The organism is Rhodopseudomonas sp. AAP120 (assembly GCF_001295845.1).
Classification (GTDB): domain Bacteria; phylum Pseudomonadota; class Alphaproteobacteria; order Rhizobiales; family Xanthobacteraceae; genus Rhodopseudomonas.
In genome coordinates this window covers 57,672-103,817 of sequence record NZ_LJIC01000124.1, presented here as the reverse complement: position 1 = coordinate 103,817, position 46,146 = coordinate 57,672, and the positions used below count along the sequence as shown (strand labels likewise).

Below are 46,146 nucleotides of genomic sequence, written 5' to 3'. Positions count from 1 at the left end.
GGCCAGCCCCGGCAAAACCCCGCCGATGCTGTGACCAACGACGATCACCGGCTTGCCGTGCGCTCGGTCGCGGGCGAACCGCAGCACGGCGGCGAAATCGAGTTCACCCCAATCCCGCCAGCGATAGCCGCAGCCGCGGAGGCGTGCCGGACGCGAGCGGCCGATACCGCGATAATCATAGGTGACGACGTCGAACCCGTGTTCGGCCAGGAACGCGGCATAGCGGTGATAGTAGCGCGCGAGGACGCCGGTGGCAGGGTTGACGATGGCGGTGCCGATCGCCCGCGGCGTCGCCGCCCGGAACAGATCGCCACCGAGGACGACGCCGTCACGGCAGCGGATCTCGACGGCGTGCTTCTCCTGCGAGGAGGCGTTGGACGGAGCCTGGTTCATACCGCGAACGATAATGCGGACGTCGCATTGTGTATATTCACTGGTCGGTATACATGGAGGCATGACCAAGCCGCCGAGCACCACGCGCGATCGCATCGTCGAAGCCGCCGGAAAGCTGTTTCACCGCGACGGCATCCGCGCCGTCAGCGTCGACGCGGTGGCGGCGAAAGCCGGGCTGACCAAGCGGACGATCTACTATCATTTCCGCAGCAAGGACGACCTGATCGCCGCCTATCTGCAGACGCGCGACCAGCCCAATGTGGCGATCTTCCAGCGCTGGTTCGCGGAGGCCGAGGGCGACACCGCCGACAAGGTCAAGGCGATCTTCTGCCACCTCGCGGAGAACGCGCGCAACCCGCGCTGGAAGGGCTGCGGCTTTCTGCGGACCTCGGTGGAGTTGATGAATCTTCCCGGTCACCCGGCGATCCAGACCGGACGCGCCCACAAGAAGCGTACCGAGGACTGGCTGTGCGCGATCTTTGCGGAGGATCGCCCGGCGCTCCCAGCCCGCACGCTCGCACGCCAGATCGTGCTGCTGATCGACGGCGCGTTCTCGGTGGTGTTGCTGAACCGCGACGCCAGCTACATGGAAACGGCCGGAGAAGCCGCGGCCCGGTTGATCCGCGGCTGATGCAAAACATCACGCGAGACTAGGACGCCTGATCGGCGCAGCAGCCGGCCGATCAAGTCACCCCTGCCCTCAACGTTCGGTCAAGCCACGTCGCGAGCCGCCTCGGTCTCCTGCAGCGGATCACGCCCGGTGTCCGGCAAGGCGATCGGGGGCAGGCCGAGCGCCTCGCGCATTCGCTGCAACATCTTGATCGTATTCGGCTCCATCTCTTCGATCGCGCCGGCGATGAAATCCACCACCTCCATCGCCCTGCCGCGCTCGTGCTCAGGCAGCAGTTGGGCGAGCGTGGCAATCGCCCGTTCCGGCTCGAACTCCACGATGATCGACTGCTCGCGGATCAGCGCGGCGCGGCGCTCGGCGCCGAGCGACGCGAACGGCTCGTCGCGGGTCAGCACCTTGGCGGAGCGCTCCAGCCGGTCGCGCCGCACCGCGCCGCGCGATTGCGCCAGCAGGATCAGCATGCGGATCACCGCCTCTTCGAAAGCGCCGCGTTCGATGCCGAGCAGGATGGCCTGCACGTCGGGAAGATAGCGAAGCTCCTTGGGATCGCGGCGGGTACGCTGGAAGGCATGGCTGTTGGCGATGGCGTCAGCCTGCGGCGAGCCCCACAGCGACAGGAACGTCATCTCATAGGCGGTGTCGCGCAGATCACGCCACACATCGAACGCCTGAGTCACGCTCTTCGCCCACAACTTCTCCCACTCCAGGAACGGGTTGTCGGGCGCTGCCGGGACCCGCTCGGCGCGGGCTCGGTCGGCGGCATTGCGCAGCTCGCGGGTCAGCGGATTGTCATGAGCGAAGGCCGCCCGCTGCACCCGGGCCGGATGCGCACTCCGCATCGCCTTGGCCACCTCGTCGGCGGTGATCGCCTGCACCCACGGCCGCAAGGTCAGATCGTAAAGTTCGGCGCCGAGCTCGGACAGTCGCGCCACGGCGGCGAAGCCGCGCTCTTCGCTGCGATCGTTATCGTCGATCGCCAGAATGTCGCTGAGCTTGCGTTCGTGAAACGATACCCGGAACCGGGCATCGACGCCTTCGCCGAACTGCTCGTCGATCGTCATCTCGTACAGCCCCGGCGCGAGGGCCTCGATCGTCTTCATTGTCGACGCGACTTCGGCGTGTTCCTTCTTGGCGATCGACGACGACACGAAGATCCCGAGGTGCCCGACCTTGTCGTGCACCATGTAGACGATGCGCTGGCCGCGAATGCGGATCTCGTGCTCGTCGGCATAAGTGTCGACGATCCAGTTCAGCGCCTGCTGAGGCGGCGTGATGTTGTCGCCGCGGCTGGCGAACACGATGATCGGCGAGCGGATCGCCTTGAGGTCGAGCTGGCGGCCGCGCTCGATCCGCGCCTCGCCGCGCGACAGCCGGTTGCCGACGAACAATTGCTCGACGATCCAGCGGATCTCCTGCTCGTTCATGAAATGGAAGCCGCCCCACCAGCGCTCGAATTCGAGGAAGCTGGCGCGGCTCTTTTCCGGATCGCTGTAGAGATCGAAGTACTTGCCGAAGTAATTGCGGCCGGGATTGAGCAGCTCGAAATTCGACACCAGATGCACGCCGTCGAATTCGCCGCCGCCGAGATCCGACAGCAGCAGGGCCGGCAGGATGCCGCCGAGCAGACCGCCATTATAGCGCATCGGATTCTCGCCGAGCCGGCCCGACCAATACGCCACCGGCGCGCCATTGATCACCAGCGGCCCGGTAATGTCCGGATTGGCGGCGGCCAGCACCAGCGTCGCCCAGCCGCCCTGACAATTGCCGACGATGATCGGCTTCGGCGCCTGCGGATGGCGGCGCGCGATCTCGGCGACGAATTCCGCCTCGGCGCGCATCACGTCGGCCAATGTCTGGCTCGGCTCCGGATGCGGCCGGAACACCACGAAATACACCGGATGGCCGTCGCGCAGCGCGACGCCGACCTGGCTGTCCTGCTTGAAGCCGCCGATGCCGGCACCGTGGCCGGCGCGCGGATCGATGATCATATAGGGCCGCTTCCAGTCGTAGGTGACGACCCCCTCGGGCGCCAGGATCTTCAGCAGCACGTAGTTGACCGGCCGCGCCAGCGTCTTGCCATCCACCGCGACTTCGTGATCGTAGATCAGTACTGGCGGCGTGCCGGCGGCTTCATGCGCGGCGTCGTTCTCGGCGCGCTCGCGCAGCACGTCGAAGGTCAGCGCCAGGCGCTGACCGGCATCCACCGCGTATTCCTTGGCCTGATCGGCGATGCCGTTGCCGGCCGCATGGCCGAAGGCGCGGGTCAGCGCGGCGCCGTCGGCGATCAGCTCCTGCATCCGCCGACCATGATCGCGGGCGAAGCGCTCGACATGGTGGCTGAAGCTGAGCGCGACGCGCTGCATCTGCGTGGTGGCAACCTCCGCGGCCGCGAGTGTGCGGACGCTTGCGGTGGCGGGGCTGTAGGGCGACGGCATCGGCAGGTCCTTCCCTGAAGCGTCAGGCGGCTAATCTCAGGCAGTCATTTCAAATGGTTCGATGGGCCACGCCCTCAGGCCGTCAGCCGCGCGAATTGCAGGCCGCTCGGGCGCACGTTCAGCAGGCCCGCGACCTCGGCGGTGTGCTCGGCAATCATCCGGTCTTCGTCGGTGGGGATCACGAACACCACCGTCTGAGAGTCGGCCAGGCTGATGATCTGGGCATTGCGGCCGTTGGCCCTGCGGTCGAGATGCACGCCGAGCCAGCCCATGTCGCCGAGCACCTGCTCGCGGACATGCGTCGCGTGCTCGCCGATGCCGCCCGTGAACACGATGGCATCCACGCCGCCGATGGTCGCGGCGAGCCCGCCGATCTCGCGCCGGACCCGCGCGACGAAGTAATCGATCGCGTCATGTGCCGCCGGATCGCTCGAGGCTTCGAGCTCGCGCATATCGTGCGAGATCGCCGAGATCCCCTTTAGTCCCGACTGCTTGTACAGCAGATCGGTGATCTCGGTAGCGCTCATCCCCTTCTCGCTCATGAGATAAAGCACCACGCCCGGATCGAGCTGGCCGCAGCGGGTACCCATCGGCAGCCCATCGAGCGCGGTGAAGCCCATGGTGGAGGCGACCGAGCGACCGTCGCGCAGCGCGCACACCGAGGCGCCGTTGCCGAGATGCGCAATGATCACCCGGCCCCGCGACAGCCCCGGCGCCAGCAGCCTGAGCTTGCGGGAGACGAATTCGTAGGACAGGCCGTGGAAGCCATAGCGGCGCACACCATCGTCGTAGAACCGGCGCGGTAGCGCGAATGTATCGGCGACGAACGGATGGCTGCGGTGAAACGCGGTGTCGAAACACAGCACCTGGGCGGCGTCCGGAAAGGCCTGCAGCGCGGCCTCGACGCCCGCGAGATTGTGCGGCTGATGCAGCGGCGCCAGCGGGATGAAGGCGCGCAGCCGAGTCAGTACCGCAGCGTCGGCCAGCACCGGCTCCGCGTAGTCCGGCCCGCCATGGACGACCCGGTGGCCGACCGCGACGACGTCGCAGCCCTGCTCGTCGCGCTTCAGCCAATCCACCGCGAGCCCGAGCGCGGCGCGGTGATCGACGCTGCCGCGCGGCGCATCGACCGGCTGCGCGGTCGGATGGCCGCTGGCCGGACCGGCCATGAAGGTGGTGTCGTCACCGATGTCATCGACCTGGCCGTGCGCGAGGGGCAGCAATTGCCCGGCCGACAGCTGATAGGCCGAGAATTTGATCGAGGACGAGCCGGCATTGAGGCTGAGGATGACATCGACCATGGCGCTACTCCGCCGCAAGCGCGGCCGGAGCGGCGCCTTCGAAAGCACGGCCCTCGCGCCGCCAATGATCGTACAGCAGCGCCAGCGCGCAGGAGGCGAGCCGGGCGCGATCGTTGTCGGCGCGGCTGGTCAGCATCACCGGCACCTTGGCGCCAATGACGAGACCAGCGGCTTCGGCGCGCGCCACGAAGGTCAGTTCCTTCGCCAGCATATTGCCGGCTTCCAGATTGGGCACGATCAGCACGTTGGCATGGCCTGCGACCAGCGAGGCGATGCCCTTTGTCCGGGCCGCTTCCATGTCGATCGCATTGTCCATCGCCAGCGGGCCATCGACGATGCCGCCCTTGATCTGGCCGCGCTCGGCCATCTTGGCCAGCACCGCCGCGTCGAGCGTCGAAGGGATATTGGGATTGATGGTTTCGACCGCCGACAGCACGCCGACCCGCGGCCTGTCGATGCCGCAGGCGCGGGCGAGATCGATGGCGTTCTGGATGATATCGACCTTGGCCATCAGATCGGGCGCGATATTGATTGCAGCGTCGGAGATGAACAACACCTCGTCGAGCGTCGGCACGTCGAGCGCGAACACGTGGCTGATGCGGCCATGGCCACGCAGCCCGCCGTCCTTTTTCACCACCGCGGCGAGCAATTCGTCGGAATGGATCGCTCCCTTCATCACCGCGGCCGCCTCGCCGGCCAGCACCATCGCAACGGCGCGCGCCGCCGCAGCGCGATGATCGGTTTCGGCCGCAAGCGGCCAGCCGCTGATATCGGCATCGAGCTCACGCGCTGCCGCCGAAATGCGTTCCGGATCACCGATCAGGATCGGTTCGATCAACCCACGCTGAGCGGAGATCAGTGCGCCGCCCAGCGAGTTATGATCCTCCGGGCAGACGATCGCCGTCTTCAGCGCCGGCAATTGCGAAGCCAGATCGACCAAGCGCGCGAAGTGATCGGCGTGATCGACGATCAGCGCCGGCAATTCCCGCAGCGGGGTTTCGACCGCCACCGTCGGCGCATTCACAACGGCGACGCCCTCGCAGACGATCTCACCGGCCTCGTTGCGGATCGTCGCGGCAAACTCCGCAATGGGCTCGTCGCGCTTATCGCGACAAGTGACCGCGATGGTCAGCTTGTCGCCGACGTGGACACGCTTTTTGAAATCCAGATTCTGCGAGCGGTACAGCGTCCCCGGCCCCGGCAGCACGTTGCCGAGCACGGCCGAGATCAACGAGCCGACCCACATCGACGGCGCGACGACGTCGTGATGCGCCGCGCCGGGCGCATCGGGCAGCATCAGCGGATTGGTGTTGCCGGAAACATGCGCGAACAGGATCAGATCCTGCACGGCGCAGCGACGCTCGATCGAGGCGCTGTCGCCGACCTGCAGTTCGGTCCACGGCTTGTTGCGGATAGTTGGAGACATCGGCAGATTCTCCCGGCTTGCGCACAACTCGACCGCGACGGCTCAGCACTCGGTTTGGTCCAAGCGCGGCAAAGGACGCTCTCGATCGATGCTGAGCTGCATGCCTCGCCTGCGAAACACGCAGCACACTCGCATCCGCCGATATAGGGACGATGCATGACATCCGGTTGACTGCGATCACCGCGCAGCAGCGCTAACTACTTCGTTCCCGGCTTTCTTGCGCAGCTTTGAACGGACACGCGCGGGCTGGATCGGAATCGATCTAGCAGATTGGTACGTGAGTATTGCGCTGGCTCGGAGTAGTCGTCGCGTCACGTTGATACTTCAATGTCGCGAACCGACCCCATGCCTCAGTCGACCGGCTCGGACGCCACTCCGCCCCGCGGACTGAGGGCACGCCGGCTCACCGACGCGGTTCCCGCCACCGCTTCTCTTCGTGCCTCGTTTCGGACAATCTGCGCATTTTGTCGCAGGTGTCATCTAACCGTTAAATCAACCGATCAAGATCAGCCCACGATTAGTCGAGGGGCTTTGGATGACCGATTTCACTATCAATCAAACAATCGATGACAACGGCCCGATCCAGCCGGCCGGCCGGCCGAATTTGGACAAAGGGTTCAATCCGCTGACAATGATCCTGTTCGTCGGCATTCTTGCCGCCGGCATGTTGTTCGTCGCCTACAGCATTTATGTCGACGTGCAGGCCACCGGCGTTCGCGTCACGACATATGTTCCTTACTTGCTGCTCCTGGTCGCCCTGCTGATCGCGCTCGGCTTTGAATTCGTCAACGGCTTTCACGACACCGCCAATGCGGTCGCGACGGTGATCTACACCCACTCGCTGCCCGCCGAAGTCGCGGTGATCTGGTCCGGCGTCTTCAATTTTCTCGGCGTCATGGTGTCGACCGGAGCCGTCGCGTTCGGGATCGTGTCTCTGCTCCCGGTGGAACTGATCCTCCAGGTCGGCTCCAGCGCCGGCTTCGCCATGGTGTTCGCGCTGCTGATCGCCGCGATCCTGTGGAATCTCGGCACCTGGTACTTCGGCCTTCCGGCGTCCAGCTCGCACACGCTGATCGGCTCGATCATCGGCGTCGGCGTCGCCAACGCGCTGCTGCGCGGCCGCGACGGCACATCGGGCGTCGACTGGGGCAAGGCCACCGAGATCGGCTACGCGCTGCTGCTGTCGCCGCTGGTCGGCTTCGTCTGCGCCGCGATTTTGCTGCTGTTGCTGAAGCTGGTGGTCCGCAACCCCAAGCTCTACACCGCCCCGGAAGGCAACGCGCCGCCGCCGTGGTGGATTCGCGGCCTGCTGATCCTGACCTGCACCGGCGTCAGCTTCGCCCACGGCTCCAATGACGGCCAGAAGGGCATGGGCCTCATCATGCTGATCCTGATCGGCACGGTGCCGACCGCCTATGCGCTGAACCGCGCGCTGCCGGATTCCCAGATCGCACAGTTCGAGCGCACCTCGACGGCCGCCTCGGCGGTGATCTCCGCCAAGGGCGCCGGCCACAACATCATCGGCGATCCCCGTCCGGCCGTGACGCAATACGTGTCGCAGCACCACATCAGCGAAGGCACTTATCCGTCGCTGGCCGTGCTGGTGAAGGACATCGGCGATCAGGTGCAGCGCTACGGCTCGCTCAGCAAGGTGCCGGCAGAAGCGGTCGGCAACACGCGTAACGACATGTACCTGGCCTCGGAGGCGATCCGGTTCCTGATGAAGGACAAGGAGAACGACCTCTCCAAGGAAGAGGTCGCGACCCTCAACGCGTACAAGGGCTCGCTCGACAGCGCGACCAAGTTCATCCCGACCTGGGTGAAGATCGCGGTGGCGATCGCGCTCGGGCTCGGCACCATGATCGGCTGGAAGCGGATCGTGATCACCGTCGGCGAGAAGATCGGAAAGTCGCATCTGACCTACGCCCAGGGCGCGTCCGCCGAACTCGTCGCCGCTACCACGATCGGCGCGGCCGACATGTTCGGGCTGCCGGTGTCGACCACCCACGTGCTGTCGTCCGGTGTCGCCGGCACCATGGCGGCGAACGGTTCGGGCTTGCAGATGGCCACGATCCGCAATCTGCTGATGGCCTGGGTCCTCACTCTGCCGGCCGCGATCCTGCTGTCGGGGGCGTTGTACGTGCTGCTGTCGCGGGTGCTTTGACCCGCGGCAGGATCGAACGTCGACATGCAACAGTCGGTATCCACCGCCACCGCCGCGTCCTCGCCGCAGGACGATGCGCCCCTGCCCGGACTGGTATGGGCGTTCCGGTTCGGCGCGGACGGCACGGCGCGGCAGGTGCTCGGCGATGTGCTCGCCGCGCCCGAGCCAGGGGGGTGGTGCTGGCTGCACTTCAACCTTGCCGACACGCGTGCGCCGCAATGGCTCGCGTCCGCGGATTTGCCACCGCGGGCGCGGGATCTGCTGCTGTCGAAGGACAGCTATCAGCAGATGCACGGCTCTGAGGACTGCATCTACGGCGTCGTCGCCGACCTCAAGCGGGACATCGCCGAGATATCCGACGACACCGGCTATCTGCGGTTCGTGATGACGGAGAAGCTGCTGATCAGCGGCCGGCATCAGGCACTCTGTGCCGTCGATGCGACGCGGCGCGCGCTCGAGCATGGCCTGCGTATCGAGGGCACTGCAGCGTTGTTCGAGACCATTGTCGACGAGATCGCGCTCGCGCTCGAGAAGATGGTCGACAGCGCCGAGCACGAGCTCGACCATATCGAAGAAAAAGTGCTTTCGGACGACACCGTCGATGTCCGCCAGGGGCTCGGGCAGGTGCGGCGAACCTGCGTGCGGCTGCATCGACATCTGTCCGGCCTTCGGATCGTGCTGCACCGCTTCGAGCGGGACAGCCCGGCCGATCTCAAGCCCGGACTCCGGCTGCGCGCCGGCAAGCTGGCGCAGCGCCTCGACGGCCTCGATCACTCCGTCGTCGAAATGCGCGAACGCAGCCGGCTTCTGCAGGAAGAGCTGCATCTGCAGATCGAAGAGCAGACCAGTGACAGCCTGCGCGTGCTATCCGTGCTCACGGCTCTGCTGCTTCCCCCGACGCTGGTCACCGGCCTGTTCGGGATGAATGTCAAAGGGCTGCCGTTCACCGAAACCGACAGCGGCTTCCTCTGGGCGGTGCTGCTGCTCCTGTTGTCGTCGGCAGCCGCCTTCGTCGTGATGAAGCGGATCGGCTTGATCAGATAGTCCGGGTGCAGCGTGCCGAGATCCCTGCCGATCGCGGTTCGTGCGACCGCCCTGCTCGCCACCGTGCTGCTGGCCGTGCCGAGCGGGCCGGTGCGCGGCGACGAACGGACTGCGTTTGCTGCGAGGTCCGACCAGGAACTGCGGCAGCGCATGGCCGACTGGGGCGTGCAGTTCAACCTGACCTATATCGGCGAAGTCCTTGGCAACGTCTCCGGCGGCATCCGTACCGGCGCCGTCTATACCGGCCGCGCCGATCTCGGCACCACCATCGATCTCGACAGGCTGGTCGGCTGGAGCGGAGCGACGTTTCACGCCAACATGTTCCAGATCCACGGCGACGGGCTGTCGCGCAGCTATATCGGCAATCTAATGCTGGTCAGCGGCGTCGAGGCGCTGTCGGCGACGCGGCTTTACGAAATGTGGATCGAGCAGGCGCTGTTCGGCGGCCGGCTGCTGGTCCGGGTCGGCCAGCAGCCCTCCGACGTCGAATTCATCGACAGCAAATACGACGACATCTTCGTCAATTCGGCGCTGGGCTGGCCCGGCATCACCGGCATCATCCTGCCGAGCGGGGGCCCCTCGCCGCCGCTCGCTGCCCCGGGCGTGCGCGTCAAGGCGCAGCTCAGCGACAATCTCACAGCCTATCTGGCGGTGTTCGATGGCGATGCCGCGCCGCCCGGTCCGGGCGATCCGCAGATCAAGAACGCCAACGGGCTGGCGTTTCGTGTCAACGATCCGCCCTGGATCATCGGACAGCTCCGTTACGGCTTCCAACTCGGCGACGCGGCACTCCCGGGTACGATTGCCGCCGGCGCCTGGTATCATTTCGGCAGCTTCGATCATCTCAGCCGCGGCGCCGACGGCCGCGCGCTCGGCGATATTTCGGGCTCAGGCGAGCCGCTCTCACTGCAGCGCAACCAGGGCATCTTCGGCGTGGTCGAGCAGTTGCTGTGGCGCAGCCCGTTCGACCCGGCCAAGGGGCTCGGCCTGTTCGTGCGCAGTTCGGTTAGTCCGTCGGATCGCAATCTGATCAGCTTCTACATCGACGGAGGCTTGCAGCTCACCGGCTTCAGCACCAGCCGTCCCGACGACAAGATCGGGGTCGCGGCGACTTTCGCGCGGATCTCCGAAGGCGCTCGGCAATACGACCGCGACATCCAGCTCTATACCGGCGTGATGAGTCCGGTGCGCGATTTCGAAGCCGTGATCGAAGCGACCTACTGGGCGCAGCTCACGCCGAGCTTCGCGGTGCAGCCCGTGTTCGAATATGTGATCCATCCCGGCGGCGGCCTGGTCGACCCGCGCGACGCCACCGGAACGCGGCGAATTCGTGATGCCGTGGTGTTCGGCGTTCGCACCACGACGACGTTCTGACAACCGCGCTGAGCGTCAGAACGCGCCGGCCAGCGTTAGCCGCACGGCCAGCGGCTCTGCCGGATGCACATGGCGATCACCGACGCCGCCGAGCGGCTCTCCGGGAAGCCGCGACAGATAGTAGTATTCGATCTGGTTAGTCTTGGCGTTGAACAGATTCAGCGCATCGAACTGCACGCGGATGCCGTTGTCGAAGCGATAGCCGAGCCGCGCGTTGAAGATCAGCGATGCCAGCGAAGTTTCGCTGCCGTCCTCGATCAGCGGTCGCGGGCCGAAGTAACGCCCCTTTACCGCGCCGAACCATCCCGTCTCGCGCCCCAGCGTCAGCCCGGCGCTTGCCACCCAGGCGGGAGCGCCGGGGATCAGATCGCCAGCCGGATCGATATTGGTGAAGCGCGCCCGCGTATAGGCGACATCGAGATCGAAGCCGAGCCAGGGCAGCGGCTTGTACTGGCTAGTCCATTCCACGCCGACGCGGCGGCTCGGCCGGCTCGGCTCGGTGGTGCCGGCATCGCCGACGAACAATAATTCGGAGTCGAAGTCGAGCACGAACACCGCCAGCGACGTCGTCAGGCCCGGGACCGAACGGTTACGAATGCCGAGTTCGGCGCCCTTCGAGCGCACCAGCAGCGGCACGCGGTCGAGTGGCGTGGTCTTGTCGTTGGGGTCGACCGTGATGGTCGCGCCGCGGATGTCGTTGCTGTGCAGCCCGGTGCCGGCGTTGGCGTAGAACTCCGTCGCCACCCACGGGCCGAGCACGATGCCGAACTTCGGGCTGGTCATCGAGGCGGAGGCATCACCCGAATTTGCCGGCGTATCGCTGATGACGCGGCCGTTGAAGTAGTCCTCGCGAACGCCTGCGGTGGTGCGCAGCCAGTCGGTCCAGCGCACCGTGGTGTCGGTCCACAGCCCGAGCGACTGCTCGGAGACGTCGTCGGCCCGCACCGTCGACAGCCAGTCGCGCTGCAGCGTCTTGTTCAGCCCGAGGCTGATGCTGTCGGCGCGGCTCTGCAGGCCGACGCGGGTCTCCACCGGCAATCCGGCGAAGCGATAATCGAACCGCTGGGTGCCGTTCAAACCGACCACGGTGCGGCGGTCGTACTGGTTGAACTGGTCTCCCTCGATCGGATTGTCGAGATAATAGGTAAAGTTGTTGAAGAGCTGCAGCGACGAGCGGATCACATAGGCATTGAGATCGGTCTGTCCGATGTCGCTGGAATGCGCAAAGCGGCCCGACAGGCTGTAGCGGCTGGCGATGCCGCCGTCGGTCGGATCGAGCGAGCCGTAGCGGCCGATCAGCCCGTCGTCGATCGCACGCTGCGCGACCTGATCGGTCGACGTCCAGCGATTGCTGTAGGCCATGCCGGTCAGCGAGAAACCATCGGTCAGCGTGCCCTGGCTGTAGCGCAGCACACCGTTCAGCTTGCGGACGTTGTCCGGCACGTCCCAGGGGCCGTTATAGGTGTTGCCTTCGAACGCCGCCAGCAACGTCCCCTCGCCGACGGCGGTCGATCCGGCCCCCAGCAGCCGCCGGTAACCGAAGCTGCCAATCGAAACTTCGGCAAGGTTTTTGGGCATCGCCCGCAGATACTCGATGCCGAGTGCGCCGGCGGAGCCGAAGTCGCCGACATCGGCGAAGTACGGCCCCTTGCGGACCGTCATCGTGCTGATCAATTCGGGGATCATGAAATTGATGTCGGCATAGCCCTGGCCGTGGCCGTGGGTGGGCATATTGACCGGCATGCCATCCACGGTGATCGCCAGGTCGGTACCGTGGTCGAGATTGAAGCCGCGCAGGAAGTACTGGTTGGCCTTGCCCTCCCCGGAGTGCTGGGTGACCACAAGCCCCGGCACCGCCTCGAGCGCTTCGCCGACGCGCGAAAACGGCACGGCGTTGATCTGCGCGCCGCTGATCACCCGCGCACTCGCCGCCTGGTTCTGCGGCGCGCTCAGCGGCACCGGGGACGAGGTGGCCCCTGCGGCCTGGGTGGCGACGGCAGTCGCGGCCGCCGTCGGCGCCGGGGCTCGACGCGCGTGGGGAGAACCAGACCGCTGGGCGGGATGCCGCGGAGCCGCACGGTGCGGCGCCGTGGGCGCATCCACCGCGATTTCGGGCAGAGTCCGCAATCGCGCCTGCTGCTGCGCCTGCGCAGCCTCGCCCATCCACGGAAAGCTGATGATCGCGCAGGCCGCCCCGCCCCGCACCAAACGCCGGAAGTCGCACAAAGACACGCAGTCACCCTCGCGCCCTGCTTCGCTGCAAGACGCGCCCGCCCCAATCTGCTATCGCGGACGGCCCCGGCAGATCGCCCGTGCCGCCAACGTGGCACGGGCAGTATGACGATGTCAATAAAACTGCATACTCACAACGAGGCTGGCGATGCATCGCGTAACCATCACTTTGGACGACGACTTGATGGAGAAGCTCGACGCCATCATCGCGGCGCGCGGCTATCAGAACCGCTCCGAAGCGATCCGCGATCTGGCGCGGATCGGCATCCAGCAGACCGCCGCACATGCGACCGACGAACACTGCGTCGGCGCGATGGTCTACACTTACGATCACTCCAAACGCGACCTGCCCCGCAAGCTCACCCAGAACTTCCACAGCCACCACGACCTGTCGCGCGCGACCATGCATGTGCACCTCGACCACGACCAATGCCTCGAGGTCACCATTCTCGACGGCAAGGCCACTGAGCTGCAGCACTTCGCGGATCACATTTTCGCGGAGCGCGGCGTCCGATATGGCCGGTTGGTGACGATCCCCACCAATCCCGACGATCACCACCACGATTGATACCGCTATCCCGAGCGGCGCGGCCGGCTTGTGGCGGCCGTGGTGGCCGCACCTCGCGTCTGCCGATGTTTCATTCGGGTAAATGGCGCCGACGGCGCAAACCCCAAGTTCTTAGCAAAGATGTAAACCGAAGGTGTTAGACCCTCCGTATTAGGTGGTGCGGGGATATTGCAATGACTGATCCTTTGAAGGGATTTTACACGGCAGAATTTAAGACAGCTCGAAAGAAAGCGCACGGCGTGGTGCTGCTGAGCGACGGCCAGATCCGAGGCGGCGACTCGAGCTTCGCCTATATCGGCTCCTACACTCAGGTCGGACTCTCCGTCTCTGGTAGTTTGCGCGGTATCCGTCACGCGCATGCCAACGATCCCGAGCGCGTCTCGATCTTCGGCATCGATCCGGTCGAGGTCACCTTCGACGGCGTCGCCAAGGACGGCTACGTCTCGATCGAAGGCGCCGCGCGGGAGACGCCGAGCCTGACGCTACGCGCCATTCTCACCCGGATCAGCGATTGAACGGCCGATGGCCGGTGGCGGGCTACGCCTCGCCGCTTCGACAAACCGCGGGCTCTTCATGACCATTCCCGAAAAGCGCAAACACCGCAGGGTCGGTTTCGATCGCGGCGTGGATGCTTGGATCATGTCGATCGACGGCACCTGGCGCCTCACCTGCAAACTGCGCGACGCCTCGGTCGAAGGCGCGAGGCTGGTGCCGTCGTCGCTCGACAAGCTCAAGGAGAAAGAGTTCTTTCTCCTGCTGTCCTCGACCGGTCTCGCTTATCGCCGGTGTGAACTGGCCTGGATCAATGGCGACGAGATCGGCGTGAAATTTCTGCGGTTGAAGCGGTAAACGCTCAGGTCGGCGGCTTGAGTTCCGCCGACGACAGCCAACCTTCCATATTGGCCGCGGTCTCCAGTTGGCGTGCGCGATCGATCAGTCGATCCCGCTCATCTTGCGGCGCAGCCTCCGCTTGATCTCGCAACGAGCACGCCTCCTCGGTCAGGCGCTGATACAAAGACTTGTGAGTGCGCGATTGGTGCTGGTGCATGGTCTCCTCCCATATCAAGCGAAATGGCGGGAGCGCTACGATGCGTCCTCATCACCGATGACTGCCGAACACGGTGCGGTGATGGCAACAGTATGGGTGGCAGGCCCGGCGATTGCGAGGTGGCAAGAGTGCGCACCACCGTGCGACAATCTGCATGACAGGCCGGAACTCAATCTGACCGCAACGCAACAACCAAGTTGCACGCGCGGACCATTGAACGGCCGCGCCTTTTGACAGTGCGCAAGGCGTGCATGCGCAGAGCTCCGACGAATGTGAACGTCACGACATCGCGAGCAGCCGTGGCACCTGTCCGCGAATTTCGGCGACGACACCGCGGTCGAGCCGTTCGAGCCAGCGCTTCGGCAGCGCGGCCAGTCCGTAGGTGGCTCCAGCCAGCATCGCCGCGAGCGCGCCGGTGGTGTCTGCATCGCCGCCCTGGTTGACAGTCGCGATCACACACTCGGCGAACGTCGCGCTGCTGAAGTAATGATGCAGCACGGTCTGCATCGTGTCGACCACATAGGCCGAGGATTGTCCACGATACGGCTCGAACCGAAAGCTGCGATGAGTATCGACGAGCGCATCCGCGATGGCGCGCGCGCGGGCGCGTCCGTCACCGGCGATCAGCACCTGCAGCATCTGCACCAGCGCCAGCGCCGCGCCATCGGACAGCGGATGATGATGCGTGATGTGTCCCTGCGCGATCGTCCACGCTTCGGCTTGCGCCGGGCGACCGAGCGTTGCCAGCGCCAGCGGCAGGACACGCATCGCCGCGCCATTGCCGGCGTCGCCTTCGAAATACGGTCCTTCCACCGTTCCTGTGGTGATGTAGCGCCGAATGCCGCGCCGGCAGGTGCTGCCGACGTCGACCGGACCGGTCTTCAGCCAGGCGGCAAACTCCTCGCACACATCGCGAACGTCGAATCCGCCGCAGCGGATCAGCGAACGGCCAAGCGCCAGCGCCATGTCGGTATCGTCGGTCACCTGCCCGGGCTTCAGCCGCAGCCACCCGCCGCCGACGATCTCCTTGTGCACGCCGTGGCGCTCCGCGATCTCCCCCGGCGTCATGAATTCGACGGTGGCACCGAGCGCGTCGCCGAGCGCGAAGCCGAGATACGCCGCCAGCGCCCTGTCTTCGATGTCGGGGCTTGTCATCGCGTCCCTCAGAAATAGCTCGCGGTGACGTGATAGGCGCCACCGATCACCAGATACTCCGCCTCGCCCTTCAGCGGATGCGCAGCCAGCAACCGGTTGAAGAACAGGATCTTCTGCACCGGCACCCGCACCGTCAGGATGGTGTCGCCGAAGCAATCGGCCACACTTCGGTCCGACGAGAACGAGGTGAGATTGTTCAGCCGGATCACCACGCGGCGGCTGTCGATCCGCTGCACGATCTGGTGCTCGTCGAAGGCGTTGACGCCGCGATAGAGCGTCACGTGCGTACTGCCCGCCGCCGCGAAATGCGCCAGCGCCCATTGGCAAAATTCGAACAGCAGATCGAGCTGCACGGTGATCGCATTGTTGTGAAAGCGGCTCGACATTTTTTCTTCGACATAGGTCGCCCAGGCGGCGCTCGCGACCCGCTCGATCGGCTGCTTGTGAAACGTCGGGAAGATGCCGAACCGGCTTTCAACCCACCCCTTGAGCACGGCGCCTTCCGGCCCGTTGCTGTCGAAGCCCCAGCCCTTGATCAGGTCGAGAAAGGACGAACGGAAGCGGCGCCGCCCCGCGCCGGCGCGCTGTTCCGGATCGATGCCGAACAGCGCATTCATGTAGCAGGAGAACGCGTCGCCGGCATCGACAAGGTCGGCGGCCTGCCCGAGCATCTCGAACAGGCTCGGGTTCATTTCGCGCACGCCGGCGATATGCAGCGGCACCGGCTGGTCGTTGAAGGCGACGTCGGTGAGATATCCCATCGGAACGCCGACGAGATTGGTTGAATGACCGATGCCCGCTGCTGCGCTCAAGGATGCCAGCCTGCCGCTCGCGCCCGCGGGCGCTTCAACGCTTCACAGGCGACATGGTTAGCGGACGCGACCTCGTCTGCCTATGCGCATCTCGGCTAGCTTCTTTGCTTGTGCCGGACGGATCAGCGGGCGCGCGCCAGCGTCTCCGACGGCAACTCGCCGTGCTTCTGCCGATAGTCGTGGGCGAAATGGCCGAGATTGCTGAAGCCACAGGCAAACGCCACCGACGTCACCGACCGCGACGGCTCGCCCTGCAGCAGCAGTTCGCGAGCCTTGTTGAGGCGGACCGATTTGGCGAAGGCCATCGGCGAGTAGCCGCGGTGCTTCTGGAACGCCTTGAACAGGCTGCGGACGCCGACGCTGGTGACGGCAGCGAGGTCGTTGATGGTGATCGCCCTGTTCCAGGACGACACGATGAACTCCTCGGCGACGCGGACGTAGTCGGGCGCGGTGTCCGGAGCATCGCGATCGAGCTGGTCGCTGAAGTTGTGGCGGGCGACGCTGAGCAGCGAAACCAGCAATGCATGCTCCAGTTCTCGCAGCATCAGCGGCGGCAGGCGCGGCTGCGCCGGATCGACGTGCCGCGCGAGGAATAGAGCAAAATCGCGTAGCGCCAGCGCGCCGCGGTCGTCGATCGGCGTGGACGGCGCAAACACCAGCTTGCCGCGCGGCTTGACGCCGAGCATCGACTCCAGCGTGGTCATCAGCGTGCCGTTGGGGCAGCGGATGATCATCTGCTCATCGCCACCGCCGAATTCGGCCGGCGACGGCATCGCCGACGAGGCGCGCCGAGGCTCATGATCGATGTCGGCGCCCGAAGCTGCCGCGCCGGCGCGCCCGTTGCTGCGCAGTGCGACCTGCAGGCGGGTAAAATCAGTCCTCGGAGACTCCCCCCCTCGCGAGCGACAGAACCCGAATGCCGTGCCTTCCAGCTCCACCACGTCGCCGACGCCCTGGAGACTTTCCGCCTCCCCGGAGAGCGCCTGCGCTGCACAGAAGTGGATCACCACGTGGCGCAGGTCGTCGGTATCCGCAGTGGACGCGGCCGGCGCCCGACTGCCCGGAAAATCGGCGTCGTTAGCGCGCTCGGAAGCATCGGACATACTTGGAGAACTCCGTCGGTTCGTCTGGATTGGCCAGATCTGCCCGGCGAACCTAGTGGTGGACCGCAGTCGCGACCGACCAATATCGGACATCCCGCGCCGCGAGAGCGGCCGCAACGCAGGATTAGCCTCTCAACCGATGCTGAAATACCACAGTTTCTGAACGACATTCCGTCGCACGGGGCCTCGCGAGACACACAGCAGCTCCCGTCCGCCGAGATCCTGACGCTATCTGTGTCCCGCGAGCCCCGATTCGCGAGCTGCTGTTGTGTGGTGCTGAGCTCACAGCCCCGATGCGACCAGCTCGACGATGCGATACAGCAGGAGCCCGGCCGCAAGTACCAGGTAGCCGCGCAGCACCAGCATCCATGTCCGGCTAAGCCCGGACAGACGCGCCGCCGGTAGAGCCTCGAGCGGCGGCATCCGCCACTCCGCCGGGTCGCCATAGCAAGCGGCCGCGGCCGTCGCCCGCTCGCGGCGCCGCGACGCCAGCTTGACGATCAGCGACAGCAGCAGCGCGCCGGCGCCACCGCTGGCCAGAATGCCGATGATCCAATCCTCGCCGATGTCCGGATAGAGCACCGACGCGGTGAGGATCACGGACAGCAGCACCAGCACCGCGACGATCGCCCCGGTGAACAGGTTGCGCGCCGGTCCGTTAGCCCACGGGCCGAGCACCGCCTTGTCGTTGCACAGCAGCAGCAGGAATACCGTCGCACTCGGCAGCAGCACGCCGGCCAGCGTCTGCACCGCATTGGTGAGCAGGCCCAGCGGCATGCCCGGCGTGACCACCAGTGCGGCCGCAAACGCGATCAGCCCGGCATAGACCGCATAGAACCCCTTCGCCTCGCTCGGCTTGCGATGCAGCGAATGCGCCACCGCGAACACGTCGCCGATCGCGTAGGCGGTGGCGAGCGACACCGCGGCAGCCCCGATGATGCTGGCATCGAGCAACGCCAGGGCGAACAGGATCGCCGGCAGCCGCCCGGCGGCCAGTTCGATGCCGCGCGCGGTGCCGAGCGCGTCGGTATAGGCGCCGAATTCCGGCCGCCCGGCGAACGCCGCGGCCGAGAAGCCGATCATCGCCACCGCGCCGATGATCACCAGCGCGATGCCCAGGCACAAGTCCCAGCGCTCGTAGCGGATGAATCGCGGGGTGATCCGCTTGTCGATCAGATAGCTCTGCTGAAAGAACAGTTGCCATGGCGCGATCGTCGTGCCGACGATGGCGATGATCAGCAGCATCACGTCGCTGAGCGGTGCGCCCGCCGGCATCTTCGGCATGAAAAAGTCGTGCGCCAGTTGCGGCAGCGGCGGATGCAGCATCACGGCGATCGGGATCAGCAGCAGGCTGCCGCCGACCAGCACCAGCGCGAAGCGCTCGAAGCGGCGGAAGTCGCCGGTCGAAACCGCCAGGGTGACGATCAGCGCGGCGGCGATCACGCCCCAGAACTGCGGCAGGCCGAGATAGCGCAGCGCCAGGCTGATGCCGATGAACTCGGTGACCAGCGTCAGAGCGTTGAGCAAGAACAGGTCGGCGACGCTGAATGCGCCCCAGAATTTGCCGAACCGCGCGAAGATCAGCCGCGCATGGCCGACGCCGGTGACGGCGCCGAGCCGCACCACCATCTCCTGATTGACGTAGAGCACCGGGATCAGCAGCAGCAGCGTCCACAGCAGCGTCGTGCCGTAGTTCTGGCCGGCCTGGGTGTAGGTGCCGAACGCGCCGGCGTCGTTGTCGCCGACCATTACGATCAGGCCGGGTCCGGCAATCGCCAGCAGCGTCTGCAGCCGCGCCTTCAGCGTGCGGCGCGGCGCGCGGTCGTCGACCGCGATGGTGCCGAACGCGCCGCGGATCTCGCCGAGATGCGCGGCGTCGAGCACGGCGCTGGGGCGGACGGCCGCACAGGCCGCCGCCGCTTCGAGGGGGATGTGCTTGGTCATGAGGCTCTCCTGATCCGGCCGCCGCGCACGGGCCGGACCGGAGAGCGGCGTCAGGCGCCCTCGCCGGTCCGGCGCGCGCGCAGCGCGACCGTGGCTGTTGCTGATTTCGGCAAGCCCGCCGCGCGCCGTACGGCGGCAGCGGGCAATCTGGGTTGATGGTCCATCGTGATGTGCTCCTGTCCGCCGGCACCGCCGGACGCTGCTGCTCAGGCCGCGCGCGAAGGCGGATGATAAGGGCGACTGCCGGCGCTGCCGGCCTCGGCGCTCCCTGCGTCATCGCTCGACGGCACGGCGGACCAGCCGCCGACCAGGCAACCGGTCGGAGACAGATGCCAGTGCAGCTCGAGCGCGGGACGCCGCGGACGGCGCACGCCGCCGCGCAGATTGTCGTTGGCCGCAATCCGGGCCTCGGCCCGGCGTGCGGCAAGACCGGTCCGTGCCGGCCACCATGCGGTTTTGATCTTGATCGACATCACTCACCTCCACGGCCGCGAGCGCGGCGGGACGGTGAGATCAGGCGGCTAGCAGCGCACCTTGCTCACGCGGCCCGACCCGGTCGCGGTCCGATGTGTTGCGGTCGCGTTCGCCCGGACCGACGCCGGGAAAAAGCGGCCAAAGCTGCTAGGGCCCATGTGCTCTTCGTTGGATGGATGAACAGCCGCACGGCAAAGCGCGCGACCGAGCGGAGCCCTACGCCCGCACCGCGAGCCAAGTCAACACAATTTCGGCGGCGCTGAGCGCTTCAGATCGCAACGGGCAACTCCGGGAAGTGCCACCGGTCGCCCCGCGCTTCTCCTCATCCCGCGGCAGATCGGCGTCGCGGATCGGCGCGGGCACAGTGCCGGCATCCGGCTCTTGCAAGCCCCTCGACCTCCGCGGTCCCGCATCCCGGACGACCTCGCCGTCTCGCGGACAGCCCCTTCCGCCCCACCGCCGCGTCTGCTAAGTGCCCATGTCCAAGTCGGAAGGGTGGCCGAGTGGTTTAAGGCACCGGTCTTGAAAACCGGCGTGCCCTCACGGGTACCGTGGGTTCGAATCCCACCCCTTCCGCCATAAACCGTTGATTGTATTTTGCAAAATCTGTTGACGGGCGAAACGCCGTTTTACAACCATACGGCGAAAGTGCCTTTCAACCTGCAACAATGCTGCAACAGGATTTTCTGTTGCACAGGGCCCCTCCGGCTCGGACTTTGCCGGAGCCGAGTAGCCGCTTCGGAATCGGAGCCTACCGGCCCCGGTAGCGACTTAGTGAACATCCAGCGATCGCACCACGCTACCGTCACGGACTCGCCGAGTTGTGAATCGGGATGAGCAACGGAGCGCCGGTTATCCCGACATTGTCGCCTTCCACTCCTAGAGGACTTCGGGAAGCGGCGGCCGCCTCGATCAGGGTTTCGACCGGCCTCGTCGCGACCGCCATCGAACTTAAGGCGGGCCGTTAACGGGGCTCGACGCCGTCCACCATCCGCGGCGCGCCCCTTTGGCAATGCTAGAGCGCCCTCACCCTGGTCAGCGCCGGAGGAGTTCATGCTTCGCTCGACCGGCACCTCTTCGCAGATCCCCGAACAAAATACTGATCCACGGCGCGGGATTGGAGACGGCCTCGAACGACACCGGTAATCCCGACATTCCTTGCGGGACATTCCGCTACACCAGCCAACCTCCGTCGAGACAACGCTCTTGGAATAAGAAGCTTCAGACGTAGGGCTGCGCCCGCGACGCCAGCCCCCACCGACGGGCCATCCGACCGGATGTTCGAGCACATCTATCCAGCGACAAAACGGAAACGGCTTCGCTGGACGTTCTCCTTGTCCCCAGTACTGATCGGACGGGAAGGACACACGACACCGCGAGCACGTTCTCTGGCGAAGTCGCGCTCGAGAGCACGACTCCTTAACCTTCGGGCGCTCCAAGCGCCCCATCACCGGCAAACCGGCAATCCGTGCAAGTCAACTCGCAACCGCCCCGACAATCCTCTGCGGGACGCACAGCCTAACGTCGATATCAACGAATAAATCACGTCCCGCTGACCGCACTGCGCAGACAACTCCAAAACAGCTGCGCATTTCCGATTCAAACTCCGCGACAGACGATTCAACTTTCGAACTTTTCGTTGCAGAACTCCATGAAAGCGATTCGGATCTCGAGGTTTGTGTTTCGAACTTCGAAAACGGCGTTGCGTAAACAAACGATGCGAGATCCAAATAACTAATTACGCGCCCCTCCGCATCGCCAATCTGCAACGACTGCAACTCGTCGTTCTCACGCTGGGCAGTCTTTGGCTGTTTTGGACCGAACGACGTCAATCATTTGCATTGAACGTCTTAGCGCTCGCCCGCAACCGCATAACAGTTGCGAAAAGCCGATTCAGTACTCGAGATTTCCGTTTGCATCTTGATGAAAGGCGATTCACACTTCTACAATTGTGATTCAAGAATCTTCACTAGCGTTGCAAACCTCAACGTCGTTAACCGGTGCCACGCTCGACAGGTTTCCGCCTTCCCCCTCAGAACATTGATAGCGCTCAGGAAGCGGCGCCGCGGGTCATTAAAGTTCAACCGGCCTCTGCGGTCGGAGCCGCCATGACGCTAACCGTGAGCTATTCGCGCTGCTTGGTGCCGCCTCTTGGAGCCGACAGACAAATTCCGAACTTCACCGACGTCGTGGAGTATAAAAGCCCGTCAAGCGCTCGCTCACGACGTCCAAGACACCGTCATTTTCGCCACTTACTCCGACGGCTTGAAAGTCAACTTTGCCGAGACAACGCCGAAATACCTCGCGCTTCGCCTCCACCGGCACCAACGCATCGCCCCGCCTTTCAATCAAAGAGTATGCGAAGGACGTCGACAAGAGTTACTCACAAAGTGTTTTCGGTTGTCCGCAACGCAACAACACTTGGGATAATTCGATTCAGATCTCCAGATTTACGTTTCACTCTTCACGAAAGGCGATTCGAACTTCGACAATTCCGATTCAAAACGTCACAGTTAGCGTTGCAACCCTCGACGCCGTTGACCGATCGCTAAGTTTCAAGAGCTTCCAAGGACCATACGGATGGAGGACCGGCATGGCGGTCGGGCCGATCGCCTCACTCCCATCAACTTGCGTCGTCGGCAATCTGGAAGACGTTGCGAGTGCGTCGCTTACGGTTACGGGCAACGCGGATGCAGTTGCGCATCTTTGATTCCAAGCCCTGCATTTCTGATTCGATTCTCAATATTTTCGATTCAAATCGGCGTAGCTAGACGGTAACAACCTTGGAAGATCCGCGCGCGAGGTGCCTTACGGAAGGCTTCCTCCGCTTCTCCCATGCTCGCCATCCTGTCAGCAGCGAACGTCGCCGCTCGATATGGCGCTATCGCTTTCAAACAGTGATCATCTTCGGTGGAAACGGATCACGTCACCGGCGAGATTTGTCGCTTGCAACGCGCTGCGTCAGACTGGAAAGGCTGGAAGTGCGTCTCGCGACGGGGGCATGATCACCGGCACCGTAAATCGTGAGGAGTTGAGATGATGAAATCGACCAGAACGCGCCGCATCAATCAGGTAGACTACCAGCGTGCATACCGCGAGCAGCAGAAGACGCTTCGGAAACCGTCCCGAGACGATGTCGCGCGTCTAGCGCTTTACTTCATGATCCGTGAAGGGCTCGAAGATGGCCAGGAGCGCAACCTCGCCGATTGGTGCGAAACTATGACGAACGGCTTGGTGAAGCAGGGTTTCGATCGGGATGCGACGATGCATCGGCTCCATCAGCTCATCGATCGCTACGCCGATGGCTGGGACTTCCAGCTAAAACCACACTTGACGCCGCACACCGTCGGCCAACTTCAATCAGCTCGTATTCTCCCCGTTACTTCGACTAACGCCGTTGACGTCTGAATCGCTCCCTTCGTGTGCTGTATAGGGAATGTAGCACCGTTCTTCGTCACGCTTTTCACGTGGCTCCAGTCAGTGCGCCCGTGATGCCTCACAGCACCGGTCGAGCTTTCCCGCCGGCACAAGGATTGTTGACCAGAACAGGCGAACAGAGCTTCGGTTCGCGAATAGGAAAAAGATCCTTGACATGAATGAGGATCCTGCCAGGCTGCCCTCGTCACGAGAGGAGCAATCGATGTCCGACAAGCCTGCCGACGCCCTAACGAACCGCATCATCGCGCTGAGACCGGTCCTGCTGCGGCACGCTACGTTTCTGATCGGCGCGCGGACTGACATTGGATCGCCGGAGGATCTTGTGCAGGATACGCTGCTCATTTCCTTTCAGCACGCCCACCGCTTCGAAGAGGGAAGCCTCTCGGGTTGGCTGACTGCGATCCTGCACAATTGCATTCGCAATGCCAGGCGGCGAGCCAATCGTCGGGATCTGGTGCTCTCGCCTCTCGGCACAACTAGCAGCGACGACGCCGAGATGATCGACGTTCCCGTCGATGCCTCGCAGGAGACGACGCTCGAGCTTGATGATGTGATGTCTGCGCTGCGAGCTCTGTCCGCGACGGATCGGGAAGTCATTTGGCTGGTGCGGGTCGAGGGACTGCCGCAGGCGGAAGTCGCAGCCCGGCTCGGCGTGCAGACTGGCACGGTGCACTCGCGGCTTTGGCGTGCGACAACGAATCTTCGCGCGGCGTATGGCGAAGCGCAGCCGGCAGCGACGATGCACCCAAACAATCTTCGTCGTCATGCCGCGTGAGCATGCATGATGGCGCTGCGAATTTATCTCCTTGCCGGCGTCAATGGCGGCTCTGGCCGCAGCTTGACGGCGGCGCTGCTGGCCTATGGGCTGCATCTTCAGGGTCGCCGCACGTTGCTGGTGCGGCAGACATATGCTGGCTCCGTCGCGGCGATTGATCCCGTCGGGGCAACGCTGCCGGTGCCCTGCTCGTCGTTGATGCTACAGCCCCCGTTTGAACTCACCGCCGGCGTGTCTATCAGGCTCGCGGCGGCGATCAATCAGGCCGACGCGCGGTTCATAATCGCTGTCAAACATCTTGCAATTGCGGAGGTCGGCGCAGATGGCGACGTCGTCGTCGATCTGTGCTGTCACGACCGTGCCTGCAATCGGGCGACCATGCGCGGCGCGGCAGTGATCATCGTTCCAGTTCGAACGTCGGTGCTCGAGATCGATTGGGCGTTCCGTGGTTTCAGTCATTTTCGGGAAACGCAGCGTAAACGAAGTACTCCGGTCCCAACGTTGTTGGCGGCCATTGCGCCGGACAGGGAGCGAGATCCCCGAAGGGCGTTGCTGGATGCCATGCTGCGCGAAAGCGATCCCGAGCGCGAGTTGATGCCAGCCGAGCCGGCAGACCTCATCGAGGAGGTGCCGTTTCTCGACGCTGCCGCGCTGACTGCGCTGCTGTTCGAACGTTCCATCTGGCAGGATCCTCAACTGATGGAACGCTGCCGCGCTTTTGCAGCGGCAGTGGCGGTTCACGCCGATGCGCACGTGACAAGGGTGACGGGAGATGCAAATGACCTCTGACCGTCGCGCCGCCTCCCTCGGTCACTGTCGGCCTGTCACCGAAACGGCGGTGAGACCTTGCTGCGTGGGCCTGAGCCGATGCCCTCGTGTGCAGGGAGGAGAAGGTTGCATTGGTCCATTCCAGCTCCGCAACCCGGGACGCCGAGCCGAAATCGCCCACGCCGGGGCTGAACCTGCTTCACCTTTCGAAAGACTGGAAAGAGGGAGAGCCGGCTCTGCCGCCCGGCGAACGGCGCATGACCGGCTCAGGGATACGTTCGCCGAGCGACTATCATCAGTCAGCGCGTCCACGGCGCGCCCCGGCCGGTCTCCCATCGAGTCGGCAAGTGCTGCCTCATCAATAAGGTCTCGCGCGGATCACCGGCGGTAGACAAGCCGATTTACGGTGCCCCTCTGCCTGCGTGCAACAGCGCCCTGCCCCACTTTTCCTCAAGTTGAACGAGCCCCTAAAATGCTCACCCGCAGCTTCCCGTTTCTTGACCCCAGCACGATTACCGCGGAGTTCTCTGAGCGGTTGACTTCGTTGGCCAGGGACTGTGCCCTGCTGGAGCATGACATCTCGTTCGTGGAAGCCAGATTGCGGACGGCACCGACACTGGACCTCTACGTCCCCATGCTGACGCCACTCGGCCTCCGTCTCGTCGGCCAGGTGACCGACCATCCGCAGCTCGGATCGCGCTGGATCGTCACCTCGCAGCTGTGGTTTGCAGATCCGGGAGGACGGTGGGCTCGCACTCTGTCGCGATTCTATAATTTGGCACGCCCCGCCGATCCCGGTGGCCGGGCCCCCGTGACGAGATCATCCCTGTCTACGTTCGACGACAGCGACCTGGATAAATGGCCAGGAAGCTACAATTAATCGGCGACGGCGAGGACGGTGACGTTCCAAGGTCTCTCGATGCCGCTAAGCCGGACGCTATCGTGGACGGCGCTGCAGGTAGCGACCATAGCGGCGTGCATGGACTGCCACGCCTGCTGCGCTATGCATTGCTCGCGAAGGAGGACGTAGACGACACCCCGCGAACCGCCTGATCGCGGAGTCGACGAGCTTTCGCCGAACCTGCCCCGGAACGCCAACTGGGCGGCTGCGGCACTTCCGAGACCGGTGTTGCCGTACAGCTGATCTCGATCGGCTGACGGTCATCAGTGACCTGTCGGCATTGCAGAGCCTGAGCGACTGTGTCCGGCTGTTGACCTTGACGTTGCCGTGCGCCCCCTAGGTTTTGGGACGTATCGGCGCGTGTCCCGGGCAATGATCCTTGGCTTCAGCCAGATCGAAGCAAGCCTCGACGACGACCGCTGCACAGAGCTTGAGCGAATTGTTTTCGCGGCGTTACCGGCAGCAATCGGTGCAAACGACACCGCGTCCTCGCGACGGCGGCGGCCAAGGCAATCGAGTTAAACGACAGGGCCGGCTGCGCCGGCGGCGCCACGAAATGCGGCGAGACCGGGCTTGGTACGTGGCCGTGCTTCGTATGCTTGGTCAAACCAATGAGCTTGGTCGACGTCCCCAGTCTGGCTGTCGACACGGGCCCGCTCATCCCTTCAACTCCGCAGCCTGCGCGGCCAGGTCGACGAGCTCCGTCGCGGGACTCATCAGGGCCATCGCTTCGGATTTGCGCAGCGCGAGGCCTAGCAGCTCGCGTGACCTGGTCACGCCCACAAAGACGTCTGTCGCGGCGGTGACGACACAGTTCGGCGGCGGCTACAGCGCCGTCACGAGACCTTAGAAGTCCAACACCACCCTCCCCAATGCAGGGTTCGCAGCGCCTACCGCCGTCAATTCCGGATCCAAACGTGGTTGCGATGATGGGCCAAGTAGGGCCGATGCTCATCGCGCAACGACAGCCTCGGCGCTTTATCTAAGGACAGGGCTTCGAGCGCAGAATTTTCCAAACGAGGAGAAGTCAAAACCCCTCCATCGTCGTCGAATGTCACCAGCCCGGCATCGAATGAAGCGTCCCACAGAGCGGACAGCAGAAGTCCGTTATGCACGTCGAGTCGCTGCGCGTCGGTCGTGCAATCGGACCATGGGATCATGTGCGAGGCCCTCAGCAGCGCAGGACTCGAAATTCCACTCAACGGGCAGGTTCCGTTCCAGTATTCGATCAGGGCATCGCGAAAGATGTTCTGTCCGATCCTGAATTTTTGTGCGCGTTCGCCTTCCGTCTCGCCGATCCCCGCGACGGCCCTTTCGTATTTCTCAAGGGGAAAGTTGGGCAGGCTAACTGACAGGCGGTACACCGCTTGGACCCCGGCATGCAGCTCATCACGCGTGGCAAACATGAAGGCCCCTACATGACCTTTCGCCCAGGGCGTTGCAGGTTGTGCGTCCAACGCTCGCACCACTCCGGGCAACATCAAGGACAGAAAGAACGGACCGGAGGCGCTCGCGGCGGCCAGTCCGATCTCTCCCGGCGCAATGGCTGATCGGAAAAAGATCCATCCACCGGCCTCTTCAGGACCAATGCGGTAGCCATGCTCGTTCGCGGCGTCGCGCAGCTCAGAGAGAAGGACAAATGGATAAGCTGCAAGACGGCCCTCGGTGCTGGTCATAAATCGACCCCGAGCAAGCGCTCCGCCGGCGGGTCGCCATGCAATTTTAGCTGCAGGTACGGACGTTCCCTGAACTCGGTTGGAGGCGCCGTTGTTGTCGTTACGATGTACTGAAACAGTGGCTTTCCGCCGAGGCGTTCCAAATCCTGAACGATATCGAAAAGCCGTCCATAAATTGACAAGCCAAGGTCGGCCTCACGTGGGCTGTCGTGAAGCAGAAATGACGGCACTCGCGTCGCACCTTCGATACTCACGCACATCGCAGCGAGGTCGAAAGCCAGCACCTTGAGAGAATCGATGGCGGCTGTCCTGCGGTCGCCCCCCATGTCTACCGACAGATCAAGCCCATTCCCGCTAAGGGTGATCCGCCCCTTTGCGTCGTGGCCGACCAACCGTCGGACGATCGGGTCGAACTTCTCGCTCATGCGTCCAAAAACGCCAGCCTGTTTTTCGCGAAACGCGCCTAACCGGTCTCTCTCGGTCTCTAGTTTTGTACCCAATTCGCGCAGACGCTTGATACCCGCCTCCTGCGTCTCGAAGAGTTCGGCAAGGCGCTCAACATCATCCTGGAGCCTGCGGGCGCCGTACCAAGTGGACTCTCGGGCGTCGCGGGCTTTCTCTATGTTCGTGACGTGATCGACGGATCGATCAAAGCGCTGCTTGGCCAGAGCAATCTGGGGCAAGAGCTGCGTCTGTTCTTGCCGCAGATCCTCAACTCGCTTCGCTTGGGCGTCGTGATCCGCCTGTCGCTGATTCCAACGCTGCCGGCAGGCGTCGGCATCAGGAATTTTGTGCGAGAGCTTGCAGCCTTCCGCCAAGGCTCGGTCGATGGGGACTTCGCATATCGGGCAGATCGGGCTTTCAGCCTCGACTTTCGAATAGGAAAGTCCGGGCAATTCCCCGCGTATCATCGCCAAAGTTCGTTCTTCAGCGGGAATTAGTGCTCCGATCCGGATACGTTCGCCTTCGAGGCGCGCCCATTCATTTCTCGCGGCCTCTCGTTGCTCGCGTGCTGCGGCGAGTTCAGCGTCGTCGCCAGTCGGAACCTTACTTGCTGATGCCAAACGGGCGCTGGCGGACCTGCGCATTACGTCAATCAGCAATGGCATCTCTGGAAGCGACTGACCTTCAAGGTCGAGACCCGTAACGAGCCGCGCTTGCGTGCGTTCGATTTCCCACCGGCGATGGCCAATCTCTTGATCCAGGACTCGGCGCACCTCGCTGAGCCTATTCACTTCACCACGCGTGGCTTGTTCCTCAGGCGTGATCGCCATCAGAAACGAACGGAGCGCTTCGAGCCTTGGTCCCTTCTCCTGTCCGCTCGCGGGCATCGGTGAATCGGAGTCGGAGGTCGGCGATCGCCAGTCAAGGGCATCGTCAAATCGACACTCTTGGTCCCGCGAGAGCCAGGCGAGCGCGATCGGCCAAATGTACCCGTTGGCTTGCGGGCGAACCAAATCGGCAAGCGCCTTGGTAATGATCTGTTGATCGACCGCATCGACGAACGGCTCCATTCCCGTTGAAGCGCCCTCACCAGCGGCGATCTCGTCGAGATTTCCGCCCGGGACAGCCATGTGTCTCCGACGCACGCCGAGTGGGCGAACGATCGCCCAGCAGATTCCGTCCAGTATGACCTCGGCACCCACGATGCCATTCAGGAATGCCGTGCCGATCCGATCGCGCTGAGATTCCGTGGCGAAACGATCTTCGCCAAGACAGTAGCGGATGAGCCGGCAGAAAAGCGTCTTGCCGCTACCGTGCCCAACAGCGTTTGTTTGACCTACCGAGGCGGCATCGTCTGCTCCGTCGGGTGACCAGACGATGTTCAGGCCGGGGCGAAGCTCGATGTCCCGCACTTTCTCGCCACCGGGCTCTTTCCATATTACAAGTCGTCGAACCCAAAGCCGCGGCCCTTCCAACCCTTCAGCGGGCGTTACCGTCAGAAGCAGCGGGTCGAGTAGGTCAGGCTGCTGCGGCATTAATCACCCACTGCTGTATGTCAGCGGGCAGCGAATCCACCGCCGCATCTAGGTTGATGTTCTCCAGCGCTCCGAACACAAAGCCTGCGCGACCGTCTGGCCATCCAGAAGTGTCGATAGTGTCCAAGCCGGGGCCAGGCGCCCATGTCCCACGTTCGAGATCCTCCATCAGCCGCCCGTTGCCACGGTGGTTCCGCAGAGCGGCGCCCCACGCTGTGTTGTTCCGCGAGACGAATGTCGTGACATTGCCAGCGAGAGGATCGGCCTCTGCCCCCACCAGGCGCCTCCATTCTGCCGCTTTAGCGGCCGGTAGCAACAGAACGAGTAACCGTGGCTCCATGACGAAGGCAGCCGCTAAACGAACATCGTGGAAAGGTTTCGCTCCGACCATCGCCTTGAGAACGGCGGCCAATATAGCACCGACATCGCCGACCTGAGACGGCTCCGGCCGAGCCCAAGCTCCGTCAGCCGGCAAGGCCTCAGCGACCAGGCCTGTATGGCAACAACTTGGATCGGCAGGGACAGGCGTCAGCCTGGTTTGATACGGTCTTCCAGCCGATATGGCCGCTTCCATTTCGTCGTAAATCTCAAGCACCGTCCTCTCGGTGCGCCGATCTCCTCCAAACCGGTTTTCTTCCCTGCGATTTAAGACGGAGAACGCCTCCAACATATACTTTGCCGCTTCGCGTGGACTCGCAAAGGATTGATCCCCACCTCTTCCCCAATCATTCGACGTACCGAGAATCAAATGAAAGAACGCAGCGTCGATCTCACAACGGAGCCAAAAACGTCGGCTTTCATCCCACTTATATGGTGGCGTATCCCGCCCGACCTCTTTCGCAAACTTCGCCAAATCCCATGAAACATATACAAGTTCTATCGCACGATCTTCGAACCAACGCGCATCTTGCAAAACGTCGTCCGCAAATCCTTGAATCTTCGCTTTGGATGGCAACGGCAAGGTCGCCAATATGCCTTGGGTGAGATGGTTGCTTGACACCTTCAGCTTAGCAAAAAAGTCGACCACTAATGATGATAGCGCTACAACCAATAGGGCGGCATCTTTGGCGGACGACGACCTAAGGTAAATCGATGGTAAGCTTCTGGTTAGACCGCACAGGGGAACGATGCTTGCTATTGTCGTCCGTTCGTTGGTTGCACTGGTGACATCACAAAAGACCAACTCCCAATCGCCTTGGCGTTTGCCAAACCGCCGCTGTCTCACAGCTTCTTCACGAAGCCAGAATTGCGGAACAGCAAAGCGGTTAGGGGAAGCCTTTTCCTCACCCGGTATCAGTCGTTCTTGCGCCTGCCGCGCAGCATTGGCTGGGTTGATATAGATGTCGGCTTGGCGATGGTCGAGAATCCCGACCATCTTACCCTCGTAGACCGGTACGAGCACCTCTCCGGTCGAAGTCACGACGCGGTTGTCTGACGTGTGCTGGGTGCCCGGTAGCGCACGGATGTCTACAGGTGCGAAGGCATCGTCCGACGAAGAGAACATCAACCGAGGCGTATACGTCCAATCTTCGTGATCACTAAGCCGTCCGTGCCGATTGCTGGTTAGCACCAGCAGGTCGAGATCGGTCTGCCGACGAAACTGCGGCAAAGCAAGATCGTCTGGACTGAAATTGACAAGATCATCTAGCGCAAGAGCAATCACCCGCCCATCTTCCTGCAGCTCAGAAACATCCGTTAGCCAACAGGCGGTGACGAATTTATCCTCAACTCGCCGTCTCAATGAAATGAGTGTGAATTTGACTCGAGAGTCGATGCCCGGGAAAAGACGGCCGCTGTTCTCGAAATCGTATACCGCCGACACGTATCGATTTTTCACGAGGCTATGCCAAAGGGGTCTCTCGTAGGCATTGGTCGTGAGCCCGCTCGGGATAACCATCCCAAGTCGCCCCGCTTTCGTCACGGCGAAGAAGCTATTTTCGAGAAACAGCTTATAGTAGCTGAGGCGCCCATTTGCTCCGTTTGGGAAACGAGTTGAGCCTGTAAAAAACGAGCGGCTAGCTGCGTAACTGCGGGTGTATTGAAGCCATTCGTAATGGGCCCGAGGATCGCTTTCCGCCAGGGCCGCGATCATCTGCCGCCGCTTTTGTGCCGAAGTCTCCGCAGCGATCGCCGGAACGCGAACGACAAAGAATTCTCGGTCATCGACTTCCGGCATTTCCCAAGGTGGATTGCCGATGACTACGTCAAAGCCGCCCCGGCTCATGATATCCGCGAACGCAACGGGCCAATGAAAGAAACGATTCTGTCCGGCAATGTCTATTGTAGAAGCTGCGAGTGGTTCAAAAGGCGAACGCCCACGCAATAGCTCCCAAATGGTGCCCGATGTGGCGACCATCTCTGCGCCACGCCTTGGTAGCCCATCTAACCCAGCATGCTGCTCTTGCTGAGTTTTTGGAACGAAAAAGGCCGACGTCCATAGATCGCATGCGAGCTCGACCGTCCAAGCAGCGGCTCCGTGCGTCATAAGCGCCTCGAAGCGCGACCGCTTCTCACCAATTTGGTCGACCGTTTCTTCAGGCATAGCTGCTAGTGCCGAAAGGTCGCGCGCGAGGTCCTTTTGACGATTAAATTCGAAGCCACTCGCAATCTGATCGCGTTCAGACAACTCGCGGCGGTTCTTTCCCTTGTAATAATTTACAATCTCGCGGTCATCTCCGTTTAAAGGCTTGTACGCATCCTCGGGGATACCCTCCCTCAAAACGGAGAGATCGAAGACACCGACTAGCTGTCGCCGCACCGGATATGACTGTCTAGGAAAGTGAGCGGTTTGCCTGGCTCAACTGCCTCAATCCACAAAGCGACCTTCGCCAATTCTACGGCCATCGGATTGCGATCAACGCCGTATATGCAGTGCCGTGCTACATCACGCATAGCGGCGGGATAATCGGGAGTTTCGGCGTCGCGGAGTAACGCGACGCGTGTCGCGATACGTCGCGCAGCGCCCAACAGAAAGTGTCCTGAGCCACAAGCTGGATCGAGGACGGTGAGCTTCAGGATTTCGTCCACGCCCCCTTCTGCCTCGGCCTGATCAATCGCCGGACTGAGAGTGCTATCCAGCAACGTTTGGACGAGGCTGTCTGGAGTATAGTAGCTACCGCTTTTCTTCCGAGCGTTGCCACGTGCCTCATTGCCGCCGGCAAAGCAGAACCGACGTCCGTTATCTTGGCGCGAAGGAGCAAGCTCAAGCAGGCCCTCGTAAACTGATCCCAACTCCTCGGTGGCCATATCCCGCCAGTTGATCCGAACGCGGCGGCCATCTTCGATCAACCAGCTCAGATGAAAGACAGCGCGCAAAAACGCTCGATTGGAAAGTTTGGCTCCATCGAGATCTGGTGTTTGCCCACTCGCAAAGAGACCACCCAACGGAGGCAATCCCAACATCCTTTCGCCTCGATCTAACCCTCGAAAAACTATCTTCGCTCCTTCCCAGACGTCATGATGATGATCGTGAGCAGAACGACGAGCGGATCGCTCGCGTAAGTAGCCAAAACCGTACGCGGAGGTATACAGTTCGCGAGCGGAAACTAATGCGTCCGGGCTGTGCAACAAATCTCTGTCTTCCGACACAGCGAGGAAGATCAACCTGTAGACGATGCGCAGAATCTGCTCGAACCACGCGTGAGTGCTAAGTTGATCATCATCGAGTTTCAACCTGAGAGCAGGATTTGAGTCGAGGAATCCCTGCCCCAAGGCAAGGAGCGCTTCCTCAACGCTTTCTCCCAATCGCTCCCGCGCTGCGGTGCCAGCCCTCAATCCAGCTTCTCGCCAACGCTCCAGCGCGCAATCGGCTACGGCAGCATTTTCCCCGCCGAAGCGCGTCGCATGGATCAACAGCCACGTTGCAGTGAAATCCGCGAACATCTCGTCGCGGAAGATCGCCCCCAAATCCGCTTCGATAAATGCGGGTCGAGTGAAGCTAGCGTTGTCCCGCATGAGGCGGACACGGTCCCCAGCAAAGACAAGACCCCATAGAAAACTGGGATTGGCATTCAGCCAGTCTTGGAGCAACACACTAGGAGAACGTCGCGGAATTGTGCCGCCATGATCATCGCCAAATTGCGGAAGTGCTTTGGTGAACGCATCTCCTTCAGGCAGGGGCGCGGCCGCGACGATTGGCACCCGGCCGCTCTTTCCCTCAAGAGCAATGCGATACGAATGACCGTCCTGCTCGTGAATGGTTGGACCGTGCAGGCCTTCGAACCCGAATGCTTCCTCAAGGAGGTTCTTCACAAAGGTAATTGTTTGGCCCTCGGTCGGCGCCGCTAATCTGGCATAGGTCTGCCAATGAGCTTGGCCGATCCTGAAATAACGCGTGATCTCGTCTCGTAAGTTCGTACCTTTAGGGCAGCCGTAGTCCGCAGCCGCTTTTTGATCTGGAACTGTCGCTGCGATCGCCGCAACTTGATCGGGAGAAATCAGGCCTCCTTCGATTGAAACAGCGGTGAGTCCAATATCGGCAACACGCTTAAGATGTCGGGCCATTACTCGCCCTCCGGCAGGAGAACGTAGAGGCCGACAACATCTGCGGGCAAAGCGGGAACGACCTCCACTGTTGCCCCGCCTCGCGCAGCCTCCGTCAAACGAAGATGGTCTTCAGAAAGCGCTTTACCGCGTTCTACTGCAAAGGCAGCTATTGGGGACTCGTACAACGCCAATCGCTCATGAGCCCGTTGGAGCTGACGCGTAGCGGCTTGGTCATCAAGATTTCCGGCAGCCTCCGCCTCAAGCAGTTGCAGGGCCGACTGTCCTTCGAGTACTGGCGTCGGAGCTAATCCCCCGAAAGCAAGTGCCGTGGCCTCCTCCGCCAGCAGCATGCGATTTGAGCGGCCGCTGGTTATGAGTTTGAAGCGGTTACGCAACAGTAGCAGCGTCGTCATCTGGGCGACCTTGCGTGTACGCCATACGCCGCATCGACCAAGCGGCCGGAACGCTGCTCCGCCCGGATCAAGCGCTCCCTCCGCCAAACTTTCTGCAAGGCTTGCGACCAGCGGGTGCACGCGCCCAAGATGTGTCACGCCCGGAGCAAGCTCATCCTCGAAACCAACCCTTCGCGTCCCATGCAGACCACGCGCTTCCAGCCGTTCCTTGATAGCCTCCGGCATAGCGTCGAGATGCACCAGATGATGCTGGCCGGCCCTTTCCAGCGGCGCTCCCACACGCTTCAATGCACGTTCCGTGAAGCGCGCAACTTCGGCCGGACCACCGTTTAGGGCGCGCATCTGCCGCCACTCCGGCAGCACTTCATCGGGTTTCATCGCACCTTGCGCATAGCGCGCGCGGCTTGCTTTCGCATTTTCTTCGGCGTCGCGCCATTTGCTGTCGAGCCGTTCGCTCGAAAGGCCGAAATCGAAAGCCAACTGCTCTCGATGTCCGCCGGCGCGAAGCATGAGTGCTTGCATGAGCGCGGAGGTCACGCCTTCGCTGTCCTCGGGCATCGGAACCGAGATGCCCGTCGCCTTACGAATGGCGTCTGCTTTTCGCAGGATGACCTGCAAGACTGCGCCATCAATTGCGCTGTTGTCGCCAAAGATCGTCACTGAGCGGACGACAGGCGAACGCTGACCAAATCGGTCGACGCGCCCCTCGCGCTGCTGATGGCGGGTCGGATTCCAGCTTAGATCGTAGTGAACCACGGCATCGAACAAGGCTTGCAAATTGATACCCTCGGACAGGCAGTCTGTCGCAACGAGGATTCGGCTCTCCGAGTCTTCAAGCTGATCGATGCGAGTTCGCCGTTCGTCAGGCGGCAGCCGTCCTGTCACGACCGCCACGTCAGCCTTTGGCCAAGTGCGCTTGATCTCTTCGCCCAGCGCCTCTGCCGTTGCGATGAACCGGCAGAAGATGACCGGCTTGGCTCCTTCCTGAAGTAGCCCTTTTAGAACCTTTAACAGCCGCGCCACCTTGGGATCTTCGCTGCGACGGCGATCAAGAGACTCTGCAATCGCGATCAGCTCAGCGAGTTCACCACGCTCTTCGGCGCTCGCGCTGGCCGTGCCGGGCTCCACGTCGCCTTGGTCGAGCAGGCCTTCGTCTTCATCAAAGACAACGGGCTGCATCGCCTCTTCGTCCGCCACCCCGGACAAGCGATTGCGCAGTGCATTTGTTGCGGCCGCGGGTGAGGACCCGACGCATCGCATGAGTGCGAGCGTGCCCCAAAAGGCAAGCCTTCGACTGCGTTGGTCGGCACCGGCCCGTTGCGTAACAGCAAGGCAATAGTCCAGGACGCGATCTTGGAAAGCGCCGAATTCGCCGCTGAGACTGAAGGGCTCATCCTTCACCTGGTGAACAGGGAAAGTCCGTCTCTCGTGCTAACCGGACTCCGTGATGTCGGGTCGACGCCGCTGGACATAATGTTGAGCCAGACGGCGCGCATATCGCGTGCGCGCATTCTCATCACCTTGGGGACCTCCCGCGAAGTCCGGGCTAATGAGGCCTAGCAGACGATCGAACGCCGCTTCATCACCACTATGCGGCGTTGCCGTCAGCAGCAGCATGTGACGCTCCTCGTCGGAAGCCAGGCGTTCGAGAAGCTCGAAACGCTGATGTCTGCCGCGGTCCCCGCCGATGCAGGCATGCGCTTCATCAACGATGACGAGAGATGGACAGGCCCGAGAGAATTCATCGCGGCGGCTGTCGGCCTTGATGTAGTCAAGGCTGACGACGGTGTGTGGATAGGCTTCAAACAGGCTTTGAGCAGCGGGAAGGCCACGCTCGAGGCTACGTGCCCTGGCCGACGTCACGGCGACAGCGTCAATGTCGAACTTCTCCGCAAGCTCACTCACCCATTGCTCGACTAGGTGGGGCGGACACAGCACCGAGAAGCGGTCGATCAGACCGCGGTCGAGCACTTCGCGGACGATCAACCCCGCCTCGATCGTCTTGCCGATCCCCACATCGTCGGCGATCAGCAACCGCACCACGGGGAGCTTCAAAGCCATCATCAGCGGCACAAGCTGATAGGCGCGTGGCTCCACGCCGAGATGCGCAGCGCTCCGGAACGGGCCCGCGCCTCGACGAAGCGACAAACGCAGCGCATCTGCCAACAACCGCGCACCGTCCTGGGTGTCTCGCCGCTCGGGTGTTGGTCGAGCAAATCGCGCAGGCCTGACGGGATTGACTTCAAGCGCGAGCGCAATGCGCTGCGCATCGGCTTCTGAACCCGACAAAGGCCGTACATTGAGGATGTCGTCATCCGGGGACGGAAGGACAACCCACTCGCGTCCCCGCGCCTCGACAAGATCTCCCGGTGAAAATTTGACCGCTTCCACTACGCCGCCCCCAACAACTCAACCAATTCCCTCGGAGCGGCTTCGCCAGGCACCTCGGGAAGCTCGACGACATCCACTCCTAAGTCGGCGCATGCCGTAGCAAGCCCGTCCGGTACACGACCTGACACCGCGAGCACCTGAAAGCTTGGCCAATAAAGCTCGTATAAAGTGCCGTCGACCTTGCGCGGAGATGGTGCTGGCAATCCCCACCGGCCTATCGCACTAATCCAGCCGCTTGCGGCCCCTACCGGTCCAGCGGGCAGGACCTCAGGCTCCGCAAGCTGGCAAAGAAAAGCCGTGACCTCCGCGTCGCGACGATCGATCAGATTATGGTCGGGCTGGTTGAAGTATGAAAGCAGGCAGCGATAGCAGCCCGCAACGCAGGCATCCGACCGCTCCTTGAGGCCGCCGCCGTCGGGCGCGAAATCATAGTGCATGAGATCCAGCGCCTGACGGGCAATCTCCGCCGTTCGGCGCGGATCGGACACAAGACGGTTCAGAACACCTGCTCCCCCCTCCGTCGCCTCGTAAAGCAGGATTGCCTTGCGGTCCTCGCGCACAGGCAACGGCTCGCCCAAGAGCTCGCCTTCTTCAAGCTCGGCAACAATCTGGATGCCTCGCAGAAGAGCGTGCTGCAGGGTTGCCATCTGCCGCTCGTCAAAATTTGCAAGCGGCCGTACCAGAAGCGCGTTCTTATGGTCCTCGACGATCGGCACGATTCGCTGCGACTTCGGGATCGTGACGTCCATGTCGTCATCATCCCCGCCGTTGAGCGTATCCTTTACCCATCGGCCTGACGTCGGATCGATGCAGAACCCGTTTATCGACTTTGACTTCCGACGGCGAAGTCCCTTGTTGACGCGCGATAGCTTCGCGCGCGCGCCATAATCGAGAAGCAGCAATGGCCCTGCTTCCGAACGCAAGGTGAGCGTGCGGATATCGGGAACGCCCTTTTCGAATTGCCATTGGAAAACGGTCTGGATCTCAAAGCCGCGCCTTTGCCGGTCTTCATCATTCGCGGTGATCCGAGACGATGGCGCGGTTTCGACATTGTCGATCCGATAGACATTGTCGAGCCGATCCACACCGGCCAACGACGCGCCGCAGGCGTGGCATCGCTCGAGCTTGTCATCAGTGTGAGCCGCTCCGCATTCGCCGCACAGGATGAGGCTGGTGGTTGCCAGTTTGCCATCGTCGAGGCGACCGTGCGCCGGCAGCTTCGCCCGGACAACCCGGTAGGCGCGCCCCTCGTGATAAATCAGGCTGTTGGGACCGAACTCGGAAATGGCGAGAAAACGCGGCCTTTGCAGGACGGCCGCACGTTTGGTCGCAGGGATGAAAGCATAGAGCGGGAGACGCGGGAAGTTGTATCCCGGCAGAAATCCTTCGGTCGCCAGATATCGATAAGTGTAAAAATCGGAGCCGTTCGAAGCCTGTCCGCGCTCAAGCATGTCAAGTTCTTCAGTCGCCCGGAAATGACGGCGCGCGGCCTCTTTGCGTTCGCCCGGCTTGAAGGACGTCTTCTGCTGGATTTGATGCGCTTCGTCCTGCTCACGGCGTGCGCTCCGGTAAAGCTCCCGCCACCGGCTGAAGCTGCCCGCGAAATTCTGCGCCGCTTCCCGGTTGCTCTCATCGACGAAGGCATCGATGTCGGCCAGCCACGGCGCATCGGCCAACTCGACCGCGCTGACGGTTTGCTCAAGAAGGCGCCGCATCGTGGGCTTTGCGGCCCCGCTCGCAATAAGCTTTGCGAACGCCGCTTGGATTTGATCGGAGATCGGCATCTCCGGGGTTGTCATGCTCAAGTTTTCAGGAATGGACGGCTTCAGCGGCACCACGGCGGCCGCCAGCCATTCGGCATGGAGATGGCTCCGCAGCAGATCGCGATTGGCAAGATCGAGGGCTGGCGGCTTCACCACGCCGGCGACGAGCCCTTGACGATTGTTGAAGTAATATTGGTCGTGGGGGGACTGGGCAGCACAATAGGTGACGACAAGCGCTGCTTGACCGCTGCGGCCGGCGCGACCGGCTCGCTGCACGTAATTTGCCGGTGTTGGCGGTGCATTCCGGAGAAAGACAGCGTTCAGCGCGCTGATATCAACACCGAGCTCCATCGTCGGAGAACAGAACAGCGCCGGAAGGAAACTGGCGGGCTCGCCCTCCTGACGCATTTCGTCCCGGTTCTGGGCAATCCTTTCAATATCTGATTTCCCGAACCGAAACCGATCTTCTCGCCAGGCACGAACTTTCTGGTCGACCTGGGCGGTGTGCTCCCGAGCCTCGAAGGCGAAGGGCAAATTTCCCTCCTGCCCAAGCATCTCGGCGACATCCTCGTAGAGCGCGCGGAAAAACGGATTTTCGCGTTTCCCGTCTGCCCTCTTGGTCGCTGGAAAGAGGCGCAAAGCAGTCGATGACAGGCGCCACGCAGGAGCTTCTCCACCGGTAACCACCCGCCGGACGACCTGGTGATTTTCGGCAGCACGCAGGAGTGTGGCGATAACATCGTCATACTCTTTAACGGGAAGCGGCTCGCCCCACAGATCCTTACTGCGCAGGCTCTTACCCAACGCCGTCCGCCAGCCGGCCCGTACAATCAGTACATCTTCCGCAGCGCTAATCTCCGCCTTGCTCGGCGGATCAATCATTAGGAATCCGGCCTGCCGCAGTTCCTGTTCTTCGTTTTGATCGATCAGCCAGGGATCGCGCAGGTGATTTCTGGACGTCTCGGCGACCTGCAATATCCGCTGGCGATCCAACGCTTCGGTGGCAATCGCAAGGCCGCGACGCATATAATCGAAAAGCAGCGTGAAGAGCCTGGCCCGCAATTCGGGTGTGCTAGCCGCCAGCCGCGGATTACTAGCGAACTCTTCGTCGTCGCCCGCCAGCTCACCCAGTCCAGGAAACCGCACCTCGACGAGGCCGGCTTCTTCGAGATTGGGGTTTGTGAAACGCCAGCCCTTCCGAAGATCCGCCCATACGCGGTGTGCCAGGATCGAGGTTAGCACTTCCTCGGCCGCCTGCCGGTTGTGGAATCCCTTTACGCGCGGATCGGCCATCCAATCGGAGAGCCGGTCAGATTCCTCCAGATCGAAACCTAGCGCCTTGCGGACAGCCTCCCCGAACCGAACGTCCGCGAGGCCCTTCGTACCTGCGTCCCGCACGGCTCGTAAGATACCGCCACGAAGCAAGCTGACGAAGATGAAGTCATTGAAATGCCCAGCCTGAAGGGCCGCATCCTGCCGATTGTCTGTAAAGCCCAGAAGCTTCCGTGTGCTTTCCTCAAGCGTGCCGTCAGCCTCCATCCACGCCAGGATGGTCGAGACGATGAGCGTCGTCGCTGAACTACGGCCTTCAGCCGACAGACCCGCCAGCTTGTTGATGTCGCGTGCCTGTTGAGGCAGCTGATGGCGGCAATGGGGGCAGAAGCGATATTTGCCGCCGAAGAACCATGCCGGCACTCCATCGTCGCCGAGCGACCCATCAGGCTTCACAAAGAGGAGTTGCCCCTCGTGCTTGCCACGATGCCCTCCTTTAAGGCGCTCTTGTCCGGCCGGCGTCGTTTCCTGCCAATCATCTGGATAGTCAGCGACAGCGCCTCCGAACTGGAAATCGGCATTGACCGCGGGAATTAGGAAGCCGGTTCGCGAGCCGTCTGGTTCTGGGTCTTCACTCGCCGGCTCATCGATGGCCCGCGCGAGAACGCGGATACCATCAAGCGCATTTTCAATGCGCACGCTATGGTGTTCTTGGCCACATTCCCGGCAAAAGAAGACCGGATATAAGCGTGCATTCGGATCGGAGGGGTGGAAGACCTGCCCTTCCAACACGACACGCCGGCCGGTGGTGGGTTCGATCGTTGCGTAGGCATGCCCAGCGCCGGAAATAAAGCGATGAAGCTTAAACGCCAGAAATGCACGGTCGCTGACGCCGCCGCGAAGATCTTCGCGACGCCCCATCAAAGACAGCATCCCGGCAAGAGCGGTCCTACATTCCCCGGAGGGAATCTTCGTCTGAACTGCTAGTTTGGAGGTGGCGTCGCTCAACGTCATCGGGGGGCGACGGCGCAGTTTTTCGCCTTCAGCAAGTCCAATCTCAGTCTCGATCCAGCAGGCGAGCGGATTACCGTACAGCTCCTTGTCGCTGAGGCCGGTGGGAATTGGCGACCGGACAGCATCTACAAGTGATGCTCCGAGGCTCGCACTGTTGATGCGGGGATCCGTCGCCCGGGCAAGATTTTCGTCGATGATCGAAGCCGAACTCAATTCCTCCCCGAAAATGAGCTTGCCGACACGAGCAACGGCACTTGCTCGCTCGATCTCATCCTGCGCGCTCGACATCGTCGCCGAGGTGCCGATGCAGAGCAGCTTGCGTTCTTTGACGAGGTCCTTGACGCGACGCACCAGCATCGCGACGTCCGCTCCTTGACGGCCGCGATATGTGTGCAGTTCATCCAGGACCAGGAAATCCAGGCCGTACGCATTGGCGATGACGGCACGATCGAGCTCGTCCTGACGCGTCATGAGCAGTTCGAGCATCATGAAGTTCGTGAGCAAAATATCGGGCTTGGCCTTGGCGATGGCTTGTCGCTCCGCATCGCTCTCCTGGCCTGTATAGCGACCAAAGGTCGGACGTAACTCCTCTTCGACCCCTGAGCCGCCGATGAACTTTTCAAGCTCCTCAAGTTGGCTGTTGGCCAACGCGTTCATGGGATAAATGATGATCGCGCGCGTCCGCTGCGCCTCGCCTGCGCGCCGCGCGCGCACGACTGCATCGACGATCGGCAAGAAGAAGCAGAGCGATTTTTCCGGACCCTGTCCCGGTTGTTACGATGAAGCTCTCACCATTGCGGGCTTTCGCGACAGCCCGTTCTTGGTGGCGGTGAAGTTTGATCGGAGTGCGGTCTGGGCCGGTTGCGAATATCTTGCTAATCGCTGGATCGAGTACATCTTGCGCAATAAGTTGATCGATTGAATGATCAGCCTCTTCATAGCGCGGGTTCATCGTAATGAGAGGCTCGGGCCAAAAGCGCTGCTCGTTATATGCAGCATCAACCTGAGTACGGATTTCCGGTGCGCGAATCTCCGAGAAGGAGCGCGCGAACGTTTCGTATCGCTCTATCAACGCTTGATCGAGATCGAATATATCCACGACGCCCCCTCTTCAGGTATCTCCAAAGAGATACCTAGCTTACAACTTTGAACCATTATTATTTGAAGCACACGCTTGTATAGCGTGCGGCATTAGAAATTCGGCCAAGCTGGCTACGACATCTTCCAAGCTTCCCGGATTTGCTGAAACGTCCCTGACAAAGGCGTTCCACTGTCGCTGCTTTTGTTCATCCCTGGCGAAAGCCGGCGTTAGTGCGTCGGGCAGATTGACAGGGATCGCTGTCTCGCGCCGGGCGAATGTTGCGGCGATTGCGCGAGTGAGTCGGTCGCTGGCGAAATCGAACGACTTGCTGAGGATCCAGATGTCGTAGAAATCCTTCATGCGACTGTTCGCGCGTCCGAGCGCGACCATCGCCTGAAATTTTTCGGCGATCACGGTCTCTCGCGCATAGGCGCGCAGCCGCGGCGCGGGAAACTCCAGCATGGAGGGATAGTCCACCACCTCAGCCCCAGGCTCCATTGCGTCGCCGAAGCCGATATCGATCGTCAGATTGATCCTGGCGCCGCTGATCGAGGCGGTTGTCCGCAGTCTCAGCCCGCCATATTCGAGCTCTTCGCGAATGCGATCAACGCGAAGAGCGTCAACGTCAAATTCCACACCATCATCATCGCTGAGCGCCAGGATGTCCCGGAATGTCGCGAGCATCGCCTCGGGTTCAGGGTCGCCAAACCCCAACAGATCGAGGTCACGCGTGCCGCGATGTGGGTCCTCAAACCAGCTCATCATCAGCATCGCGCCTTTCAGAACGAAGCGATCCGCATGTGGTGATTGGCTGAGCCGGAAAAGGAGTCGTTCAAGCGCAAAGCGCGTCAGGACAAGATCAAAGCTCTGACCGCTTGCCTTGGCGACCTGCAGGAGGCGGGCGCGCACCGAGGCGCCGATATTCTTGATCTCCTTAGCCATTGGCGGTCAGCGCCTCGAGATAGGGTCGAATGACCGTCGCGATCGCTCCTCGCTCGGCTTGCCTGACGATTTCGCCAGGGGTTGTCTTGCGTTGACGCAGCGCCTCCTGGAGGCCCTCGATCGCCACCGACAGGCCGATCTTGTTGCGATACCGGAAGCAGTCGGCGACCGTCTTGGCGACCCCAAAAATCTTTACGGGCACCCCTTCGACGGTGTGGGATTCGACACCTTCCGTAAGGAGGCGATCCGTGAAGCGCACGAGCCGAACTGGCGCCCCATCGCCCTTGGGAGCCCAATCCTTTTGGCCGATGGCGATCCACACCTGCCTTGGGAGTTGATCGGTAAGTTGATGAAACGCGAGGGCCGAGACGAGGCAGACCACACCCTTGGGCACCCGTTTCGCTGCCTCGGCCAGACTATGGTGGGCATCGAGCGGCGCATCAGGGAGTTGGTAAAGCCCACGCGCAAGCCGCAGCACCTCTCCATCTCGTTCCATGCGACTCATAGTTGCTGCGGTTACTCCCGCGGCGCGCAGTTCGGCGAGACGCGCGATACCGCGCGCTTTCAGAACAGAATGGGCGATGTGGCGCTGGGACGCGGTTTCGGGCACGATACGTAGGCTCGGAGTACGGCATCTATTGTCCGAGGATTTGTATCACCCCGCTTCCTCCAGGGGAATGGGGAACTGAAAGGCGTCGCGGCAATCCGGGGCGGCCAGTTCGGGAGCCTGACGCAGCCCCATAGCGGAGAGATCCAGCACAAGCGGGCTCAGCAATGAGCGGGTCGCCTCGCCGCCGCGCGCAAGAATCTCGATAAAGTCTTCCTGGTTAGGCTGGCCCAACGCCAGCCGGTAGATCATGCGCTGCTCGCGAAGCTGGGCAAAGCGGCTTACATCCCGGCCAAATGGGCGCTCGAACACGTGGCGGCTGATCTCGGCATTCTCAAGTACCCACCAAGGTCGAAGGCCGCTCGCATCGACCAGCTTTTCCGCCTCGCGCTGCAGGTGATGCCAAGGTGAGCCGCCCGATTCAGACGCCGCTCCAACGGCTTTTTCGTGCAACATCGTCGCAAGTCGCCGCCTCACCGCCAGCCCGGCATAGCGCTGAACGCGGCCTTCGCGCTGCTCGAGGTCGAGCGGGTTGGAGGATAGATCCCAATGCACGACATGCGAACACCAGGGATGGAAATCCAGACCTTCCTGTCCCACCGACGTCGTTGCCAAGACGTGCGGCCAGAACGGCGTGTTGAAGCTCCGGCGGACTTCGTCCGGTCGCGCTGGCGCGGATGGCGCGAGTGCTCCATTCACCTTGCCGGCCGGTTCCGCCTCGGCGTCGCCGAACGGTACAGCGACATGGGACCGTACCGGTATCTTGTGCGCTGGCCCGCCCACACTGTGAAAACTGAAGCTACCGGCTCGCAGGCCTAGCGAAGATTGCAGATCCTTGGCGAGGCCTGCCGCACCCTCTGGAAGATTCTGCGCGCGAAGCCAGAAATGCTCGTCGAAGACACTTTCGAGACCGCCATCGACGATGGAGCCCATCACCTGATCGACCGCGTTCTTGCCGGGCAGGGACGACAGGATCACCGGATTGTCGAGATACCCGCGCAAGCCCTGCCAACTCAGTTGAACGAGCTCGCCATAGCGTGCCGGATCAAGGGTTGTCGGGTCATGCCGCAATAGCGCCCGGCCGAGCACCACGCCTGGCGCGCTCATGGCATAGTCGACAAGATCATCGAGTTCGGCGGGCGAGAGGCGCTCGATCGCCGGCGTCTGTCGCCATTTGAGGACAGCAGACCGGGCTGCGCGATCCTCACCGACGGCGCTGCTCCAGGCCGCGGCAGACTGTTCCGACAGGCCGGCCGCTCGTTCTATCGCGGCAAGAGTCCGGCCGATGGATCGGTGCCGCCGACGGGCCTTCACCGTGTCCTTCTCGATGATCCCCTTGGGAAGTGCCGCGAGAATCTGCCGCCTCACCTGCTTGCGGATCGCGCCGACCGTCTCTCCCGCCTTCGCGAGTGGATCCGTATGCCGGATGAGCCATGGCGAGGGATGAAAGGCGGCCATGACCGGTCCGGGAACGGCCGCCAGTTTGAAGCGACGCCGCCGATAGGCTTTCTCGTAGCCACCGCGCTGTCCGGGAAGGCATGACGCTTCGACGCCGAAACTCAGGAGCGCCGCCACGCTCGGCGGAGTCGCTCGAAAGCGGCTGAACATCAGCAGCTTCGGGTCGGCGGCTACGTTCTTCCAGCCGCCGGCAAGCGGCCACCACGGTAGGGACGGCGCGACCCACGGCAGGGATAGAAGTTTAGCCGGTGCCGCGGCGCTGAGCGCCCTGAGTTTCGCGTCAGGCCAACTCGCAGGCGCATCCAGCTTGTTGCGGCGCTCCAGTGTCATCTTCGTGAGCTTCGGCGCGGCCTTGATGGCTGCGCGCTTCCAAGCCGCGTACCGAGGCCCCAGGGATTGGGCCGGTAGTGGGACGGACGACCAATAGGGCAGCGCTTCGTATCGCACATCCTCGGGAAAGCTGTCCGCCAGATGCCGATAGATTTGGAAGTCTTCAGCTATCGGCTCCGCCGCAAGGAATTGCGTTCCAGCCAACGGATCGCCTGAGGCGACGCTGTCCCGCTCTGTCCTGGACATGACCGGTGTCAGCAGTGCGCGGAGAGCATCCCTGAGTCCGGCAGCCTCGTTGATCTCGATCTCCAGGCTGGGATCGATCGCCTTGGCATGCACCGCGATGTCCCGCAACTTGTCCCCGAAATCAGAAAACAGAGACTTTGCGCGGTTACGGACATCGGAGCCGGCGAGGAACTCGATCAACTCCAGCAACTCGGCGTGCGCGAGCGCGCCCTGGGCTTCCTCCCATCGCGTGCTGAGAAGCCGGTAGGGTGTTGCGCTGAGGAGCAGGATGGCTGGCCGAGCCACTGACCCGTGCGGCTCCAGCAGGGCCTTGAGGAGCGGGTCGGCGTCCTTTTCGTCCAATAGCTGCCTGTAACGCTGAAACTCATCCAGAATGACCAAATCGGGCGGCTGATGACGTAGGGTCGCCAGCGCCAGGGCCCGACGAAGATGACCGACGAAGGCGGTCGGTTTGAGCGGCTTCATCTTCCGCTCCTCGTCACCATACAGAGCTTGCTCGAGCC

The 46,146-nt window shown here is 62.6% G+C and carries 33 protein-coding genes and 1 tRNA gene (1 of these 34 cut by a window edge); 12 read left to right on the top strand and 22 right to left on the bottom strand.

All coding sequences use genetic code 11. From position 1 onward, the window contains the following. On the bottom strand, window positions 1–393 hold a 393-nt coding region (locus tag IP86_RS19145), incomplete at its 3' end, for an alpha/beta fold hydrolase (protein ID WP_197279897.1). Window positions 394–454: 61 nt separating this feature from the next. Here IP86_RS19145 and IP86_RS19140 point away from each other — a divergent pair. After that, window positions 455–1,024: a TetR/AcrR family transcriptional regulator gene (locus IP86_RS19140; RefSeq protein WP_054164010.1), complete on the top strand. Its 570-nt coding sequence runs from the start codon at window positions 455–457 to the stop codon at window positions 1,022–1,024. An 80-nt stretch (window positions 1,025–1,104) separates the two neighbouring features. Here IP86_RS19140 and IP86_RS19135 read toward each other — a convergent pair whose 3' ends face one another. From IP86_RS19135 to IP86_RS19125, 3 genes are all read right to left on the bottom strand, one after another. Next, window positions 1,105–3,459, bottom strand: coding sequence for a DUF3141 domain-containing protein (locus IP86_RS19135; RefSeq protein WP_054164009.1), 2,355 nt, complete (start codon window positions 3,457–3,459; stop codon window positions 1,105–1,107). Between the two features lie 74 nt (window positions 3,460–3,533). Further along, the gene (locus IP86_RS19130; RefSeq protein WP_054164020.1) at window positions 3,534–4,760 is read right to left on the bottom strand and encodes an acetate/propionate family kinase; all 1,227 of its coding nucleotides are present in this window, start codon (window positions 4,758–4,760) and stop codon (window positions 3,534–3,536) included. A gap of 4 nt (window positions 4,761–4,764) precedes the next feature. After that, window positions 4,765–6,186: a bifunctional enoyl-CoA hydratase/phosphate acetyltransferase gene (locus tag IP86_RS19125; protein WP_054164008.1), complete on the bottom strand. Its 1,422-nt coding sequence runs from the start codon at window positions 6,184–6,186 to the stop codon at window positions 4,765–4,767. Window positions 6,187–6,721: 535 nt separating this feature from the next. Between IP86_RS19125 and IP86_RS19120 the strand changes: the two genes are divergently transcribed. From IP86_RS19120 to IP86_RS19110, 3 genes are read left to right on the top strand one after another with little or no spacing between them, the layout of a single operon-like run. Then, window positions 6,722–8,350, top strand: a complete 1,629-nt coding sequence (locus tag IP86_RS19120) for an inorganic phosphate transporter (protein ID WP_054164007.1) — start codon at window positions 6,722–6,724, stop codon at window positions 8,348–8,350. 24 nt (window positions 8,351–8,374) lie between these two features. Continuing rightward, window positions 8,375–9,394 carry a transporter gene (locus IP86_RS19115; protein ID WP_054164006.1) on the top strand — a complete coding sequence of 340 codons (1,020 nt, stop codon included), beginning with the start codon at window positions 8,375–8,377 and terminating at the stop codon, window positions 9,392–9,394. A 12-nt stretch (window positions 9,395–9,406) separates the two neighbouring features. Continuing rightward, the gene (locus IP86_RS19110) at window positions 9,407–10,768 is read left to right on the top strand and encodes a carbohydrate porin (RefSeq protein ID WP_245290673.1); all 1,362 of its coding nucleotides are present in this window, start codon (window positions 9,407–9,409) and stop codon (window positions 10,766–10,768) included. 15 nt (window positions 10,769–10,783) lie between these two features. Here the strand turns inward: IP86_RS19110 and IP86_RS19105 are convergent, their stop codons facing one another. Continuing rightward, a complete protein-coding gene (locus IP86_RS19105) occupies window positions 10,784–12,931 on the bottom strand; it encodes a TonB-dependent receptor (RefSeq protein ID WP_082364108.1) in 2,148 nt (715 codons plus the stop codon). A 217-nt stretch (window positions 12,932–13,148) separates the two neighbouring features. Between IP86_RS19105 and nikR the strand changes: the two genes are divergently transcribed. The 3 genes from nikR (at window position 13,149) to IP86_RS19090 (ending at window position 14,417) form a co-directional block, all read left to right on the top strand. Next, entirely contained in the window at window positions 13,149–13,568 is a 420-nt protein-coding gene (gene nikR / locus IP86_RS19100) for a nickel-responsive transcriptional regulator NikR (RefSeq protein WP_054164005.1), read from the top strand. A 173-nt stretch (window positions 13,569–13,741) separates the two neighbouring features. After that, window positions 13,742–14,083 carry a hypothetical protein gene (locus IP86_RS19095; RefSeq protein ID WP_054164004.1) on the top strand — a complete coding sequence of 114 codons (342 nt, stop codon included), beginning with the start codon at window positions 13,742–13,744 and terminating at the stop codon, window positions 14,081–14,083. Between the two features lie 58 nt (window positions 14,084–14,141). Continuing rightward, entirely contained in the window at window positions 14,142–14,417 is a 276-nt protein-coding gene (locus IP86_RS19090) for a PilZ domain-containing protein (protein ID WP_054164003.1), read from the top strand. A gap of 4 nt (window positions 14,418–14,421) precedes the next feature. Here IP86_RS19090 and IP86_RS19085 read toward each other — a convergent pair whose 3' ends face one another. From IP86_RS19085 to IP86_RS19060, 6 genes are all read right to left on the bottom strand, one after another. Next, window positions 14,422–14,616: a hypothetical protein gene (locus IP86_RS19085; RefSeq protein ID WP_054164002.1), complete on the bottom strand. Its 195-nt coding sequence runs from the start codon at window positions 14,614–14,616 to the stop codon at window positions 14,422–14,424. 279 nt (window positions 14,617–14,895) lie between these two features. Beyond that, complete coding sequence (gene draG, locus IP86_RS19080; protein ID WP_054164001.1) at window positions 14,896–15,771, bottom strand: ADP-ribosyl-[dinitrogen reductase] hydrolase; 876 nt, start codon at window positions 15,769–15,771, stop codon at window positions 14,896–14,898. Window positions 15,772–15,779: 8 nt separating this feature from the next. Then, on the bottom strand, window positions 15,780–16,532 hold the full coding sequence (locus tag IP86_RS19075) for an NAD(+)--dinitrogen-reductase ADP-D-ribosyltransferase (protein ID WP_156332558.1): 753 nt from the start codon (window positions 16,530–16,532) through the stop codon (window positions 15,780–15,782). A gap of 173 nt (window positions 16,533–16,705) precedes the next feature. Continuing rightward, on the bottom strand, window positions 16,706–17,686 hold the full coding sequence (locus IP86_RS19070; protein WP_054163999.1) for an AraC family transcriptional regulator: 981 nt from the start codon (window positions 17,684–17,686) through the stop codon (window positions 16,706–16,708). A gap of 282 nt (window positions 17,687–17,968) precedes the next feature. After that, window positions 17,969–19,630: an NRAMP family divalent metal transporter gene (locus IP86_RS19065; protein WP_054163998.1), complete on the bottom strand. Its 1,662-nt coding sequence runs from the start codon at window positions 19,628–19,630 to the stop codon at window positions 17,969–17,971. 206 nt (window positions 19,631–19,836) lie between these two features. Beyond that, window positions 19,837–20,103, bottom strand: coding sequence for a hypothetical protein (locus tag IP86_RS19060; protein WP_054164017.1), 267 nt, complete (start codon window positions 20,101–20,103; stop codon window positions 19,837–19,839). A 490-nt stretch (window positions 20,104–20,593) separates the two neighbouring features. On the opposite strand from IP86_RS19060, the gene IP86_RS19055 reads away from it, so the two are divergent. The 5 genes from IP86_RS19055 (at window position 20,594) to IP86_RS19035 (ending at window position 25,965) form a co-directional block, all read left to right on the top strand. Then, a tRNA-Ser gene (locus tag IP86_RS19055) sits at window positions 20,594–20,683 on the top strand. Between the two features lie 2,457 nt (window positions 20,684–23,140). Beyond that, the gene (locus tag IP86_RS19050) at window positions 23,141–23,512 is read left to right on the top strand and encodes a hypothetical protein (RefSeq protein ID WP_054163997.1); all 372 of its coding nucleotides are present in this window, start codon (window positions 23,141–23,143) and stop codon (window positions 23,510–23,512) included. Between the two features lie 232 nt (window positions 23,513–23,744). Continuing rightward, entirely contained in the window at window positions 23,745–24,317 is a 573-nt protein-coding gene (locus IP86_RS19045; RefSeq protein WP_054163996.1) for an RNA polymerase sigma factor, read from the top strand. A 6-nt stretch (window positions 24,318–24,323) separates the two neighbouring features. Further along, window positions 24,324–25,106, top strand: coding sequence for a hypothetical protein (locus IP86_RS19040; protein ID WP_245290672.1), 783 nt, complete (start codon window positions 24,324–24,326; stop codon window positions 25,104–25,106). A gap of 451 nt (window positions 25,107–25,557) precedes the next feature. Next, window positions 25,558–25,965 carry a DUF6634 family protein gene (locus IP86_RS19035; RefSeq protein WP_054163995.1) on the top strand — a complete coding sequence of 136 codons (408 nt, stop codon included), beginning with the start codon at window positions 25,558–25,560 and terminating at the stop codon, window positions 25,963–25,965. A gap of 920 nt (window positions 25,966–26,885) precedes the next feature. On the opposite strand, the gene IP86_RS19025 is transcribed toward IP86_RS19035, so the two are convergent. The 11 genes in view from IP86_RS19025 to IP86_RS18990 are tightly spaced (at most 45 nt apart) and all read right to left on the bottom strand, a layout consistent with a single transcriptional unit that may run on beyond the window. After that, a complete protein-coding gene (locus tag IP86_RS19025) occupies window positions 26,886–27,662 on the bottom strand; it encodes an HNH endonuclease (protein WP_054163993.1) in 777 nt (258 codons plus the stop codon). After that, window positions 27,659–29,641, bottom strand: a complete 1,983-nt coding sequence (locus IP86_RS19020; RefSeq protein WP_054163992.1) for a chromosome segregation protein SMC — start codon at window positions 29,639–29,641, stop codon at window positions 27,659–27,661. Before IP86_RS19020 ends, IP86_RS19025 begins: the two co-directional genes overlap by 4 nt. Next, the gene (locus IP86_RS29145) at window positions 29,625–32,360 is read right to left on the bottom strand and encodes an Eco57I restriction-modification methylase domain-containing protein (protein ID WP_197279896.1); all 2,736 of its coding nucleotides are present in this window, start codon (window positions 32,358–32,360) and stop codon (window positions 29,625–29,627) included. The genes IP86_RS19020 and IP86_RS29145 overlap by 17 nt, the downstream gene beginning before the upstream one ends. A 23-nt stretch (window positions 32,361–32,383) precedes the next feature. After that, window positions 32,384–34,144, bottom strand: coding sequence for an N-6 DNA methylase (locus IP86_RS29140; protein WP_197279894.1), 1,761 nt, complete (start codon window positions 34,142–34,144; stop codon window positions 32,384–32,386). After that, on the bottom strand, window positions 34,144–35,940 hold the full coding sequence (locus tag IP86_RS19010) for a C-terminal helicase domain-containing protein (protein ID WP_245290671.1): 1,797 nt from the start codon (window positions 35,938–35,940) through the stop codon (window positions 34,144–34,146). Before IP86_RS19010 ends, IP86_RS29140 begins: the two co-directional genes overlap by 1 nt. Window positions 35,941–35,970: 30 nt before the next feature. Continuing rightward, the gene (locus tag IP86_RS29455) at window positions 35,971–36,930 is read right to left on the bottom strand and encodes a DEAD/DEAH box helicase (protein WP_245290670.1); all 960 of its coding nucleotides are present in this window, start codon (window positions 36,928–36,930) and stop codon (window positions 35,971–35,973) included. Further along, window positions 36,930–41,714 (bottom strand): DEAD/DEAH box helicase, encoded by a 4,785-nt coding sequence (locus IP86_RS19005; RefSeq protein WP_245290669.1) that lies wholly within the window; start codon window positions 41,712–41,714, stop codon window positions 36,930–36,932. Before IP86_RS19005 ends, IP86_RS29455 begins: the two co-directional genes overlap by 1 nt. Further along, on the bottom strand, window positions 41,608–42,078 hold the full coding sequence (locus tag IP86_RS29450) for a hypothetical protein (protein WP_245290668.1): 471 nt from the start codon (window positions 42,076–42,078) through the stop codon (window positions 41,608–41,610). The genes IP86_RS19005 and IP86_RS29450 overlap by 107 nt, the downstream gene beginning before the upstream one ends. Window positions 42,079–42,117: 39 nt before the next feature. After that, window positions 42,118–43,002: a nucleotidyl transferase AbiEii/AbiGii toxin family protein gene (locus IP86_RS19000; RefSeq protein WP_054163991.1), complete on the bottom strand. Its 885-nt coding sequence runs from the start codon at window positions 43,000–43,002 to the stop codon at window positions 42,118–42,120. Continuing rightward, complete coding sequence (locus IP86_RS18995; protein ID WP_082364107.1) at window positions 42,995–43,612, bottom strand: type IV toxin-antitoxin system AbiEi family antitoxin domain-containing protein; 618 nt, start codon at window positions 43,610–43,612, stop codon at window positions 42,995–42,997. Before IP86_RS18995 ends, IP86_RS19000 begins: the two co-directional genes overlap by 8 nt. A gap of 45 nt (window positions 43,613–43,657) precedes the next feature. After that, window positions 43,658–46,146, bottom strand: the 3' portion of a protein-coding gene (locus tag IP86_RS18990; RefSeq protein WP_082364105.1) for a C-terminal helicase domain-containing protein. Its footprint extends 604 nt past the window's final position; the window shows 2,489 of its 3,093 coding nt (coding positions 605–3,093); its start codon lies beyond the right edge, outside the window; its stop codon occupies window positions 43,658–43,660.

Coding starts and splice junctions, on each gene's coding strand:
- IP86_RS19140 (WP_054164010.1), top strand. CDS start 455: ATGACCAAGCCGCCGAGCACCACGCGCGATCGCATCGTCGAAGCCGCC.
- IP86_RS19135 (WP_054164009.1), bottom strand. CDS start 3,459: ATGCCGTCGCCCTACAGCCCCGCCACCGCAAGCGTCCGCACACTCGCG.
- IP86_RS19130 (WP_054164020.1), bottom strand. CDS start 4,760: ATGGTCGATGTCATCCTCAGCCTCAATGCCGGCTCGTCCTCGATCAAA.
- IP86_RS19125 (WP_054164008.1), bottom strand. CDS start 6,186: ATGTCTCCAACTATCCGCAACAAGCCGTGGACCGAACTGCAGGTCGGC.
- IP86_RS19120 (WP_054164007.1), top strand. CDS start 6,722: ATGACCGATTTCACTATCAATCAAACAATCGATGACAACGGCCCGATC.
- IP86_RS19115 (WP_054164006.1), top strand. CDS start 8,375: ATGCAACAGTCGGTATCCACCGCCACCGCCGCGTCCTCGCCGCAGGAC.
- IP86_RS19105 (WP_082364108.1), bottom strand. CDS start 12,931: ATGGGCGAGGCTGCGCAGGCGCAGCAGCAGGCGCGATTGCGGACTCTG.
- nikR (WP_054164005.1), top strand. CDS start 13,149: ATGCATCGCGTAACCATCACTTTGGACGACGACTTGATGGAGAAGCTC.
- IP86_RS19095 (WP_054164004.1), top strand. CDS start 13,742: ATGACTGATCCTTTGAAGGGATTTTACACGGCAGAATTTAAGACAGCT.
- IP86_RS19090 (WP_054164003.1), top strand. CDS start 14,142: ATGACCATTCCCGAAAAGCGCAAACACCGCAGGGTCGGTTTCGATCGC.
- IP86_RS19085 (WP_054164002.1), bottom strand. CDS start 14,616: ATGCACCAGCACCAATCGCGCACTCACAAGTCTTTGTATCAGCGCCTG.
- draG (WP_054164001.1), bottom strand. CDS start 15,771: ATGACAAGCCCCGACATCGAAGACAGGGCGCTGGCGGCGTATCTCGGC.
- IP86_RS19075 (WP_156332558.1), bottom strand. CDS start 16,532: ATGGGATATCTCACCGACGTCGCCTTCAACGACCAGCCGGTGCCGCTG.
- IP86_RS19070 (WP_054163999.1), bottom strand. CDS start 17,686: ATGTCCGATGCTTCCGAGCGCGCTAACGACGCCGATTTTCCGGGCAGT.
- IP86_RS19065 (WP_054163998.1), bottom strand. CDS start 19,630: ATGACCAAGCACATCCCCCTCGAAGCGGCGGCGGCCTGTGCGGCCGTC.
- IP86_RS19060 (WP_054164017.1), bottom strand. CDS start 20,103: ATGTCGATCAAGATCAAAACCGCATGGTGGCCGGCACGGACCGGTCTT.
- IP86_RS19050 (WP_054163997.1), top strand. CDS start 23,141: ATGATGAAATCGACCAGAACGCGCCGCATCAATCAGGTAGACTACCAG.
- IP86_RS19045 (WP_054163996.1), top strand. CDS start 23,745: ATGTCCGACAAGCCTGCCGACGCCCTAACGAACCGCATCATCGCGCTG.
- IP86_RS19040 (WP_245290672.1), top strand. CDS start 24,324: ATGATGGCGCTGCGAATTTATCTCCTTGCCGGCGTCAATGGCGGCTCT.
- IP86_RS19035 (WP_054163995.1), top strand. CDS start 25,558: ATGCTCACCCGCAGCTTCCCGTTTCTTGACCCCAGCACGATTACCGCG.
- IP86_RS19025 (WP_054163993.1), bottom strand. CDS start 27,662: ATGACCAGCACCGAGGGCCGTCTTGCAGCTTATCCATTTGTCCTTCTC.
- IP86_RS19020 (WP_054163992.1), bottom strand. CDS start 29,641: ATGCCGCAGCAGCCTGACCTACTCGACCCGCTGCTTCTGACGGTAACG.
- IP86_RS29140 (WP_197279894.1), bottom strand. CDS start 34,144: ATGGCCCGACATCTTAAGCGTGTTGCCGATATTGGACTCACCGCTGTT.
- IP86_RS19000 (WP_054163991.1), bottom strand. CDS start 43,002: ATGGCTAAGGAGATCAAGAATATCGGCGCCTCGGTGCGCGCCCGCCTC.